General features: G+C 67.5%; 48 protein-coding genes (1 of these 48 running past the window's edge). 13 read left to right on the forward strand and 35 right to left on the reverse strand.

The genetic code is table 11. From position 1 onward, the window contains the following. Positions 1 to 125 precede the first annotated feature (125 nt). Together V7Z54_RS00005 and V7Z54_RS00010 are read right to left on the reverse strand one after the other, a co-directional pair. Positions 126 to 626, reverse strand: coding sequence for a MaoC family dehydratase (locus V7Z54_RS00005; protein WP_334133446.1), 501 nt, complete (start codon positions 624 to 626; stop codon positions 126 to 128). A 206-nt stretch (positions 627 to 832) separates the two neighbouring features. Next, complete coding sequence (locus V7Z54_RS00010; RefSeq protein ID WP_334133447.1) at positions 833 to 1798, reverse strand: alpha/beta hydrolase; 966 nt, start codon at positions 1796 to 1798, stop codon at positions 833 to 835. Positions 1799 to 2048: 250 nt separating this feature from the next. Between V7Z54_RS00010 and V7Z54_RS00015 the strand changes: the two genes are divergently transcribed. Continuing rightward, positions 2049 to 3197 (forward strand): iron-containing alcohol dehydrogenase, encoded by a 1149-nt coding sequence (locus V7Z54_RS00015; protein WP_334133448.1) that lies wholly within the window; start codon positions 2049 to 2051, stop codon positions 3195 to 3197. A gap of 102 nt (positions 3198 to 3299) precedes the next feature. On the opposite strand, the gene V7Z54_RS00020 is transcribed toward V7Z54_RS00015, so the two are convergent. The 4 genes from V7Z54_RS00020 to V7Z54_RS00035 form a co-directional block, all read right to left on the reverse strand. Continuing rightward, positions 3300 to 4505 (reverse strand): phospholipase, encoded by a 1206-nt coding sequence (locus V7Z54_RS00020; protein ID WP_334133449.1) that lies wholly within the window; start codon positions 4503 to 4505, stop codon positions 3300 to 3302. Continuing rightward, positions 4505 to 5308 carry an HDOD domain-containing protein gene (locus V7Z54_RS00025; RefSeq protein WP_334133450.1) on the reverse strand — a complete coding sequence of 268 codons (804 nt, stop codon included), beginning with the start codon at positions 5306 to 5308 and terminating at the stop codon, positions 4505 to 4507. The genes V7Z54_RS00020 and V7Z54_RS00025 overlap by 1 nt, the downstream gene beginning before the upstream one ends. A 10-nt stretch (positions 5309 to 5318) precedes the next feature. Beyond that, positions 5319 to 6146: an HDOD domain-containing protein gene (locus V7Z54_RS00030; protein WP_334133451.1), complete on the reverse strand. Its 828-nt coding sequence runs from the start codon at positions 6144 to 6146 to the stop codon at positions 5319 to 5321. Between the two features lie 119 nt (positions 6147 to 6265). Further along, a complete protein-coding gene (locus V7Z54_RS00035; RefSeq protein WP_334133452.1) occupies positions 6266 to 8608 on the reverse strand; it encodes a Tex family protein in 2343 nt (780 codons plus the stop codon). A gap of 126 nt (positions 8609 to 8734) precedes the next feature. Between V7Z54_RS00035 and V7Z54_RS00040 the strand changes: the two genes are divergently transcribed. Further along, a complete protein-coding gene (locus V7Z54_RS00040; protein WP_334133453.1) occupies positions 8735 to 11245 on the forward strand; it encodes a chemotaxis protein CheW in 2511 nt (836 codons plus the stop codon). Positions 11246 to 11284: 39 nt separating this feature from the next. On the opposite strand, the gene V7Z54_RS00045 is transcribed toward V7Z54_RS00040, so the two are convergent. The 13 genes from V7Z54_RS00045 to V7Z54_RS00105 all read right to left on the reverse strand — a co-directional run bounded on the left by V7Z54_RS00045 (position 11285) and on the right by V7Z54_RS00105 (position 27592). After that, positions 11285 to 12193: an SDR family oxidoreductase gene (locus V7Z54_RS00045; RefSeq protein ID WP_334133454.1), complete on the reverse strand. Its 909-nt coding sequence runs from the start codon at positions 12191 to 12193 to the stop codon at positions 11285 to 11287. Positions 12194 to 12215: 22 nt separating this feature from the next. After that, positions 12216 to 13238 (reverse strand): NADP-dependent oxidoreductase, encoded by a 1023-nt coding sequence (locus tag V7Z54_RS00050; RefSeq protein ID WP_334133455.1) that lies wholly within the window; start codon positions 13236 to 13238, stop codon positions 12216 to 12218. A gap of 115 nt (positions 13239 to 13353) precedes the next feature. Beyond that, positions 13354 to 13812 (reverse strand): PaaI family thioesterase, encoded by a 459-nt coding sequence (locus V7Z54_RS00055; RefSeq protein WP_443082394.1) that lies wholly within the window; start codon positions 13810 to 13812, stop codon positions 13354 to 13356. A 19-nt stretch (positions 13813 to 13831) separates the two neighbouring features. Then, the gene (locus V7Z54_RS00060) at positions 13832 to 14623 is read right to left on the reverse strand and encodes an SDR family oxidoreductase (RefSeq protein ID WP_334133457.1); all 792 of its coding nucleotides are present in this window, start codon (positions 14621 to 14623) and stop codon (positions 13832 to 13834) included. Positions 14624 to 14717: 94 nt separating this feature from the next. Then, on the reverse strand, positions 14718 to 16559 hold the full coding sequence (locus V7Z54_RS00065; RefSeq protein WP_334133458.1) for an acyl-CoA dehydrogenase: 1842 nt from the start codon (positions 16557 to 16559) through the stop codon (positions 14718 to 14720). 1 nt (position 16560) lies between these two features. After that, a complete protein-coding gene (locus V7Z54_RS00070; protein WP_334133459.1) occupies positions 16561 to 17736 on the reverse strand; it encodes an acetyl-CoA C-acyltransferase in 1176 nt (391 codons plus the stop codon). Positions 17737 to 17788: 52 nt separating this feature from the next. After that, positions 17789 to 19906 carry a 3-hydroxyacyl-CoA dehydrogenase NAD-binding domain-containing protein gene (locus V7Z54_RS00075; protein ID WP_334133460.1) on the reverse strand — a complete coding sequence of 706 codons (2118 nt, stop codon included), beginning with the start codon at positions 19904 to 19906 and terminating at the stop codon, positions 17789 to 17791. A gap of 327 nt (positions 19907 to 20233) precedes the next feature. Next, complete coding sequence (locus tag V7Z54_RS00080; RefSeq protein ID WP_334133461.1) at positions 20234 to 20932, reverse strand: ABC transporter ATP-binding protein; 699 nt, start codon at positions 20930 to 20932, stop codon at positions 20234 to 20236. Positions 20933 to 21002: 70 nt separating this feature from the next. After that, positions 21003 to 21800: an ABC transporter ATP-binding protein gene (locus V7Z54_RS00085; RefSeq protein WP_334133462.1), complete on the reverse strand. Its 798-nt coding sequence runs from the start codon at positions 21798 to 21800 to the stop codon at positions 21003 to 21005. A 214-nt stretch (positions 21801 to 22014) separates the two neighbouring features. Continuing rightward, positions 22015 to 23313: a branched-chain amino acid ABC transporter permease gene (locus V7Z54_RS00090; protein WP_334133463.1), complete on the reverse strand. Its 1299-nt coding sequence runs from the start codon at positions 23311 to 23313 to the stop codon at positions 22015 to 22017. A gap of 18 nt (positions 23314 to 23331) precedes the next feature. Continuing rightward, entirely contained in the window at positions 23332 to 24348 is a 1017-nt protein-coding gene (locus V7Z54_RS00095) for a branched-chain amino acid ABC transporter permease (protein ID WP_334133464.1), read from the reverse strand. A 172-nt stretch (positions 24349 to 24520) separates the two neighbouring features. Beyond that, complete coding sequence (locus V7Z54_RS00100) at positions 24521 to 25822, reverse strand: branched-chain amino acid ABC transporter substrate-binding protein (protein WP_334133465.1); 1302 nt, start codon at positions 25820 to 25822, stop codon at positions 24521 to 24523. A 132-nt stretch (positions 25823 to 25954) separates the two neighbouring features. Next, positions 25955 to 27592, reverse strand: a complete 1638-nt coding sequence (locus V7Z54_RS00105; protein WP_334133466.1) for a 3-(methylthio)propionyl-CoA ligase — start codon at positions 27590 to 27592, stop codon at positions 25955 to 25957. Positions 27593 to 27768: 176 nt separating this feature from the next. Between V7Z54_RS00105 and V7Z54_RS00110 the strand changes: the two genes are divergently transcribed. The 6 genes from V7Z54_RS00110 (at position 27769) to V7Z54_RS00135 (ending at position 32289) form a co-directional block, all read left to right on the forward strand. Continuing rightward, entirely contained in the window at positions 27769 to 28452 is a 684-nt protein-coding gene (locus V7Z54_RS00110) for a Crp/Fnr family transcriptional regulator (RefSeq protein ID WP_334133467.1), read from the forward strand. A gap of 58 nt (positions 28453 to 28510) precedes the next feature. Beyond that, on the forward strand, positions 28511 to 30127 hold the full coding sequence (locus V7Z54_RS00115) for a protein adenylyltransferase SelO (protein ID WP_334133468.1): 1617 nt from the start codon (positions 28511 to 28513) through the stop codon (positions 30125 to 30127). Further along, positions 30124 to 30558, forward strand: a complete 435-nt coding sequence (msrB, locus tag V7Z54_RS00120; protein WP_334133469.1) for a peptide-methionine (R)-S-oxide reductase MsrB — start codon at positions 30124 to 30126, stop codon at positions 30556 to 30558. Before V7Z54_RS00115 ends, msrB begins: the two co-directional genes overlap by 4 nt. Before the next feature lie 51 nt (positions 30559 to 30609). Then, positions 30610 to 31143 (forward strand): septation protein A, encoded by a 534-nt coding sequence (locus V7Z54_RS00125; RefSeq protein ID WP_334133470.1) that lies wholly within the window; start codon positions 30610 to 30612, stop codon positions 31141 to 31143. Continuing rightward, the gene (locus tag V7Z54_RS00130; RefSeq protein WP_334133471.1) at positions 31140 to 31436 is read left to right on the forward strand and encodes a BolA family protein; all 297 of its coding nucleotides are present in this window, start codon (positions 31140 to 31142) and stop codon (positions 31434 to 31436) included. The genes V7Z54_RS00125 and V7Z54_RS00130 overlap by 4 nt, the downstream gene beginning before the upstream one ends. Before the next feature lie 70 nt (positions 31437 to 31506). Further along, positions 31507 to 32289, forward strand: a complete 783-nt coding sequence (locus tag V7Z54_RS00135; RefSeq protein WP_334133472.1) for a peptidylprolyl isomerase — start codon at positions 31507 to 31509, stop codon at positions 32287 to 32289. Between the two features lie 57 nt (positions 32290 to 32346). On the opposite strand, the gene V7Z54_RS00140 is transcribed toward V7Z54_RS00135, so the two are convergent. Both V7Z54_RS00140 and V7Z54_RS00145 read right to left on the reverse strand, forming a co-directional pair. Beyond that, positions 32347 to 33312: a lysylphosphatidylglycerol synthase transmembrane domain-containing protein gene (locus V7Z54_RS00140; RefSeq protein WP_334133473.1), complete on the reverse strand. Its 966-nt coding sequence runs from the start codon at positions 33310 to 33312 to the stop codon at positions 32347 to 32349. Further along, positions 33309 to 34307 carry a glycosyltransferase family 2 protein gene (locus V7Z54_RS00145; RefSeq protein WP_334133474.1) on the reverse strand — a complete coding sequence of 333 codons (999 nt, stop codon included), beginning with the start codon at positions 34305 to 34307 and terminating at the stop codon, positions 33309 to 33311. Before V7Z54_RS00145 ends, V7Z54_RS00140 begins: the two co-directional genes overlap by 4 nt. Positions 34308 to 34617: 310 nt before the next feature. On the opposite strand from V7Z54_RS00145, the gene V7Z54_RS00150 reads away from it, so the two are divergent. Then, positions 34618 to 35820 (forward strand): nucleotide sugar dehydrogenase, encoded by a 1203-nt coding sequence (locus V7Z54_RS00150; protein ID WP_334133475.1) that lies wholly within the window; start codon positions 34618 to 34620, stop codon positions 35818 to 35820. A 43-nt stretch (positions 35821 to 35863) separates the two neighbouring features. Here the strand turns inward: V7Z54_RS00150 and amrS are convergent, their stop codons facing one another. The 3 genes from amrS to amrB are packed head-to-tail and all read right to left on the reverse strand — an operon-like array spanning position 35864 to position 38397. Next, a complete protein-coding gene (amrS, locus tag V7Z54_RS00155) occupies positions 35864 to 36988 on the reverse strand; it encodes an AmmeMemoRadiSam system radical SAM enzyme (RefSeq protein WP_334133476.1) in 1125 nt (374 codons plus the stop codon). Then, positions 36975 to 37523: an AmmeMemoRadiSam system protein A gene (gene amrA, locus V7Z54_RS00160; RefSeq protein ID WP_443082393.1), complete on the reverse strand. Its 549-nt coding sequence runs from the start codon at positions 37521 to 37523 to the stop codon at positions 36975 to 36977. Before amrA ends, amrS begins: the two co-directional genes overlap by 14 nt. Positions 37524 to 37578: 55 nt before the next feature. After that, positions 37579 to 38397: an AmmeMemoRadiSam system protein B gene (gene amrB / locus V7Z54_RS00165; RefSeq protein ID WP_334133478.1), complete on the reverse strand. Its 819-nt coding sequence runs from the start codon at positions 38395 to 38397 to the stop codon at positions 37579 to 37581. A gap of 199 nt (positions 38398 to 38596) precedes the next feature. On the opposite strand from amrB, the gene V7Z54_RS00170 reads away from it, so the two are divergent. Beyond that, positions 38597 to 40138, forward strand: coding sequence for a glycosyltransferase family 39 protein (locus V7Z54_RS00170; RefSeq protein WP_334133479.1), 1542 nt, complete (start codon positions 38597 to 38599; stop codon positions 40136 to 40138). Positions 40139 to 40176: 38 nt separating this feature from the next. On the opposite strand, the gene clpB is transcribed toward V7Z54_RS00170, so the two are convergent. The 7 genes from clpB to V7Z54_RS00205 form a co-directional block, all read right to left on the reverse strand. Then, the gene (gene clpB, locus V7Z54_RS00175; RefSeq protein ID WP_334133480.1) at positions 40177 to 42768 is read right to left on the reverse strand and encodes an ATP-dependent chaperone ClpB; all 2592 of its coding nucleotides are present in this window, start codon (positions 42766 to 42768) and stop codon (positions 40177 to 40179) included. Positions 42769 to 42961: 193 nt separating this feature from the next. Then, positions 42962 to 43450: a molybdopterin synthase catalytic subunit MoaE gene (gene moaE, locus V7Z54_RS00180; protein ID WP_334133481.1), complete on the reverse strand. Its 489-nt coding sequence runs from the start codon at positions 43448 to 43450 to the stop codon at positions 42962 to 42964. Positions 43451 to 43518: 68 nt separating this feature from the next. Continuing rightward, positions 43519 to 43770, reverse strand: coding sequence for a molybdopterin converting factor subunit 1 (gene moaD / locus V7Z54_RS00185; protein WP_334133482.1), 252 nt, complete (start codon positions 43768 to 43770; stop codon positions 43519 to 43521). A 1-nt stretch (position 43771) separates the two neighbouring features. After that, positions 43772 to 45100, reverse strand: a complete 1329-nt coding sequence (locus V7Z54_RS00190) for a molybdopterin molybdotransferase MoeA (RefSeq protein ID WP_334133483.1) — start codon at positions 45098 to 45100, stop codon at positions 43772 to 43774. A 56-nt stretch (positions 45101 to 45156) separates the two neighbouring features. Further along, the gene (thrC, locus tag V7Z54_RS00195) at positions 45157 to 46590 is read right to left on the reverse strand and encodes a threonine synthase (protein ID WP_334133484.1); all 1434 of its coding nucleotides are present in this window, start codon (positions 46588 to 46590) and stop codon (positions 45157 to 45159) included. Continuing rightward, positions 46590 to 47924 (reverse strand): homoserine dehydrogenase, encoded by a 1335-nt coding sequence (locus tag V7Z54_RS00200; RefSeq protein ID WP_334133485.1) that lies wholly within the window; start codon positions 47922 to 47924, stop codon positions 46590 to 46592. Before V7Z54_RS00200 ends, thrC begins: the two co-directional genes overlap by 1 nt. An 84-nt stretch (positions 47925 to 48008) precedes the next feature. Then, on the reverse strand, positions 48009 to 49247 hold the full coding sequence (locus V7Z54_RS00205; protein WP_334133486.1) for a pyridoxal phosphate-dependent aminotransferase: 1239 nt from the start codon (positions 49245 to 49247) through the stop codon (positions 48009 to 48011). 280 nt (positions 49248 to 49527) lie between these two features. Here V7Z54_RS00205 and V7Z54_RS00210 point away from each other — a divergent pair, with 280 nt between their 5' ends. The 3 genes from V7Z54_RS00210 to V7Z54_RS00220 all read left to right on the forward strand — a co-directional run bounded on the left by V7Z54_RS00210 (position 49528) and on the right by V7Z54_RS00220 (position 52412). Beyond that, positions 49528 to 49908: an Mth938-like domain-containing protein gene (locus tag V7Z54_RS00210; protein ID WP_334133487.1), complete on the forward strand. Its 381-nt coding sequence runs from the start codon at positions 49528 to 49530 to the stop codon at positions 49906 to 49908. 204 nt (positions 49909 to 50112) lie between these two features. After that, positions 50113 to 50589: a peroxiredoxin gene (locus V7Z54_RS00215; RefSeq protein ID WP_334133488.1), complete on the forward strand. Its 477-nt coding sequence runs from the start codon at positions 50113 to 50115 to the stop codon at positions 50587 to 50589. A gap of 92 nt (positions 50590 to 50681) precedes the next feature. Then, complete coding sequence (locus V7Z54_RS00220) at positions 50682 to 52412, forward strand: PhoH family protein (protein WP_334133489.1); 1731 nt, start codon at positions 50682 to 50684, stop codon at positions 52410 to 52412. Between the two features lie 12 nt (positions 52413 to 52424). On the opposite strand, the gene V7Z54_RS00225 is transcribed toward V7Z54_RS00220, so the two are convergent. From V7Z54_RS00225 to V7Z54_RS00240, 4 genes are all read right to left on the reverse strand, one after another. Then, positions 52425 to 55487 (reverse strand): efflux RND transporter permease subunit, encoded by a 3063-nt coding sequence (locus tag V7Z54_RS00225; RefSeq protein ID WP_334133490.1) that lies wholly within the window; start codon positions 55485 to 55487, stop codon positions 52425 to 52427. A 15-nt stretch (positions 55488 to 55502) separates the two neighbouring features. After that, a complete protein-coding gene (locus tag V7Z54_RS00230; protein ID WP_334133491.1) occupies positions 55503 to 56864 on the reverse strand; it encodes an efflux RND transporter periplasmic adaptor subunit in 1362 nt (453 codons plus the stop codon). A 102-nt stretch (positions 56865 to 56966) separates the two neighbouring features. Further along, positions 56967 to 57422 (reverse strand): ribonuclease HI, encoded by a 456-nt coding sequence (gene rnhA / locus V7Z54_RS00235; RefSeq protein WP_334133492.1) that lies wholly within the window; start codon positions 57420 to 57422, stop codon positions 56967 to 56969. Then, positions 57419 to 57671, reverse strand: partial view of a class I SAM-dependent methyltransferase gene (locus V7Z54_RS00240; protein ID WP_334133493.1) — the 3' end only. 566 nt of this gene lie beyond the right edge of the window; 253 of the gene's 819 nt are visible here — the last part of the coding sequence; its start codon lies beyond the right edge, outside the window — the gene reads right to left on this strand; it ends in the stop codon at positions 57419 to 57421. Before V7Z54_RS00240 ends, rnhA begins: the two co-directional genes overlap by 4 nt.

The following is a 57671-nucleotide window of genomic DNA, read 5'->3' on the forward strand; positions in this document are numbered from 1 at the left end:
GGCGAAGGTCTGAATGCCGATGGGCAGCTTCTTGCGGCGCATGGGGGCATTATGCTGCTTGGGAAGCGCAAGACCCAGGACCTGCTGCTCAATGCGCCCACTGGCGTGATCATCCCGGCGCGCCCTCAACAGGACGCGCGCGACGGTGCCGGTTCACGGCGGCGGAACATGCCCCAGCCCTCCATGTGCAGCACCTTGTCGCCGTGCTGGTTGAACAGTTCCCACACGGTGCGCACCAAGCCCACGTCGGGTCGTTTGCTCATCGGACGTTTGTCGGTGATGGTGTGGCGCAGCCGCAGTTCGTCGCCAGGGAACACGGGTTTGAGCCACTTCAAGCTCTCCAGCCCTGGTGACCCCAAGCTGGATGTGTCGTGCAGAAAATTCGTCACCATCAACCGCATCGCCAGTGCACAGGTGTGCCAGCCGCTGGCACACAGAGCACCGAACACCGAATGGCGCGCCACCTCGGCGTCCAGGTGAAAAGGTTGCGGATCGAACTGCCGCGCAAAGGCAATGATTTCTTCCTCGGTCACACGCAAGCTGCCCAGCTCGCGTGAGTCGCCAACGGCAAGGTCTTCCCACCACAGGCGGATGTCGCGGGTGGATACGGGGTGGACGGTGGCCATGATACTCCTCACTACTCCGTCTTTGCTGCGAACATCGCTGCTCGACTCCACGCGGGCCGTCACAGGGGAGACGGCGAACGGGACGTTGGCTAGCAGCGGCAGCCACAGCACATCAGGCTATCCCCCTGGCCTGTCACTGTCCAGTCCCCGGTGTCGCAGTCGTCGAACGGACAGCGTTGAACGCATCGTGCCCCGGTTGTCACGTGTCAACTTTCACCCCAAGCCCGCCGCAAGGCCCGCGCGGCGTCCTGATGGGCATGCAGCGCCTCAGGAATCACGCGGCCCATTTTGATGAACTCGTGCGTGACGCCACGGTAGATCTCCAGCTCCACGGGCACCGCAGCCAAACGCAACGCATCGGCCAGTTGTACGCCTTCGTCCACCAACGGGTCACATTCCGCCAGGCCTATCCACGCAGGCGCCACCCCCTCGAAGTCGGGCGCCAGCAGGGGGGCAAAACGCCAGTCCTGGCGCTGCGCATCGTCAACATACTGGCGGAAAAACCACTGGATGGTCTCCGCCTCCAGCACGAAGCCGTGCGCAAAGCGGCGGTGCGACGGGGTGTCTTGCCACGCAGTGCAGCCGGGGTAGAACAGCAGCTGCAACGCCAGCGCCCACCCGGCATCGCGCGCCTGCAGCGCCGTCACCACGGCCAGCGTACCCCCCGCACTGTCGCCGCCGATGGCGATGCGCGTGGGGTCCAGACCCAGCCCCTGCGCTGCCCCACGTAGCCAGCCCAATGCATCGAAGGCGTCGTTGACGGCGGTGGGAAACCGATGCTCTGGCGCCAGCCGGTACTGCAGCGACAGCACGGCACAGCCGGCCAAGTGCGCCAGATGCCGGCACAGCGGCGCGTGTGTACGGACACTGCCCACAGCAAAACCGCCGCCGTGCAGATACAACAGGACGGGCGGTGGCGCGGCACCGGCTGGCCGGGGCGGCACCACCAGCTCGGCGTGTAGCGTTGCCCCGTCACGGGTAGGCACCGCGCAATCCTGCGCGCGCGCCATGCGCTGCAGCGGCACTTCCAGCACGTTGGCGCCGGCTTCGTAAAATGCCCGTGCCTGCGCCGGTGTGAGCGCGTGCAACGGTGGCCGCCCGGCGCGCGCCATGCGATCCAGCACGGCACGCATCGCAGGCGTGAGCAGCTGACGGGGATTGGCGTGGGTCATGGGCGCGATTGTCGCGCGGGATCGTGGGCGCGCTCGCGCCCCGATGGGCGGCACCCCGGATAAGCCGCTGCGCATCAAACCCCGCGCCCCCAATGACGCGCGCGGGCACCGAGGCCAGTCCGCGGTGGCTCTCGGCTCGGTGGTACTGGCGCACACCGCTGCCTGTGCTTTCTGTCACCGACGCGCCTGAGCGCCCCCATGCCGCGCGCTACAGTGATGCTCATCTAAATACGGGCACGAGGAGACAGGGATGGCCGAGATCCGCTACTTGACGACGATTCAGTTCGAGTACGGTGCGCTGCGTCTGCTGCGCAGCGAATGCGCGCGCATGGGCATCACCCGCCCGCTGGTGGTGACCGATGCCGGCGTATGCGCGGCTGGGCTGCTGGCGCGGCTGCAAGCTGCCCTGGCAGAGGGCGGCTCCACCTTGCCCCACGCGGTGTACGACGCCACCCCGCCCAACCCGACCGAGGCAGCCGTGCGCGCGGCCGCAGCCCTGTACCGCGAAGCCGGTTGCGACGGGCTGATCGCCCTGGGTGGGGGCAGCGCGATCGACTGCGCCAAGGGGGTGGCGATTGCCGTTGCGCACGACGGGCCGCTGAAGACCTACGCCACCATCGAAGGCGGCTCGCCACGCATCACCGAGCGCGTGCCGCCACTGATTGCGGCGCCCACCACTGCCGGCACCGGCAGCGAGGTCGCCCGCGGTGCCATTCTGATCGTCGATGACGGCCGCAAACTCGGCTTTCACAGCTGGTACCTGCTGCCGAAAGCCGCGATTCTGGACCCGGAGCTGACGCTGGACCTGCCGCCAAGGCTGACGGCGGCCACTGGCATGGATGCCATCGCGCACTGCATCGAAACCTTTCTGGCGCCGACGTTCAACCCGCCGGCCGACGGCATCGCGCTGGACGGCCTGGAGCGCGCCTGGGCCCATATCGAGCGCGCCACCCGCAACGGCCATGACCGCGAGGCACGGCTGCAAATGATGAGCGCCAGCATGCAGGGTGCCATGGCCTTCCAAAAGGGGTTGGGCTGTGTGCACTCGCTCAGCCACAGTTTGGGGGGCCTGCGGCCAGACCTGCATCACGGCACGCTGAACGCGATATTTCTGCCGGCGGTGCTGGCCTTCAACGCCGAGGCCGACAGCGTGCGGCGCGAACGCCGACTGGAGCGCATGGCGCGCGTCATGAGTCTGAGCGGGCCGCAGGCGATCGGCCCGGCGATTCGTGCGCTCAACGCCCGGCTGGGGCTGCCCTCGGGTCTGGCCGAGCTGGGCGTGACTCCCGACCTGTTCGAGCGCATCATCGACGGCGCAGTGGCCGATCACTGCCACAAGACCAACCCGCGGCTGGCCACACGCGAGGACTACCGGGCGCTGCTCGAGGCCTCCATGTAACGGGCCACCGCGCAACCCGCACCCAACCGCGCCCCAGAATCCGACGGCGCGGCCCGCCCGACGGCAACCGGTACGCCGTCGGTCTCACGCAACTCACCCTCCTCACAGCGGCTCAACGCGCGCCGGGTTTGGCCTCTGGAGCCAGGCGGCGAACTCATCGGCCAGCCGCTGCGCCTCGCGCACCGCCGTCTGCCAAGCCTGCATGCGCTCGGCCAGCCGGTGGCCATAGCGCGCAAAGTCGGTGCGATCGGGCAGCTTGCCGTTGGGCAGGCGGCTTGCCCACTGCGGATCGGGCGCCAGCACGATCGTGTGATCGAGCGCGGCTGTGGGGCGGTGGCGCCAGCGCAGCCCTTTGTCGAGCCAACCCGGCACCACCTGCCGCTGAAAGTGCGGGTACAGCACCAGACCGCGTTCGGCGCGCCAGCGCAGGTGCAAGTGATAGTCGGTGATGCCACCATCCCAATACGCCCCCGGGGGTGCGTGGGGAATGTCGTGCACCGCCCGCAGCGCAAACGGAATGGAGCAGCTGGCCTGCACCGCGGGCATGAAGTTGTCGGCGCGCAAAGGCACCTGGCGCGTGCGAAAGTCACGCGCATCGAACGGCAGCGGCGCCAGCGCACCGTCAGACCCACTGGGGGTCAACGGAACACCGACAGTGGTCTGTGGCCATGAGACGTCTCGCACGGCCTCGGTGTCTGCCGCCTGCGATGCAGGCATGGCCGCCGGTGCACCGCCAGATGCGGCGGGCAGCGCCGTCGAAAACACGACGCGCTCCAGCCACAGCCCTAGGGCACCGCGCTGCACCACGTTGGTCAACGACGCACCCAAGTAGCCCAACGGGGTGCGCCAGCGCCCTTCGCGCGCCAGCAGGTGCCGGCCCCGCGTGGTCAGCACGTGCAAGCGGTAGCGCGGGTGCTGCAGGATCTCGTGCAACCGGGTGCCGAAAAAGGCCCGCAGATTGGCCGCGAAGACGGCGCTGACGTGCTCCGGCGTCGGCATCCGGCGACCGGGTTCGACCACGTAGTCCTGGGCGATGTAGTCGCGCTGCAGCCGCTCGAATGCGGCCACGGCATCGTGCAGGCAGGCGGTGGCCATGCGCCAGGCGCCGATCGAGGCGCCCACCAGATCGATGGGCTGCGCGCTGCCGGCCAGCCACTCGCCGAAGATGAAGCGGTCCAGGGGCCCCAGGATCAGCCCCTTGGGGCCGCCAGCCGCTGCGGCCACGATGCCCACCGCCTCGACACTCAGGCCATGCTGCCGGATGTGCTTCAGGGCCGCCGCTCCGGCGTACAGACGCAGCGCGCGCATCAAATACCTCCCTCCGGCAATACCGTCGGATCGACCAGAAAATCCGGATCGATACCGAGAAGTTCAGCGATCGCATCCGGATACGTGTGGATGAGCTGGTCGCGCGCATTGCCTTGCATCCACACCCGCGCGCGCCATGCGGTCAGGTGCACCACAGCGGCCAGCGGCTCCACCGGCTCGGCCACCAGGGGCTCCAGATGCTGGGCGATGGCCAGCACCAGCAGACGTGGTAGACGCCAGTGCTCGCACAGCGCCGCGCCCACTTCGGCATAGGAGTAGCCCAGGGTTTCATATTCCAGCGCCGGGCGCGGCAGTGTCCACCAGGCGGCGCGCCGTTGCAGCTCCAGCATGACTGTGGCCTGCAGCTGGTGCATCACCAGCTCTCCCACCGCGTGCAGCAGTGCGGCCGTGAAGGCCACGTTATCGTCCAGGCGCCGTGGCGCGCATAAGCGTCGCGCCAGCGACGCCGCTGCAACGCTGTAGGCCCAGAAGCGCTCCAGATCGATGCCAGCCGGCGCCGGAAAGCGGCTCTGCACGGCGGCAGCCAGCACCAGCGCGCGCACCCGGTTCAACCCCAGCACCAGCACCGCCTCGCGCACGCTGTGCACCGGCCGCAGCAGCCGGAAGAAGGCCGAATTGGCCTGCCGCAGCAGGCGCGCCGCCAGTGCCGGATCGCGTTCGACCGCCTCGGTCACCTCCGTCACCTCGACATCGTCGCGCCCGAACGTGCGGATGAGTGTGGCCGCCACCTCGGGCACCACCGGTAGGGCCTCGGGCCGCTGCAACAGCGCCTGCAGACTCATGGAGGGCAACTCAGTGCAGGAACGCAGCCAGCTCACCGGCCGAGGTCCATTCTTGGGGGTCCTTGTCCAACACGGTCTCCAGGCTCAGACCAAGCAGGATCGCCACCACGTCTGGGAAGGTGGCTGCCATCGCGGCGCGGTCGAGGTTCATCTCCTGCGCGCGTGCGCGCCACGACGCCATGTGCACCACCCCCGCCAGCGGCTCGTAGAGGTCGCCTTCGAACGGCACCAGCTGGTGACGCAAGGCCGTGACGATGGTGTCGGGGAAGTCCCAGCGCTGCGCAAACGCGGCGCTGACATCGGCATAGGTGTAGCCCAGCACGCTGCGCTCGACCTCGGCGCGTTTGAGGTCGAAGGGTGAGACGCGCCAGTCGATCTTGGCGACGACGTCCGGCATGCCGATGTGCATGACCAGATCGCCCACCGCATGCACCAGCCCGGCGGTGAACGCGGCGCCCTCGGGTAGCTTCAGGCTGCGCGCCAGCGGCCGGCAGATCTTGGCGGTGTTGAGACTGTAGCGCCAGAACTGCTCCAGATTGACGCCCGGCACCTGCCGGAAGCTGCTGCCCAGCGCCACCGCTTGCACCAGAGTGCGCAAATGGTTGAAACCGAGCACGGTGATGGCCTCACCGACGCTGTCGATCTGCCGGGTGAGCCCGAAAAAGGCCGAATTGGCGAGCTTGAGCAGCCGCGCCGTCAGGCCTGGGTCGGTGGCCACCAGCTCGGCGATACGCCGGGCATCCGGGTCGTCGCGGTTGAGCTCCGCGGTCACCTCCGAGACGACGCGCGGGATGCTGGGTATGGCCTTGGCCTGGTTGAGCAGTTCATCCAGAGTCATGGTATCCGAGATTATGCGGGCAGTCCGCATGCACGCCCAAAGCACGGGCACGACAGACGGACTGCGGCCACGCGCGGCTCTGCGCAGGGGTGCAGGCGCCGACCCGACACGCCCCTGCCTTAGCGGGAGCTGCGCTGTTGCAAGCGGGCAAACGCCTGGGCCATGGCGGTGGCAGCGCTCGCCGGTTGTCGACGGCCACGCTGCAGCTCGCGCGCACGTGCGCCGTCGCTCAGACCGCGAGCGCCCATCCCCGGCGCGGCGGCGTCGAGCCGCATGCTCAGCGCGATGCGCCGGCGCGCCGCATCCACCTCCAGCACCTTGACACGCACGATGTCACCGGCCTTGACGACGGCGCGGGCATCGGCCACGTAATGGGCCGCCAGCTGACTGACATGCACCAGACCGTCCTGGTGCACGCCGACATCGACGAAGGCACCAAACTGCGCCACATTGGTCACCACCCCTTCCAGCACCATGCCGGGCCGCAGGTCGGTGAGTTCATGCACCCCCTCCTCGAAGCGCGCCACGCGGAACTCGGGCCGGGGATCGCGACCGGGTTTTTCCAGCTCCGCCAGGATGTCGCGCACCGTCACCACGCCAAAGCGCTCGTCGGCCACGGCCTCGGGCTTGAATCGCCGCAGCACCTCGGCCCTGCCTAACACGGCCTCGATAGGCTGCCCCGCCGCCGCCAGGATACGCTCGACCACCGGATAGGTCTCCGGATGCACCCCGGTCATATCCAGCGGGTTGTCGCCACCGCGGATGCGCAGAAAACCCGCGCACTGCTCGAAGGTCTTCGGCCCCAGACCGCTGACTTCCAGCAGCTGCTGGCGATTGCGAAACATGCCATGCGTGTCGCGCCAGCGCACCACGGCGCGCGCGCTGGCGGCCGACAGACCCGCCACCCGGGTCAGCAAGGGCACGCTGGCGGTGTTGACGTCCACGCCCACCGCGTTGACACAGTCTTCCACCACCGCATCCAGCGCGCGCGCCAGCGCGCTCTGGTTGACGTCGTGCTGGTACTGGCCCACACCAATGCTTTTCGGGTCGATTTTGACCAGTTCGGCCAGCGGATCCTGCAGACGGCGCGCGATGCTCACCGCTCCACGCAGACTCACGTCCAGCTCGGGCAGCTCCTGCGCGGCCAGCTCGCTGGCGCTGTAGACCGACGCACCGGCTTCGCTGACCACCACCTTCTGCGGCAGCCGGCCGCCGCCGTGCCCGCGCAGGCGCTGCAGCAGCGCCTCCACCAGACGATCGGTCTCGCGGCTGGCCGTGCCGTTGCCGATGGCGATCAACTCCACGCCGTGACGCAGCACCAGCGCACCCAGCGTCGCCAGCGCCCCCTCCACGTCGCGGCGCGGCTCAAACGGATACACGGTGGCGGTGTCCACCACCTTGCCAGTGGCATCCACCACAGCCACCTTGACGCCGGTGCGGATACCCGGATCGAGCCCCATCGTGGGGCGCGGCCCCGCCGGGGCGGCCAGCAGCAGGTCGCGCAGGTTGGCACCAAACACCTGGATGGCCACCGCCTCGGCCGCCTCGCGCAGACGAGTAAACAAGTCACGCTCGATCGACAGGCTGAGCTTGACCCGCCACGTCCACGCCACGCAACGACGCAGCCAATCATCCGCAGCACGCCCCTGATGCGACCAGCCCAGCAGCCCCGCCAGTCGCCCCTCGGCCAGCGACGGCTGCCCGGGCAGCGGCTCCTGCGGCTGCACCAGCCGCAGATCGAGCACCTCCTGCGCACGCCCCCGAAACATCGCCAGTGCGCGGTGCGACGGCACGCGGGCGATGGGCTCGTCGTGCTCGAAGTAGTCGCGAAACTTGGCCACTTCGGGGTCGTCTGGGTTGCGCGCCTCGATGCGGCGGCTACGCAGCAGGCCCTCGGCCCATAGCCACTCGCGCAGCGGCTGCACGATGGCCGGGTCTTCGGCCCAACGCTCGGCCAGAATGTCGCGCGCACCGTCCAGCACCGCCGTCACGGTGGTGAAATCGCTGCCGTCTTCGCCCACAGTTGGTTTGACGTAGGCCTGCGCTGCCACCTGCGGGTCCTGCGTCGGGTCGGCCCACAGGGCGTCAGCCAGCGGCTGCAGCCCCGCTTCGCGCGCGATCTGTCCCTTGGTGCGGCGCTTCGGTCGATAGGGCAAGTACAGGTCTTCCAGCTCCTGCTTGCTGGCGGCGGCGTCGATGGCCGCCTGTAGCGCGGGGGTGAGCTTGCCCTGTTCCGCGATGCTGCGCAGGACAGCGGCGCGGCGCTCCTCCAGCTCACGCAGGTAGGCCAAGCGCTGCTCGAGCTGGCGCAGCTGCGTGTCGTCCAGACCACCGGTGGCCTCTTTGCGGTAGCGGGCGATGAAGGGAACGGTGGCGCCGCCGTCGAGCAGGTCCACCGCGGCCTGCACCTGGGCGACGCGCACGCCCAGTTCCTCGGCGATGCGTTGCGTGATCGTGCTCATGGATGAGAGGGTTGCTCCAGGAGCGCGCGAGTGTGCCACAGGCCCGCGGGCACGTCGCTTGCTACCGGAGAGCACGACCGCAGGCCGCCCCTGCATCCCTGCTCCCGGCCCGGCCGGCATCACCCTATGACCCCCATCGCTGTCGACAACTACCTTCCGTACATGCCCGACGTCACGCGCTGCGAGACGTCGCTGCGCGAGCTCAACCTCATGTGGCGCCTCATCGAGTCGACCGCCCGCATGGTCTGCCCGACCGAAGCACGTGCCATCCTGCCGACCATCGCCGCCACGCGGGCCGGCTTCGACCGCCTGGAGCAGGAGCTGGTCCGCAGCCTGGTGTCAGAGAAGATCGGGCGCGTGATGTCGGCCATCGCAACCCGAGCCGGTTACGTGATCGACATCGTGGTGCGCAACCTGTACGAACGCACCGCCGATGTCGGCTTCCTGGCCACCGACCGCGTGCTGTGCGACTACGTGGCCGGCCTGCAGCGCGACACCGACGCCGTGCGGGCCCGTCTGCGCTCGTACCGCAGCAAATACACGGTCTACGACGAAATCCTGCTGCTGGACGCGGACGGCAACGTCCTCGTGCAGACCGACCCCCTGCACGCGGTGGAAGGCACGCAAGATCCCCTGCTGGCCGAGGCACTACAAAGCGACGGCTTCATCCAGATTTTCCGCCCCACCGATCTTCGCCCCGGCGCGGGCCAAGCCCTGATCTACGCCCAGCGCATGCTGCACCCCCACAGCCACCAGCCGGTGGGCGTGCTGTGTCTGGTGTTTGGCTTCGAGGCGGAGATGGAGGGCATTTTCCGCAGCTACCGCGACCCGCGCGAGCGCTCGATCCTGTTGCTGCTGGATGGCGAATCCCGCGTGATCGCCACCTCCGACGCGCACTGGATCCCGTGCGGGGCGCGGGTTCCCACCAATCCGGACGGTGAGCCCAGCCTGCTCATGTATGCCGGCCGCGAATATCTGGTACAAACCCGCCGCGCCGAAGGCTACCAGGGGTACCACGGTCCGCACGGTTGGCAGGGGCAGGTCATGGTGCCCGTCGATTTGGCCTTCACTCGGGACGCCAGCGACCCGCTGGACGCGCTCGACCCCGCCCTCGCCGCCGGGTTGCTAACCCACGCGCGCCACTTCAGCCCGCCGCTGTATGAAGTCATGCGCGCCACCGAATCGATACGGCGCGTGGTATGGAACGGGCAGGTGGTAACGGCGGGGCAGAACGTCGATCGCCAGCGCCTCAAGACCATCCTCGACCAGATCAGCGAAACCGGAGCCCGCAGCAACACGCTGTTCGCCCAGTCGGTGCGCGACCTGTACGAGACGGTGCTGTCGTCCAGCCTGCAGCAAATTGCCTTCGTGGCGCAGCTGGCAGTTGATCTGCTCGACCGCAACCTGTATGAGCGCGCCGATGACTGCCGGTGGTGGGCGCTGACCCCGGAGCTGCGCACCGCATTGGCGCATCCCATTCCCGCGGCCGGTGCACAGGAGCGTCTGGGTCCGATCTTGCGCACCATCCATGTGCTCTACACCGTCTACGCGCGCCTGTACGTCTACGACCGGCAGGGGCGCATCGTCGCGCATTCCCACGACGGCAACGACGACAATGCCCTGGGGCGCAGCGTGGACGAAGACACCCTGCGGGCCGTTCTGGCGTTGCCCAGCGAGCAGCACTACCACGTCTCGCCATTTCGGGCCGACCCGTTGACCGACGGCGCACCGACCTACACCTACCACGCCGCGATCCGCCATCCGCAGGATGCCACCGAGGTGATCGGCGGCATCGGCATCGTGTTCCACGCGCGGCGCGAATTCGAGGCCATGTTGCGCGGTGCCATCAGCGGCCGTCCCGAGACCCACGCTTACTTTTTGAACCGTCGCGGTGAAGTGCTGTCCAGCACCGATGCCACGGTCGCGGTCGGATCGGTGCTGCCGGCCGCCACCCCCTGGCTGGATTTACCCAATGGGGAGACGGCCAGTCGTGTCGTGCGCCATGGCGACCGCTATGCCGTGCTGGGCGTCTCAGCGTCGCGCGGTTACCGCGAGTTCAAGACCAGCGACGGCTACCGGGAAGACGTACTCGCGGTCGTGATCGAATCGCTGGGTGAGGTACGCGAGGTGGGGCCGCGCCATGAAATGGCGCACGACGACTGGTGGACCCAGTCGGGTGGGCGCGGCGGCCGGGAATACGCCACGTTTTACTTGGCCGGCGAACTGTTCGCGCTGGACGCCGGCTGCGTGCGCGAGGCGGTGCCGGCGGACCGCATGACATCAACGCCCCCCGGCGGCCACCCGGCGCGGGTGGGTCTGCTGCCCCCAACCAGCAACATCGCCCGCAGCCACTTCATCTGGGTGTACGACCTGGCGCGCCTGTTGAGCCTGTCCGGAGCAGGTTCCGGCAGCCACGAGGGGCGCCAGATCATTCTGGTAGACCATCACGACGAGCTGTTCGGACTGCTGGTCGACGAACTGCACGCGGTGCCCGAATTCGAGGCCCACGAGATCGTCGAGGCTCCCTTCGGGGTGAGTCAGCACCAGCTCATCCAGCGCCTGATCCGCGCCCGCAACGCCACGGTGCTGATCGCCGTCATCGATGAGACGCGGCTGCATGAGGCCCTGACCCGCTGAGCGTGCACTGGCCGGGGCCGCGGGCGCCGTGGCCGGCCCTCAGCCGGCGTCCCGCAGCGCCGCCCGCAGCTGGGCACCTACCTCGGGGCGGTCGGCAAACGGATCGGGTGGGTTGGCGCCGTCCACGATGGCCTGCATGCGCTGCGCCACCGGGGCCAGCGCATGCGGGTGGCTGTAGATATAAAACTGGCCGTGTTCGATGGCCTCGAAGGTGCGCGCCGCGACCTCGGCCGCGGTCACCTTGCCGCTGGCGACCGCCTTCTCGCTCATCGCGCGGCCGATCAGCTGGCTGCGCGTCGCAGGAGCGCTGGACAGCGCCGCCGGCCGGTTGCGTTCGCTGTGGCTGATGCCGGTGGGCACGAAGTACGGGCACAGCACACTGGCCCCAATCTGGTCGGTGACCAGCCGCAGGTCCTGGTACAGCGTCTCGGTCAGCGCCACCACGGCGTGCTTGCTGACGTTGTAGACCCCCATGTTGGGCGGCGTCAGCAACCCGGCCATACTGGCCGTATTGACGATGTGCCCGCGCCAGTGGGAATCGGCCCGCGCCGCTTGCAGCATCATCGGCGTAAACAGTCTAACCCCGTGGATCACCCCCCACAGGTTGACGCCCAGCACCCACTGCCAGTCCGCTGGCGTACTTTCCCACAGCAGTCCGCCGGCCGCAACCCCGGCGTTGTTGAACACCAGATGCGGGGCGCCGAAGCGCGCCTGCACGGCCTCGGCCAGCACCTGCATTTGGGCTGCATCGGCCACGTCCACACAGCACGCCAGCACCGCCACCCCGGCCTGCTCCGTATCCTGGCGCACACGCTCCAGCGCATCCGCCTGCACGTCCACCAGCACCAGGTTCATGCGGCGCGCTGCCGCGATGCGCGCCAGTTCCAGCCCAAAGCCCGAACCCGCTCCCGTAATGACCGCCGTGCGGCCCTCGAACACACTCAGCATGCATGCGCTCCTGCCGACCGGGTCAATCGTCCACCAGCTTGACCAGCTGTTTGCCCAAGTTGCGTCCCTTGAGCAACCCCAGGAACGCTTCGGGCGCAGCGGCAATGCCGTGCGCGATGGTCTCGCGTGGGCGAAAGCGCCCGCTGCCAACCAACTCGCCCAGCTCGGCCAGCGCCTGCGGCCACACGTCCATGTGCTCGCTAACGATGAAGCCTTCGATGCGCATGCGGTTGATCAGAATCAGCGACGGGTTGAGCATGGGCAGAGGCTGGCCGTCGTAGCCGGCGATCATGCCGCACAGGGCCACGCGCGCAAACGCGTTGGCACGCAGCATCACCGCATCCAGCACAGTGCCACCTACGTTTTCGAAGTGGCCGTCGATGCCGTCCGGACAGGCCGCCTTCAGCGCCGCCGACAACGAGCGCAGGTCGGTGTACTCACGATAGTCGATGCAGTCATCAAAGCCCAGCTCATCGCGTACGTAGGCGCACTTGTCGGGGCCTCCGGCGATGCCCACCACCCGGCAGCCGCGCTGCTTGGCCAGCACACCCACGGCGCTGCCCACGGCACCGGCAGCGGCGCTGACCGTGATGGTCTGCCCTGCCTTCGGCTGGATGATTTTGACCAGCCCGTACCACGCCGTCACACCGGGCATGCCCACCGCACCCAGGTAGTGGCTGGGGGGAATGCGCGAAACGTCGACCTTGCGCAGCGCGCCGGGCGCGTCGCCGTCGACCACACTGTACTCTTGCCAGCCACCCATGCCGACCACCCAGTCACCCGACGCGTGGCGCGGGTGGCGGCTCTCCACCACCTGTCCCACGGTGCCGCCGATCATCACCGCATTGAGGGGCTGCGGCGCGGCGTAGCTTTTGCCTTCGTTCATGCGCCCGCGCATGTAGGGGTCGAGGCTGAGGTAGTGGTGCCGCACCAGCACCTGCCCCTCGGCCAACGGCGGCGTCTCGCTTTCGACCAGGCGAAAGTTGTCGACAGTGGCTTCGCCCTGAGGGCGGCTGACGAGCCAGATTTGACGGTTGATCGGCATCGGTGTGTCCTCGTAGAGATGTCAGTGAACTGACGGAAAACGGCCAACGGCGCAGTGCTGGCACGATACGGTGGCGGTCGCGCGCACCCCAATGTGAAGCGGCAATCCCGTGTCTTCAGGCACCGGACGGCGGCACGTGCGCCGCTGGCGGCACCGGGGCAATTTGCAGCTCGTGCACCTCGCGCCCGCCCACGGGCAGCCGCCGCACGTAACGGAAGGTGCCGCTGGCGTGGGCGCACAGGCGATCGTGCCCGTCACGGATTTCACCTTCTGTAAACGCCAGCGTGGCGGTGCGGTGCAGCAGGCGGGCCGTGGCGCGCAGCGGGCCGCGCGCGGCCTGCAGAAAACTGGTCTTCATCTCGATCGTGACCACGCCCATGTCGCGCTGCACGCTGCGCGCCGCATGCGCCAGCGCCACATCCAGCAGCGTCATGCTGGCGCCGCCATGCACCACGCCAAACGAATTCAGATGCTGGGGCGCCGGCTCATAGATCAGCTCGGCCATCCCATCTTCCCAGCGCCGCAGACGAATGCCCAGCCATTGGACGAACGGAATGGGGACGCTGAAAGGCAAGTCCGGCGCGTCCAGCGCCTCAGCCCCCGATGACTGCACTGACGCCTCCGTCCACCGCCAGCCACTGCCCGGTGATGTGCTTGCCCGCATCGGAGGCCAACAGCACCACGGCACCCTTCAGATCCTCGTCGTCACCCAGGCGGTTCAGGGGGGCGGCTGCCGCCAGCCGCTGCTCGCCCATGGCCTGCAGCGTGCCGCGCGTCATCTTGCTGGGGAAGAAGCCCGGGCAGATGGCGTTGACCCGGATACCGTAACGCCCCCACTCCGCCGCCAGGGCGCGCGTGAAGTTGATCACCGCGCCCTTGGACGTGTTGTAGGCAATCGTCTTCATGTCCGGGGGATTGCCCCCCAAACCTGCAATGGAGGCGACGTTGATGATGCTGCCGCGCCGGCGCGGGATCATGCTGTGCCGCCCCACGAGCTGGCTGAGAATGAAGTAACCGCGCACGTTCAGGTTCATGACCTTGTCCCAGGCCTCGAGCGGGTGCTCTTCGGCCGCAGCCCCCCAGGCGGCGCCGGCGTTGTTGACCAGGATGTCCACATCGCCCAGACGCTGCAGGGTTTCGCTGACCAGACGCTGGATGTCGTCCTCGCGCGCACAGTCGGCCGCCACCCAGCGCGCGTCGATGCCCTGCGCCTGCAGTTCGGCGCAGGCTGCCTCCAGTTCGTCGGCCTTGCGCGCCGTCAGCAACACTTTGGCTCCCGCCTCGCCCAGCGCCTGGGCCATTTGCAGCCCCAAGCCGCGCGAGCCGCCGGTCACCAGCGCGGTGCGTCCGCTCAGATCGAAAAGGGTTTGAATCGTTCGGCTCATGATGTCGCTGTCTCCTACTGCGTCAATGGGGTGATCCGGGCTTTGGGTTTGGGTTTGGGTTTGCGCCATCGCGTCACCCCTTACCCTGGGGCCATCAAAACGCCTCTTCTGGCATGTCGGCACAGGTGCGATCGCGCGTGCGCACCACCGCCAGCCACGCGTCGATCTTGGGCAGCTCGTAACGGAAGAAGTACCGGCACGCCTGCCGCCGCCCCACGCTGGCAGCGTCACCGCCCGCGCTGGCCACCGCCACATCCATCCACAGCCAGGCGATGACTCCGTGCCCGAAGGCCTGCATATACGGCACCGCGTTGGCCAGGGCGCTGGCCGCATCCCCCGCCGCCCAAGCGGCGCGGACCGTGTCTTCGATACGCTCCCAAGCCCTCTGCAGCGCCGCCGCATACTCGGCCAGTTCCGCGTCCGCAGCCGCCCGCCGTGCGGTGTCGGTGATACGCGCGCGCAGTACACGCAGCGCCGCACCATCGTCCATCAGCACCTTGCGGCCCAACAGATCCAGCGCCTGGATACCGTGCGTCCCCTCGTGGATCATGTTCAGGCGGTTGTCGCGCCAGTACTGCTCGACGGGGAAGTCGCGCGTGTAGCCGTAGCCGCCATGGACCTGGATGGCCAAGCTGTTGGCCTCCAGGCACCACTCACTGGGCCAGCTCTTGGCAATCGGGGTCAACAGTTCCAGCAGCTGGTACGCCTGCTGCGCGGCTTCGGCGGTGCCAGTACGCTGCTCATCGACCAGTCGCGCGCAGTACAGCTCCAGTGCCAACGCGCCTTCGCAATACGCCTTTTGCGCCAGCAACATGCGCTTGACGTCGGCGTGCTCGATGATGCGCACCGGCGGCTGCGTCGGATCCCTGCCGGCCGGCCCGACCGGCCGGCCCTGCAGGCGCGTGCGCGCATAGTCCAGGCTGGCCAGGTAGCCCGCCATGCCCAACATGGTAGCCGCCATGCCCACGCCGATGCGCGCCTCGTTCATCATGTGGAACATCAAGCGCAGCCCCTGCCCTGGCTCACCAACGCGATACCCAATGGCGCCGCCGCCGCGCCCGTCGAGCCCCGGGGGGCGCACCGGGTAGCGCCCTTCACCAAAGTTCAGCAGCGTGTTGGGGGTGCCGCGCCAGCCGCACTTGTGATTGAGTCCCGCCAAGGCCACGTCGTTGCGCTCGCCCGTCAGGTTGCCATCCGCATCGACGAGCTTCTTCGGCACGATGAACAGCGAGATGCCCTTGACCCCGGGCGGCAGCCGGCCGTCCGGGCCGGGGATCTTGGCCAGCACCAGATGCACGATGTTATCGGTGAGCTCGTGCTCGCCGGCAGAAATCCACATCTTGTTGCCGCGCAGCCGATAGCGCGGCCCCAGTGGGTCGGCCTCGAAATCGTCGCCGTCGGGCACCGCGTGCGTGGTGATGTCGCTCAGGCTGGAGCCCGCCTGCGGCTCGCTCAGGCACATGGTCCCGGAAAAACGGCCGGCAAACTCGGGCAGCGCGAAGGCCCGCTGCTGCGCCCGCGTGCCGTGCGCTATCAGCAAGTTGGCGTTGCCCACCGTCAGCATGCCGGCGCCGATGCTGACCGACGCCGCGGCGAAAAAGGCGTTCCCCGCCGCCTCGACCACATACGGCAGTTGCATGCCGCCTATGGCGTAATCATGCGCGGCACTGAGCATGCCACTGGCCGCGTAGGCTTTCCACGCCTCATGGGTGGCCGCAGGCAGGATGACCCGCTCGCCGTCGAAGCGCGGCTCCTCAATGTCCACCAGCCGGTTGAACGGCGCGTACTTCTCGCGCGCGATGCGCTCGCAGGTGTCGAGCACCGCGTCGAACGTCTCGCGGCTGTGGTCGGCGTAGCGCGCCCGTGTGGCCAGGGTCTGCACCCGCAGCCACTCGTACAACAGAAAATCGATGGCTGCGCGCAAACCCTGGGCCATCTCACAGCACCTCGAAGACCCCGGCGGCGCCCATGCCGCCACCGATGCACATGGTCACGCACACCCGTTTGGCACCGCGCCGCTTGCCTTCGATGAGCGCATGGCCGGTCAGGCGCTGCCCACTCATGCCGTAGGGATGTCCGATGGCGATAGCGCCGCCGTTGACGTTGAGCCGCTCGTTGGGAATGCCCAGCCGGTCACGGCAGTAGATGACCTGCACCGCAAACGCTTCGTTGAGCTCCCACAGGTCGATGTCATCGACGGTAAGGCCGAGGCGCTGCAGCACCTTGGGCACCGCAAACACAGGACCTATCCCCATTTCGTCCGGCTCGCAACCGGCCACCGCAAAACCCAGGAAGCGGCCCAGCGGCTGCAGCCCCTTACGCTCGGCGACCTTTTCGTCCATCACCACGCAAGCGCCCGCGCCGTCGGAGAACTGGCTGGCGTTGCCGGCCGCCACCACCCCGCTGGGTAGGGCCGGCTTGATGTTGGCAATCGCCTCCTTGGTCGTGCCTTCGCGCAGACCCTCGTCGCGCGACACCGTGACCTCCTTGGTGATCAGCCCGCGCTGCGTGTCGTACACGCCCGCCGTGACGGTGATCGGCACGATCTCGGCGTCGAACTTGCCCGCCGCCGCCGCCGCACAGGCCTTTTGCTGGCTGGCTGCCCCGTATTCGTCCATGGCGTCGCGCGTTATGCCGTAGCGTTTGGCGACCTGCTCGGCGGTCTGCAGCATGCTCCAGTAGATCTCGGGCTTGCGCGCCAGCAGCGCCGGGTCCGTCATCATGTGCTTGTTCATCTCATTTTGCACGCACGAGATGCTCTCCACCCCGCCGGCCACGTAGATCTCACCCTCGCCCGCCATGATGCGCTGCGCAGCCAACGCAATCGTCTGCAGGCCCGAGGAACAAAAACGATTGACCGTCAGCCCCGAGACGCTCACCGGGCAACCCGCCGCCAAGGCAATTTGGCGCGCGATATTCCAGCCGGTGGCGCCTTCCGGGTTGGCGCAGCCCATGATGACATCCTCGACCTCGCCGGGGTCCAGGCGCGCACGCTCGATGGCCGCGCGCACCACGTGGCCGCCCAGCGTGGCGCCATGGGTCATGTTGAAGGACCCCTTCCAGCTCTTGGCCAGCGGGGTACGGGCGGTGGAGACGATGACAGCGTTGCTCATGGGGATTCCTCGTCGTTCGGTTCGGTCGTCGGGCGGCGCGGCACTCGCCCACTTACGCGGCGGCAAAGCCCTTGCCCTCGGCCACCAGGCGCCGGATCAGCGGCGCCGGCTGCCAGAAAGTGGCGTCGTCGTGCGGATTTTTTGCGAAGCGCTTCATCGCCTGCATCACGTTGAACAGGCCGAATTGCTCGGCGTAGTGCATGGGCCCGCCGCGCCAAGCCGGAAAGCCATACCCGGTCAGATACACCAAATCGATGTCGCTGGCGCGCGCGGCGATCTTTTCTTCCAGAATGTGCGCTCCCTCATTCACCAGCGCAAACACCAAGCGCTGCACGATCTCCTCGTCGCTGATCGTGCGCGGGGTGATGCCCAGCTCCTTGCGGTAGTCCTCAATCATCTGGTTGACCACCGGGCTGGGGATGGCGTCGCGTTTGCCGGGCTGGTAGTCGTACCAGCCAACGCCGGTTTTCTGGCCCAAGCGCCCCATTTCGCACAGGCGGTCGGCCACCTTGCTGTAGCGCAGATGCGGCTTTTCGACGTAGCGGCGCTTGCGGATGTACCAGCCCACGTCGTTGCCGGCCAGGTCGCCCATGCGGAACGGCCCCATGGCAAAGCCGAACTGCTCGATCGCGCGGTCCACCTGCTGCGGCGTGCACCCCTCCTCCAGCAAAAAACCGGCCTGGCGGCTGTATTGCTCGATCATGCGGTTGCCGATGAAGCCATCGCACACGCCAGACACCACACACGTTTTCTTGATCTTCTTGCCGAGCGCCATGACGGTGGCCAGCACGTCCTTGGCCGTGGCCTCGCCGCGCACCACTTCCAGCAGCTTCATCACGTTGGCCGGGCTGAAGAAGTGGGTGCCGATGACATCTTGCGGCCGCTTGGTGAACGCGGCAATCCGGTTGACATCCAGCGTCGAGGTGTTGGTGGCCAGAATCGCCCCCGGCTTCATGACGGCGTCCAACTGCTCGAACACTTGGCGCTTGACGGCCATATCCTCAAACACCGCCTCGATAACCAAGTCGGCGTCGCGGATGTCGTCATACGACAGCGTGGTGCGCAACAGGCCCAGGCGCTGCTCGGCCTGCTCGGATTTGAGCTTGCCTTTTTTGACCTGCCCTTCGTACACGGAGCGGATGTGGGCCACTCCGCGCTCCAGCGCCTCGGCCTTGGATTCGAGCAGGGTCACCGGCAGGCCGACGTTGAGGAAGTTGATGGCGATGCCGCTGCCCATGGTGCCGGCGCCGATGATGGCCACCGCGCGCACGGGGCGCTGCGGGGTGTCCTCCGGCACATCGGCGATCTTGCTAGCGGCCCGCTCAGCCACGAACAGGTGCCGCAACGCCATCGACACCGGCGTATTCATCAGGTTCAGAAACGTCTCGCGCTCGAAGGCCAGGCCGTCATCGAAGCGGCGCGTCGTGGCTGCCTGCACCGCATCGATGCATTTCAGCGGTGCCGGGTAGTGTTTGGCCTGCGCTCCCACCATGTTGCGCGCGAACTGGAAATACGCCTCCCCCTGCGGATGGCGGCACGGCAGGTCGCGCACGCGCGGCAGCGCCTCGCCCTGGGCGTGCCGGGCGGCCACTTCGCGCGCCAAGGCCAGCGCTTCCTCCAGCAGCGTCTCGGCGCTGGCAGCCATCTTGTCGAACAGCCGTTGCCCCGGCAGCGCCGCCAACTGTTCGGCCAGCACCGGCTCGCCGCTGACGATCATGTTCAGGGCGGGCTCCACGCCAATGACACGCGGCAGGCGCTGCGTGCCACCCGCCCCCGGAATGAGGCCGAGTTTGACCTCGGGCAGTGCCACCTTGGTGCCGGGCGCCGCAATCCGGTAGTGCGCGCCCAGCGCCAGCTCCAACCCACCCCCCATACACACCGAATGGACGGCCGCCACCACCGGCTTGGCACTGTGCTCCAGCGCCAGAATGACGCTGAGCAGATTCGGATCTTGATAGGCCTTGGGCGAGCCGAATTCCTTGATGTCGGCTCCGCCGGAAAAGGCCTTGCCCGCCCCGGTCAGCACGATGACCCGCACAGCGGGATCGTCGTTGGCGCGGTCCAGTCCCTGGGCAATCGCCTGGCGTGTGGACAGCCCGAGCCCGTTGACCGGCGGGTTGTCCAGCGTGATGATGGCCACGTCGCCGTGGACCTGGTAGTGAGCGGTCATGATGCCTCCTCGATGGCAAAACGGAAACAGAAGCGAACGATCGTTCGGTTTTAGGACATTCTAGGACGGTCCCGGCGCCGGTGGCCAGCGCCAACTGTCACCTGGGCGTCGCTCGGCGGGGCCCGGCGTCGGCGGCCACGGACCGTGCGGCGCCCCAGGCCGCCAAGCCCCCCGCGCATCCCCCCCGCTCACCCCGGCGGCATGCGCTTCGCGTCCTCGCTGGCACGGTGGCAAACCGGCATGGCCCACCCACCGCGCGGCCGCTCGATCCAGGCTTGCCTCACCGGTCACCACCACCGCAGCGGCGCACGCCCGTCGGTGCCGCCCTCACCGCACCTCCAGCCACTCGCGGCGCACGTAGGGGTTGGCTTTCAGCGCCGCCGGCGTGCCGTCAAAGACGATGGTGCCGTGCCCCATCACCAGCACGCGGTCGGAAATTTCCAATGCGATGGTGAGCTTTTGCTCGATCAACAGCACCGACACCCCCTTGGCCTTGAGCGCGCGCAGGTAATCGGCCACCTGCTCGACGATCTTCGGCGCCAGCCCCTCGGTCGGTTCGTCGATGATGATGAGGTCGGGATCGCCCATCAGCGTGCGGCACAGGGTCAGCATCTGCTGCTCGCCGCCCGACAGCACGCCGGCTTCGGTGTGCTGCCGCTCGCGCAGGCGCGGAAACATCGCGTACATGTCGTCGAAGCCCCAGCGCGAGCCCTTGCCATGGCCCTTGACCCCCAGCATCAGGTTTTGGTGCACCGTCAGCTTCGGGAATACATCGCGGCTCTCCGGCACGTAGCCGATGCCGCGGTGCGCCACTTCGTATGGTTTCAACCCGGTGATGCGCTCGCCCCGGAACCGGATATCACCTTCGGCATCCACCAGGCCCATGATCGCCTTGGCGGTGGTCGAACGGCCCGAGCCATTGCGCCCGAGCAGCGCAACGATCTCGCCCTCGCCCACCTGAAAATGCACCCCATGCAGCACATGGCTTTTGCCATAGAAAGCATGGAGGTTGTCGATTTGCAGCATCGCTGACATGTCTCGCAAAGGCAGTGGTCGGGAATGGCGGTAGCCCCGCCGACGGGACAAGCTGGCGGCTTCAGTGACTCACCTCCGCCGCTTGCTGGGCCGCCAACACCGAGCCCAGATAAGCTTCCTGAACCCGGGGGTTGGCACGTACCGCCTCGGGTGTATCGAATGCGATCACCTCGCCGTAGACGACGACGGCAATACGGTCGGCCAAACCGAACACGACGCCCATGTCGTGCTCGACCGTGAGCAACGTTTTGCCCTCGGTGACCTCGCGGATCAGCTCGATGAAACGGCGCGTCTCGCTCTTGCTCATGCCGGCGGTGGGTTCGTCGAGCAGGATGACGTTGGCGCCGCCCGCGATGGTGATGCCGATTTCCAGCGCCCGCTGCTCGGCGTAGGTCAGGTTCATGGCCAGCGTGTCGCGCTTTTTGTGCAGGCCGATGCGGTCGAGCAGCTCCTCGGCGCGCTCGTTGGCATCGTCCAGATCGGCCAAAAACTTGAGGAAGGTGTAGCGGTACCCCAGGCTCCACAGCACGCCACAGCGCAGGTTCTCGAATACGCTGAGCTTGGGAAAGATGTTGGTGATCTGGAAACTGCGGCTCAGTCCCATGCGGTTGATCTCGAACGGCTTGCGCCCATCGATACGCTGCCCGTTGAGCCAGATCTCCCCGCTGGAGGGCTCAAACCGCCCGGAGATCAGGTTGAACAGCGTGGACTTACCCGCCCCGTTGGGGCCGATGAGCGCCACGCGCTCACCGGGCTGCACCGCCAGATTCACCCCACGAATGATCTCCGCCTTGCCGAAACGCTTCCAGACATTGCGCAACTCCAGCACCGGCTGCGCAGCGGTTGGGTTGGCCTTCATGGTCCGACCTCCGCGCCATTGACGCCCGCCCTCCCGGCCAAAGTTGCGCACGCCGCACGCACCAGATCCCGCCCCGGCGCAGCGGACCGCCCGGCGCGCCAGCGGCACCCTATCGGCCCGTGCCCGCAGCCGATGGGCCGCAGACGCTGCAGGCAAGCGGCTTGAAGGCACCATCGCCCGTTCCCATGCCGGCATACGCCGTCGGCCATGCCTCTCATGCGATCATCTCCCGTCGCTTGATTTCTTTCTCGATGTCGGCCTGGATTTCATCCCAGTGGGCGCCGAAGTGCCTTCGCGCCAGCTCGAACAGTGCCGCACCGGTCACCATCACGAAGACGGCACCGAACCAGCTTTCGGCACGGCTGCTGTCCAGACGCACCCCCAGATACTCCACCGTGGAGCCGATGGCCGCGTTGAGTTGCAGGTGGTACACCATTTCGATCAGCGCGCCGGCGCCCAGCAGCGCCACCAGCCCTGTCACACCCAGCGCCAGATAACTCACCCACAGCTCACGCAACCGACCGAATGCCGCCACCCGCAGGTTCATCATGATGAGGCTAGCCAAGCCACCTGGGGCGTACATCACCATGAACATGAACACCAACCCCAGGTACAACAGCCACGCCTTGGTCAGTTCGGACAAAAACACCAGCGCCAACACCATCAGCACACCGCCAATAATGGGACCGAAGAAAAAGGTGGCGCCACCCAAGAACGTGAACAGCAGGTAGGCCCCCGAACGCAGCGGACTAACCACCTCCGCGGTGACGATCTCGAACAGAATCGCCCCCAGCCCCCCAGCGATGCCCGCGAAGAAGCCCGACAGCATGAACGCCAAATAGCGCACGATCTGGGTGTTGTAGCCGATAAACTCCACCCGCTCGGGGTTGTCGCGCACGGCATTGAGAATGCGGCCCAGCGGCGTGCGCGTAAAGGCATACATCGCCGCCACGCACACGTAGGTGTAGACCGCAATCAGGTAGTACACCTGCACCGTCGGACCGAAGGTGATACCCAGAAACGGCTCACCCACCACCCGGTCGGCGGTGATCCCGGCCTCGCCGCCAAAAAAATCGGAAAACATCAGCGACAGGGCAAACACCAGCTCGCCGACGCCCAGCGTGATCATCGCGAAGGCGGTACCGGCCTTGCGCGTCGTCACATACCCGAACAAGACCGCAAAAAACAACCCCGCCAGGCCACCCACCAGTGGAATCAGCGACACCGGCAACACCAGCTCACCCTGGGCTACCTTCAGCAACGTGTGGATAGCGAAATACGAACCCAGCCCGCTGTAGACGGCGTGCCCGAAGCTGAGCATGCCGCCCTGCCCAAACAGCATGTTGTACGCCAGGCAAGCGATGATCGCGATGCCCATCTGCGACAGCATGCTGATGGCCAGGTTACTGCTGAAGAGCTGGGGTGCCAGCAGCAACACCAAGGCAAACAGCGTCCAGATGATCCAGCGGCCGACGTTGTACGGCTTGAACGTGTAGTACGCGGTGGTCGTCATGACGGCAAGCCCTAGTGGTCAGTGGTCACGGGTACCCAGCAGCCCCTTGGGCCGGAAGATGAGAATCAGCACCAAAAACAGGTACGGCAGTACGGGCGCCACCTGCGACAGTGTCAGGCGCATGAAGTCGCGGCGCGCCCAACCTTCACCTATCGGCACGCCCACGCTCGCCAGCAGCGACCCGACCGAGTGGTCCATCGACACGGCAAAGGTCTGGACGATGCCGATCAGCAGCGACGCCAGAAAGGCACCCGGCAAGGATCCCAGGCCGCCGATCACGACCACCGCGAACACGATCGCCCCCAGGGCAGCGGCCATGGCCGGCTCGGTGACGAAGGTGCTGCCGCCAATAACGCCTGCCAGACCCGCCAGGCCGGTGCCGATGCCGAACACCAGCATGAAGACGCGGGGGACGTTGTGGCCCAGCGCCTCGGCCATCTGCGGGTGGGTAAGCGCCGCCTGAATCACCAGCCCGATGCGCGTGCGCGTGATTAGCAACCACAGGGCCACCAGCATCGCCACCGCCACCACCATCATGAAGGCACGGGTGGCGGGAAACGGCGTACACGCCGCCTGTGCGCACAGCTCGGCCGGTGCGCGCCCCCACGCGAACACCATGGTGTCCTCGGCCGTGTGGATGAGGGTGAAGGCCGGCCCGCGCAGCACTTCGGGGGGTGGAAAGCTCACCGCCGACCGGCCCCACACCAGCTGCACCAGCTCCAGCACCACGTACGACAGGCCAAAGGTGATCAGCAGCTCGGGGACATGCCCGAACTTGTGCACCTTGCGCAGGCAGGTTTTTTCGAATAGGGCACCGGCCGCGCCAACCAGCACCGGCGCCACCAGCAGCGCCACCCAAAAGCCCACGATACCCGACAGCGCATAGGCGAAGTAGGCCCCCAACATGTAGAAGCTGGCGTGCGCAAAGTTGAGCACGCCCATCATCGAGAAAATCAGCGTCAGTCCCGAACTGAGCATGAACAGCAGCAGGCCGTAGCTGACGCCATTGAGCAGCGAAACGATGACGAATTCCATGAGGTCGTCTCAGGCAGGGTAAGCAAAGGGCCACGCCGGTGATGGCACGCCATGTTGACCGACGAACCCGCAGCCGCGCACCGCGGGCCTCGTCGCCCGGCACTCAACGCGCGCTGCGGCAGCGCACGCGGGCGCGCACGACCCGGCAGCCGCACGCGCCAGCCGACCCGCCTCAGCTCGGGCGCTGCATGGTGCAGCTCGTCGGCGTGCTGGCGATGTAGGCCGGAAACTCACGCACCAGCGCAAATGTCATTTCCGTGTTTTCTACCCGGTACGGGAACTTGGCGTCCGCTTTTTGCCAGCGCGTCAGATACAGCGGCTGTTGCAGCTGGTGATCGGTGCGACGCATCTCCACCTCCCCGTTGTAGCTGGTGAACTTCAGCCCTTCCAGCGCCTTGGCCACCTGCACCGGGTCGGTGCTCTTGGTCTTAGCCATCGCTTCCGACAACGAACGGAAGATGTGAATGACCGAGCCGGTGTAGAAGTCGGCGTTGAAGCGTTTCTTGAACTCGTCCTGCCACTTCTGCATGTCGCCGCCCATGTTGTAGTGGTTGTACGAGACCTGATAGACACGGCCTTCAGCCTGCGACCCCATCGCGGTGGGCGTGCCCGTGACCCCGGCGTAGTAAGTGTAGAACTTGCCGTTGTAGCCACCTTCCAGTGCCGCCTTGACGAGCAGCGCCAGATCCGACCCCCAGTTGCCGGTGATCACGGTGTCAGCGCCCGAGGCCTTGATCTTGGCGATGTAGGGCGCAAAGTCACGCACCTGCGCCAGCGGATGCAGGTCCTCGCCCACGATCTCGATGTCCGGGCGCTTGCGTGCCAACAACTCCTTGGCGTATTTGGCCACCTGGTGCCCATGCGAGTAGTTTTGGTTGAGCAAGTACACCTTCTTGATGTCGGGCTGATCCTTCATGAACGACGTCAACGCCTCCATCTTCATCGAGGTGTCGGCGTCGAAGCGGAAATGCCAGTAGTTGCACTTGCTGTTGGTGAAATCCGGATCGACAGCCGAGTGGTTCAGGAAGATGACCTCCTTGCCCGGGTTGCGCGCGTTGTGGCGCGCCACCGCCTCGATCAGGGCGCCCGCCACCGACGATCCATTGCCCTGGGTGATGTAACGAATGCCCTGGTCGATGGCCGACTGCAGCGCGGTCAGGCTCTCCGCCGGGCTGAGCTTGTTGTCGAACGGCACCACCTCCCACTTGACGCCTGCGGGGTTGTAGGGGTTCGGGCCACTGAACTTTTCGGCAAAAAACTGAAAGCTGCGCACCTGGTTCGAACCGACGGGCGCCATCAGTCCGGACAGCGGGTCGATCCAGGCGATCTTGACGGTCTGCCCGGCCAGCGGCGCGTTGGCGGCCGCCGCAGCCTGCTGCCGCGCGGCCTGGCGGGCACTCTGCGCCTGCGCAACGCTGGTCAGGGCCAGGCCGATCATCGCCGCGACGGCAAGGGGCTTGAATACGAACGTCATGGTCTGTCTCCTTTCGGGTGGTCGACGGCTACTAGCGTAGCGGGTGCGGTCTCGAACACGATCAGGGGAAACCCCGCGTCGCTATCACCTGCGCGACTGTCGCCGCAAAGACAGTCGCGCAGGTGGTCACGCTCACACGCCCGGCAGACGGTAGTCCGCCAGCATTTCACGCAGCTTGATCTTCTGCATCTTGCCGGTGGCGCCCAGCGGAATGGCGTCCACGAACACCACATCATCCGGGATCTGCCACTTGGCCAGCTTGCCCTCGTAAAACGCCAGCAGCTCCTCGCGTGTCACCTCCATGCCGGGTTTCTTGACGACAACGACGATCGGCCGCTCGTCCCACTTCGGGTGCCTGACGCCGATGCAGGCCGCCATCTGCACCGCTGGATGCGCCATCGCGATGTTTTCCACGTCGATGGAACTGATCCATTCGCCGCCGGACTTGATGACGTCCTTGCTGCGGTCGGTGATCTGCATATAACCATCTGGATCGATGGTGGCCACGTCCCCAGTCGGAAACCACCCATCGACCAGCGGCGACGGCTTGTCGCTTCGGTAGTAGTCGCGGATGACCCAGGGACCGCGCACCATCAGCTCGCCCTGGCTGTGCCCATCCCACGGCAGCTCCTGTCCGTCGGGCCCCACCACCTTCATGTCGATGCCAAAAATGGCCCGCCCCTGCTTGAGGCGGATCTTCATCTGCTCCTCTTCGGGCAGCAGCAGATGCTTGTTCTTGAGCGTACACAGCGTGCCCAGCGGGCTGAGCTCGGTCATGCCCCAGGCGTGCAGCACCTCCACCCCATAGCGCTCGCGGAACGCCTGGATCATGGCCGGCGGACAGGCCGACCCGCCGATGACGGTGCGCTGCAGCGCAGGGGGCTTGACCCCGTGCGCATCCATGTGCGCCAGCAGCATCTGCCACACCGTCGGCACGCCGGCAGCCATCGTCACCCGTTCAGCCTCCAGCAGCTCGAACACCGACTTGCCGTCGAGCTGCGCACCCGGGAACACCAATTTACAACCCACCGCCGCCGCCGAATACGGAATACCCCAGGCGTTGACATGGAACATCGGCACCACCGGCAGTACGCAATCACGCGCGCTCAGGCCCATCACGTCCGGCAGCGCCGCCGCGTAGGCATGCAGGATGGTGGACTTGTGGCTGTACAGCGCCGCCTTCGGATGCCCGGTGGTGCCGCTGGTGTAGCACATGCTGCTGGCGGTGTCGTCGGCGAAGACGGGCCACGCGTACTGCGTGGGCTGCTGCGCGATCCACGCCTCGTAACTAATCAGGTTGGACATCGCGCCGTCGGCCATCAGCCGCTGTAAGTGCCCGTCGTCGCACAGGGCCACCCACTGCCGCACCGTCGGGCACTTCGCCGCAATGCCCTTGACGATCGGCCAGAAGGTCAGGTCGAAGGCCAGTACCCGGTCTTGGGCGTGATTGACGATCCAGGCAATCTGCTCGGGCAGCAGGCGCGGGTTGATGGTGTGCAGCACCCGCCCCGAGCCGCTGACACCGAAATACAGCTCGAAATGGCGGTAGCCGTTCCACGCCAGCGTCGCCACCCGCTCGCCCTGCGGCACACCCAGCGCATCGATGGCGTGCGCGACCTGGCGCGCGCGCGCCGCCGCCTCGCGATACGTGGTGCGGTGGATGTCACCTTCCACGCGGCGCGATACGATTTCCACATCGCCGTGGTGGCGCGCCGCGTGTTCGATCAAATCAGAAATCAGCAGCGGTCGGTCTTGCATCAGACCCAGCATGAAAGATCCTCCTCGGCGTCATGGGTGGACCGAGGGGCGCACCGGCCACCTCGCGTCGGATAAGCTTACGGCATCATGACCCCGGCCGCGCCCCGCGGTCATCCAGACTTACCCGGAGTCGGCGCCCTTTTTGTCGCATACCAGACACCTGCTGCCCGCCGCTGTACTTGCGCACCATGACGATCGACCCCCGCCACCCCGCCCGCATCTTTCTGATGCAGCAGCCGTGGTTCGGCACGCTGGATGAGACCCTGCGGCACACGCTGGTGGAGTCGATGCAGCTGCTGCGCGCGGCGCGCGGCGAGCTGCTGCTGCGCCGCGGCACACCCGTGCAGGCCTGGTGGGGCGTGTTGTCGGGCATGGCCAAGCTGCAGACCGCCACCACCGACGGGCGCATCTCGGCCTTCCTCAGTGTCCCGGCCGGCGAATGGTTCGGCGAGGGCACGGTCCTCAAGGGTGGCCAGTGGCGTTACGACGTGCTGGCGCTGCGCGACACGACCCTGATCGGCATGCCGGTGGCGCTGTTTCAGCGGCTCTACGAGACCAGCCTGCCGTTTACCCAGTTCCTGGTGCAGCGGCTCAACCTGCGGCTCGGGCAGGCCATGACCGCCATCGAGGCCGACCGCCTGCGCACGCCAGAGGAGCGCGTGGCACAGTATTTGATGATGTTTTGCCAGGCCGGTGTGCGCCGCATCACGCTGTCGCAGGAGGATCTGGGGCATCTGGCCGGCTTGTCGCGGCAGACCACCAACCGAGTCTTGAAGGCCTTCGAGGCGCGCGGCTGGATCACGCTGGAGTTCAGCCGTATCGATGTCTTGGAGCCCGAGGCGCTGACCGACGTGCTGCTGCCTACCGGCTGAGCCCGGCGCCACGCCCCCGCCTGCGGCAAGGTTGCTAGAGGCGACCGACAATGCCGCCATGGAGTCTTTCCCGACATGGACGCTGCGGCCGGCGTGCTTTCTGGGCTTGGGCCAGGCGTTCTACCATGCGCTGGAGCCGCAACCGCTGCCCGATCCGCGCTGGCTGGGCGCAAGCCCTGCGGCGGCGGCTGAACTTGGCCTGCCAACGGATTGGGCCGATGAGCGCTGGTGCGCTGCTCTGGCGGGCAGCGCCCCTGTGCCGGGGACACGCCCCGTTGCCACGGTGTACAGCGGGCACCAGTTTGGGGTCTGGGCCGGCCAGCTCGGCGACGGTCGCGCCTTGCTGATGGGCGAGTGCGACGCGGGCGACGTCTGTTGGGAGGTGCAGCTCAAGGGCAGCGGGCGCACGCCGTACTCGCGCATGGGCGACGGACGGGCGGTCTGGCGCAGCTCGATCCGCGAATTCCTGGCCAGCGAGGCCATGCACGCGCTGGGCATTCCCACCACACGCGCCTTGTGTGTCGTTGGTTCACCGGCGCCCGTGTGGCGCGAGACGGTCGAGCAGGCGGCGGTCGTGACGCGCCTGGCGCCGAGCTTCATCCGTTTCGGCCACTTCGAACACTTTGCCAGCATCGGCGCCAGCGGCGAGCTGCGTCGGCTGGCCGACTTCGTCATCGACCAGTTCTACCCCCGATGCCGCTTGCCAGACGGTCCGGCGGACGATGAGACCGCCTGGTTAGCCGTTACCGTGGGGGCTACAGGCACGGGTGCACCGTCACCGCCCATCCCGTCGGGCGACGGAGCGATTCCTTGGACCACCGACGGCTGTGCCAACCCCTACGCCCGCCTGCTGGAGGCAGTGACACGCCGCACCGCACGCCTGCTGGCTGCCTGGCAAGCCGTCGGGTTCTGCCACGGCGTCATGAACACCGACAACATGAGCATCCTGGGGCTGACGCTGGACTATGGCCCGTACCAGTTTATGGACACGTTCGATGCCGGGCACATCTGCAATGCCTCCGACCACGGTGGCCGCTACGCCTACGCGCGCCAGCCGCAGGTGGCGTACTGGAACCTGCACTGCCTGGCGCAGGCGCTGCTGCCCCTGCTGGACGACATCGATCAGGCGCGCCGCGCGCTGCAGCCCTATCGCGAAGTGTTTTGGCAGGCTCTGCAGGCGCGCATGAATGCCAAGCTGGGGCTGATGCCACTGCCACAACACGATCGGACCGACGCCGAGCGCATCGAAGCCCTGCTGCAGCTAATGCAGGCCGACCGGGTGGACTACCCGATATTCTGGCGCCGCCTGACGGACGCCGCCGCCGACGGCGCCCTGTCCACCGACCCGACCGAGGCGCAACGCGCGCTGCTGCCGGTGCGCGCTCTGTTCGTGCAGCGCGACGCCTTCGAACGCTGGGCTGCCGACTGGCGGCAACGTGCGCGCGCCGCCACCCTGGACACGGCGCTGGCGTGCATGCGGGCAGCGAATCCGCGCGTGGTGCTGCGCAATCACCTGGCGCAGCAGGTCATCGAACACGCCCAGGCCGGCGACTGCAGCGCCGTGCAGCGGCTGTTGTGGGCGCTGCTGCGCCCCTTCGATGAACCGGACGACCCAGTATTGACCGCTACTCCGCCCAGCTGGGCTGCCCAACTGCGCATCAGTTGCTCGTCATGACAGCACCTTGCTCACACTTTCCGATTCAGAAAAGTAACGATGAATGGCATGCGCTGCTGCGCGCCAAAGTCGAGCGCGGCGAAGCCGAGCCGCTGGCCTACGCAGTCACACGGCAAGCAGCAACCGAGCGCGCCTTCACGGGCCGCTATACCAACTGGTGGCAACATGGACGCTATCACTGCGTGGCCTGCGGCGCGCACCTGTTCGACAGCGACACCAAGTTTGATGCCGGCTGTGGCTGGCCGAGCTTTTGGCAGGCGCGCCCTGGGGCCATCGTCGAGCGGATCGATCGCAGCCACGGCATGATCCGCACCGAAACCCTGTGCGCCCGCTGTGGCGCCCACCTGGGACATGTATTCGACGACGGGCCACCCCCCACCGGGCTGCGCTACTGCATGAACTCGGCCGCTCTGCAGTGGCGCGAGCCGTGAGTGGCGGCCCGCTACGCGGCCGGCCGTCACCGCACCCTCGATAATCCTGGCATGCGTCTGCTCATTGATTTCTTTCCGATTGTGCTGTTTTTTCTCAGCTACCGCTGGCAGGGTATCTATGCCGCCACGGCGGTGCTGATGGTCGCCACGGTGGTGCAGACCGCGCTGATCTACGCCATCGACCGCCGTCTGCAGACCCTGCACAAGGTCACGCTGGCGCTGGTGCTGGTGTTTGGGCTGCTCACCCTGGTGTTGCAGGACGAGCGCTTCATCAAATGGAAGCCCACCGTGTTGTACGGCGCCATGGCGCTGGCGCTGGCGGCGGCGCAGGGGGTATGGAAGAAAAACGTGCTGCAGTTGCTGTTGGGCACGCACCTGCGCCTGCCCGACGTGGTGTGGGGGCGCCTGACGCTGGCCTGGATCGGCTACAGCGTCTTCATGGCGGCCCTCAACGCCTACGTGGCGGCCTTCTACTCCACCGACGCCTGGGTGGACTTCAAACTGTGGGGCTACATTTTTCCCGTGATGTTTCTGGTCGGACAGGGCGTCTACGTCGCCCGCCACCTGAAAGACGAGACGCCATGAACCCTGTGCCCGCCAACCCGCACCACGACTGGCCAACCTGCGCATACGTTGAGACGCTGCTGCGCGAGGCGCTGCAGCCCACGCGGCTGGAGGTCATCGACGAAAGCGCTGCGCATGCGGGCCACAGTGGCGCCAACGGGCGCGGATACGGCACGCATTTCCGCGTGCGCATCGCTGCGCCGGCGTTGCGCGCGCGCTCTCGGGTGGCCGCACACCGCCTTGTGTATGATGCGTTGCGGCCGGCCTTTGAAGCCGGTCTGCACGCACTGGCGCTGGAGGTGCTGCCACAGTGATCGGCCAACCGTGCCGCCATCCGTGCCCGCACGCTCTCCTGCACCTTTTCAGTCACTGACCGGGTTATCCATGAAGCCAATCTTGTCGCACGCGGTCCGCGCCGCGTGTCTCATCACCGTTCTGACCACTTCAGTCCACGCCCAAAATCTGGCCATCGTCAACGGCAAGCCCGTGCCGACCGCGCGCCTGCACGCGCTGGAGCAGCAGATGGCTCGCGCCGGGCGACCGCTGGATGACAACGCCCGCCAGCAGCTGCGCGAAGAGGCGATCCTGCGCGAAATCTTCGTCCAGGAGGCCGAGCGCCGCGGCCTGCGCGCCCGACCCGAGGTCAAGGCGCAGCTGGAGCTGGCCACACAGACGGTGTTGATTCGCGAACTGTTTGCCGACGAGCAGCGCCGCCGCCCCGTCACCGACGCCGAGTTGCGTGCCGAGTACGACCGCCTAGCCAAGGAGATGGGGCAGGAGTACCGTGCGCGACACATCCTGCTGGGCAGCGAAGACGAGGCCAAGGCGGTGATTGCCGAGCTCAACAAAGGCGCCCGTTTCGAGGAGCTGGCCAAGCAGCGCTCCAAGGACCCGGGGTCGGCCGCCAAGGGTGGCGACCTGGACTGGGCCAGCGCCGACCAGTTCGTGCCCGAATTCGGCCAGGCCATGGCGCGACTGAACAAGGGCGAGGTGACCCGCGAGCCGGTGAAGTCGCCGTTTGGCTGGCACGTGATCCGACTCGACGACACCCGCGCCGCGCAGGTGCCCCCGTTCGAGGACGTCAAACCCCAGCTGCAGCAACAGATGCAGCAGCAGCGCCTGGTGCTGTTCCAGGAGGCGCTGCGCGCCCGCGCCAAGGTGCAGTGACCCGGTGACCGATTTCGGCCCCTCGCGCGGGGGCCGGTTGCCCCCAGTCACCGGCCCCTACGGCTGCTGCCCGGACGGCGGCAGCGGTGGTGTATTCCGCAGCGGCCACAGGGCCAGTGCCGACTGCACCACCGGGTACAGGCCATAGAGCACCGATGCCGCCATCGCCTGCGCGCCGTCCACCCCCAGCGGCAGCAAAACGGCCACCGCGGCGGCCTCACGCGTACCCCAGCCGCCAAAGCTCAGTGGCAGCGTGGCGAGCACGAAAATCGGCACGGCCGCTATCGCCACCGCGGTCCATGGCAGCGTCACGCCCACCGCCAGCAGACTCAGATATAGCGTCGTGACCGACAGCAGCTGCACGGCCAGTGACCCCAGGAGCTGTCGCCCGTACTGCCGCGCGGGCTCCTGATGGGCCAGATGCCGCCACCAGCGCCACACCGGCCAGCGTCGGCCCCATGTGCTGGCGGGCCAGCGCAGCACGGCATACGGGATGGCCAACAACACCGCGGCCAGCCCCCACAGCCAGACCGGGCCGATAGCGTACAGCCAACTGGGTGGGTCGCCCAGCACCGACGGCCACAACGCCCCCGGCCCGCCGCGCCAGGCCAGGGCCGCCACCCCCAGCGTCAACAGCACCCACAGGCCGCCGATGCGGTCGAGCAGCACCGAGGCGCCGGCTTCGGCCACCGGCATACCCCGCCGATGCAGGCTCCAGGCGCGCCAGACATCGCCGCCCACCACGGCACCAGGCAGCACGGCGTTGGCCGCCACCCCCCGAAAGTACACGGGCAGTGCCCACGTCAGCGGCACCGGCTGCCCCAGCCACGCCGCCAGCGCACGCCAGCGCCACGCCGACGCCGCATTCGCGGCAGTACTGCACAACAGGCCCACCATGACCCAACGCCAGTCGGCGCGCGACAGCGCCTGCGCCACCGGGCGCGGATCGACCCACCACGCCACGGCTGCCAGCACGCCCAACGCGCCGGCCAGCCTGAGCAGGCGCCGCAGCGACGGCTTCATGCCCGCGGCGGCGGCAGGGCTCGCGTGTGGTACTGCGGGCGCCCCGATCCCTCGTGATAGATGCGGATCAGCAGCTCCCCGGTGAGGCCGGCGACGATCAGCTGCACCCCCATGAGCACCATCATCACACCGGCCAGCAGCAGCGGCCGCGCGCCGACCGACTCGCCCATCAGCTTCAGCGCCAACAGGTACAGCAGGATCAGTGCCCCCGGCGTCAACAGCCACAGACCCAGCCCCCCAAAAGCATGCAGCGGACGCTGGCGGTAGCGCAGGAAGAACACGATCAGCACCAGATCGAGAATGACGCGAAACGTGCGGTCGATCCCGTACTTGGACTGACCGCGCGTGCGCGCATGGTGGCGCACCGGAACCTCGATGATGCGCGCGCCCACCTCGCGTGCCAGCGAGGGAATGAAGCGGTGCAGTTCCCCATAGAGCCGGATGCGCTCGATGATGTCGCGCCGGTAGGCTTTCAGCGCACAGCCGTAGTCGTGCAGCGGCACGCGTGTTGCCCACGAGATGAGCCGGTTGGCCAGCACCGACGGCAAGCGTCGCGACAGCGCCTTGTCCTGCCGCTGGCGCCGCCAGCCCGAAATCACGTCCACCGCCGGGTCGTTTTCCAGGCGCTCGATCAGCGCCGGGATGTCCGCTGGATCGTTTTGCAGATCACCGTCGAGCGTGACGACGTAGCGACCACGCGCGCGCTCGAAGCCAGCCTGCAGCGCCGTGGACTGCCCGTAGTTGCGTGCCAGGATCACCGGGTGCAGCCACGGGTGATCGCGCGCCAGTTCGGCCAGCAGCGCGGCGCTGCCGTCGGTGGAGCCGTCGTCGACACACAGCAACTCGAACGTCCAGCCGGTCGGCCCCAGCGCCGCCCCGACCCGCTGCACCAGCTCGCGCAGATTGTCGTGCTCGTTGTAGACCGGAATCACCACCGAGACGTCGGGGGCGCGGTCAACCGGTTCGGCTGCGGCAAGGGGGGGAACCTGATCCATGGACATTCGAAACTTGGCAGCGCCCCAGGCAGATACCAGACCGCGGCGCACCGGCGCAATGACCACCTGGCGCCACCCGCATCCGGGGCCACCCCGCACGCCACGCCCTGCCGCACCGCCCGTCGGCTGGCGCCGATTGTAGCGGCCGATCGCTATACTGCGCCCCGATTCCAACCCACCCCCGGTCAGGACAATCGCCCCCCGTGGCAAACACGGCTTGACCGTACCAGGCAGGCGCGCGTCGGCGTCACCGACCCAAGACGCCGTGCGTGCCGTTTTCCGCAAACGAGTTTTCAGGAGCCACCACTCCATGCGTATCACCGTCGTCGGCGCCGGCTTCGTCGGGCTGGCCAACGCCATGCTGCTGGCTCAGCACCATGCGGTCACCGTGCTCGACATCGACCCCGCGCGCGTGGCCGCACTGAACGCCCGCCGCCCGTCGGTGCACGATGCGCTGGCCGAACAATGGCTGCGCGAGCGCAGCGATATGCAACTGACGGCCACCACCGACGCCGCAGCGGCGCTGGCGCAAGCGGATGTAGTCTTCATCGCCACACCCACCGACTATGACCCGGTCACCAATGCGTTCGACACGCGCAGCGTCGAGGCGGTGGTGACGCAGACGCTCGCTGCCCACCCCAGCTCGACCCTGGTCATCAAATCCACGGTGCCGGTGGGCTTCACCGCCCGGCTGCGCGCCACGCACGGCACCGAGCGCATCATCTTTTCGCCGGAATTCCTGCGCGAAGGACTCGCCCTGCACGACAACCTCTACCCCAGCCGCATCGTGGTGGGCGAGCGCGGCCCGCGCGGGCAACAGGTAGCGGAGTTGCTGCGCGCGGGCTGCCAGCGGCCCGATGTGCCGGTGCTGCTGACCAACGCCACCGAGGCCGAGGCGATCAAGCTCTTTGCCAACACCTATTTGGCGATGCGCGTGGCCTTCTTCAACGAGCTCGACACCTACGCCGCCACGCACGGGCTGGATACGCGCCAGATCATCGACGGCGTGTGTCTGGATCCGCGCATCGGGCCAGGCTACAACAACCCGAGTTTTGGCTACGGCGGCTACTGCCTACCCAAGGACACCAAGCAGCTGCTGGCCAACTACCGCGATGTGCCACAGAACCTGATCGCCGCCATCGTGGCCGCCAACGCCACGCGCAAGGACTTCATCGCCGACGACGTGCTGCGTCGGCTCGCCGCGCTGCCCTCGCGGCCCAACGGCGCAGCGCCCACCGTGGGCGTCTATCGCCTGGTGATGAAGCAGGGCTCGGACAATTTCCGCGCGTCGGCCATCCAGGGGGTAATGAAGCGCCTCAAGGCCAAGGGTGTGCCGGTCATCGTCTATGAACCGGCCTACGACGGCGAGCACTTCTTTCACTCACCGGTGCTGCGCGACTTGGCTGCCTTCAAAGCCCAGGCCGACCTGATTCTGGCCAACCGGCGCGCGCCCGAGCTGGCCGATGTGGCCGACAAGATCTACACCCGCGACCTGTTCGGCGCCGACGCCTGAGCCCGCACCGGCACGTCAGCGCCCTATCAGCGCCGGCGTGGCCCTACGTGCCCAGCCGAATCGGCATGCGCCGACCGCTCCAGGATGACGGGCGCGCGCCGCGGGAGGTGGTATAGCAGCCCGCCAGCGGGTGCGAGCACGCCGGGCATTGGCCGTTCGCCGTCAGCTGGTAGCCCACGATGCGGTAACCGTCGCGTTCGATCAACGCCGCCCCGCACTGCGCGCACCGGGTCGTTGCCCCCTCCGGATCGCGCACGTTGCCCGTGTAGACGTGCCGCAGGCCGTTGTCGAGGGCGATGCGGCGCGCCCGGCGCAGCGTGTGCAGCGGCGTCGGCGGGGTATCCTCCATGCGGTAGTCGGGGTGAAAGGCCGTGAAGTGCAGCGGCACCTCGGAGCCCAGCTCGCGGGCAATCCACTGCACCAGCGCTGTGATTTCGGCATCGCCGTCGTTGTGGCCCGGAATCAACAGCGTGGTGATCTCCAGCCACACCGCCGTTTCATGCCGCAGGTACACCAGCGTGTCGAGTACGGGTTGGAGGTGCGAGCCGGTGAGCCGGACGTAAAAATCCTCGCTGAACGCCTTCAGATCGACGTTGGCCGCATCGACGTGGGCGAAAAACGCACGCCGCGGCTGCGCATGGATATATCCCGCAGTCACCGCCACCGTCCGAATGCCCCGTTGGCGACAGGCGGCTGCGGTGTCGATGGCGTATTCGGCAAAGATCACCGGATCGTTGTACGTGAAGGCGACGCTGGCGCACCCCGTCTGCTCCGCGGCCACTGCGATCGCCTGCGGCAAGGCCTGGTCCATCAGCCGATCCATGTCGCGTGCCTTGCTGATGTCCCAGTTCTGGCAAAACTTGCAGGCCAGGTTGCAGCCTACGGTGCCAAACGACAATACCGCGCTACCAGGCAAAAAGTGATACAGAGGCTTTTTCTCGATCGGATCGATGCACAAGCCCGACGAACGCCCATACGCCGTCAGCACCAACCCGTCGCCATGGCGTGCGCGCACGAAACAAGCCCCGCGCTGACCGTCGTGGAGCTTGCAGTCACGTGGACACAAGTCGCACTGAAGGCGACCATCGGGCAGTGGGTGCCACCAGCGCGCCGGGTAACCGGCTGACGCGGCCGCCCCGGCTTCGGCAGCCCGCTCACCTTCGCTCATGCGCCATCTCCCCCGGTGCGGCCCCTTCCGGCTCGCGCCATTTCGTGACCGTATAGCGCTCCAGGCGGACCGCGTCATCCCAGAAATCGACCGGCAGTCCGGCCTTCGCCACCAGCTGGCGCAGGAATGCTTGCGGCTCGGGCAGCTGTTCCCACACCTGTGGCAAAAAGGTGCTGCGCCGCTCGTGCCACCGGAAAATCACCCCGTCGATCCCGGGTCGCAAGAGCTGCACGGCCTGCGCGAGGCTGTGCGCAGGCAGCGGCTCGGCGGCCGACAGCAGCGACACTTCGATGCGCGTGCGCGACAGCTCGTCGGGGCGCAACGGATCGAAGCGCGAATCACGCAACGCTGCCGCTACGGCATTCGCCTGCACATCCTGACACAGGGGGCGCCACGGATACAGTGTGCCGATACAGCCGCGCAGTGCGCCGCGCTGGGTCAACGTGACGAACGTGGCCCCCGGCGCATCCAAAGCGGATTGGACCGCCGGCGCAACCCACGGAGGATGGGGTACGGTCGCCGCGCCGTCAGCCAACCCCAGCGCAGCCCCGATAGCCTGCCGGGCCAGCCACAACAGCGCAGCCCCAAGCTCAGTGAACCGCGGCTGCATCATCTCTATCGACAAATCGCAGCGCGGCGTAGCCCACCACCCGCGTCCGGTCACCGGCGGTGTCGCCGGAATTGCGGTAGTCGAGCAGCTCGGGCCTCAGCCCGTGGCGGCGAGCGGCCAGGAGCAAGCCGTTGATGGGGGTGGCCCCACAGGCGTGCCCGTGGTCGAGCACCGCTTCCAGGGCGAGGATGTGCTGCACCGACTCGGTATCGAGCCGTCGCGCCTGCGCATACGGATGACCGTGCGACAGATCCGAGCTCACCACGATCAGCGTCTCCGAACCACCCCAGAGCCGCTCGACGACCTCCGCCACCTCGGCTGCGGTGGCATCGCCCACGGCCAGCGGAACACAGCGGAAGCACCGCAGAACCCCCTGCAAAAACGGCAGCTGGACTTCCAGCGCATGCTCCCACGCGTGGGCGGCCGCCGAGATCACGACCTGCGCAAGATCGGCCAGACGGGTCAGCGCCCCGGTGTCCACCGGCACCTCGCCCAACGGCGTGGCCCATGTCTGCGCCGCTGGCAACGCCAACCCACGCACCGGCACCCGATGCACCGGGCCCAACAGTACGACCCGCTCGATCTGGTCGCGCCAGCGGCGCAGATCGGCATAGACCTGCGCCGCCACGGACCCCGAGTAACGGTAGCCGGCGTGGGGCACGATCACAGCTTTGGGGGCGCGTGCAGTCGGCGCCACGCTGGCGGCGTCGAGCAGCGCTGCCACCTCCGCCGACAGCACGGCAGGGTCAGCCGGGTAGAACAAACCGGCAACAGCAGCAGGACGAACGACGGCAACCATGCTCCACGCCTTCATGACGGCCCAGACGGCGGGCACGCCCAACGTTGTCGACGATGCGCCCGTCCCGCGCAAAAATCAAGCCCGCCATCCGGGTAGGCGACGAATGGCGGGCCGCTATGATCGGTGCCTTGCTGCTGCGCCCCCACGCCGCCCCGCTCGGGCGGCTGCCGGGCCGTGCGCCACTTCCCTCCCGACGCCCGTGCGCCTGCAACCCCAAGGACCCCAGCCCCCCCTGTCCGGCCTGGCGGCCGCTGGCCTGGCCGCGATCCTGTTTGCCCAGGCACTGGTTCTGAGTGCGATCCGCGGGGGTACCAGCTACGACGGTGCCGAACAGCTGCTCTACACCCAGTACCTGGACTGGGGCTACGGACGCTCCCAGCCCCCTCTGTATACGTGGCTGCTGTGGACACTGCACCAGATCCTGGGTGTGTCCGCGCTGACGGAAAACCTGCTCAAGTTCGCCCTGCTGGGTGTGGGCCTGACGGGCATGGCCTGGCTGGCGCAGGCACTGTGGCCGGGTGTGGCCCATGCGGGGTCGGCCGCGCTGCTGTTGTGTGTGTTGGTTCCCGACATCGCCTGGGAGATGCAGCGCAACTACGCGCACTCGGTCTTGCTGTTCGCCCTGTTGCCCTGGGGTGGCTGGCTCTATCTGCAGACCCGGCTGCATCCAACCCCCGTCCGCTGGGTTGCCCTGGCGTTGGTGGCCGCGCTGAGTGTGCTGGCGAAATACAACGCGCTGCTGTTCTGGGCTGCGTTGATACTAGCCGACGGCATCGTCCACGGACGCCGGGCCCTGTTCAGTCAGCCGATGGCGTGGGCAGCCGCTCTGATGGCCCTGGTACTTCTGCTTCCGCACGCTTGGTGGACGTGGCGACACCCGGCGCCAACATTGCGCATAGCCGACCGCATGGGCCTGCGTGCGCACGACTCGCTCTGGCACGATGCACTGGCCGGTGTGACCGAGTGGGGCGTGGCCTGGCTGGCGTTGTTTGTGCTGCCGGCCCTGCTGTACGGATGGGCCCACCTCCGTACAAACCCGCAGCTCACACCGGCGCAATCGTGGTCAGCCGCCGACAGGAGCACGCCAACGGGCGCCGCCCTCCCCGAGTGGCATGGCAGCGCGTCCAACAATGCCCAACTGTGGGCGTGGACCTGCATCATGGTGCTGGCGCTCAGCCTGCTGGCAGTCCTGCTCACCGGCATGACCCGTGTGCAGCCGCGCTGGCTGCTGCCCACTGCCGTGCCACTGCTGGCGTGGATGGCGGGCCGGATAGCGTCCTGCGCCCCGACATGGCGCGCGCTGCGCTGGTTCGCACTGGTGTTCGGGATGCTCGTGATCGTCGGCAACTGGTGGGCTGCCGTCAAGCCCGGCACCCGTACCGCCTACGATTACGCCGCCCTGTCGAGCGCATTGCGGGACCGCACCGGCGCGGACTGCGCGGTCTTCACCGACTATGCCCATTTTGCCAACCTGCGGTTGGCCGATCCCCGCTGGTGCTTGGCCAATCCGGCCATGCCGCAACAACCCGGGCTCGGCGGCGCCGAACGCCCGGTGGCGTTGTGGCTGACCACCGACCCCCGGGCTCGAGACGCCACGCTGTCATTCGCCCAGGCCCACGGCTGGGAGCCCGTGGGCCCGACCGAGGCGCTGGCGCTGCCACACCGCTGGGGCACCGAGGCATTGCCGGTCACCGCCCAGCGCCTGACGCGGTGGCCCGCGGCGCGCGCCAATCGACGCTGAACGGCAACCGGCGCGGTCTCGGCACTGCGCCCGCGGCGTTAGTGCACCGTCGGCCCAAAGGTGAACTGACCCGGCGCGCGCACCGGATCGACGTCCACCTGGATGACGCTCTTGGGCGGGAAGCGACCCTCCAGGATCAACTTGGACAGCGGGTTTTCGATGCGCTGCTGGATGGCCCGCTTCAGCGGCCGCGCACCGAACACCGGGTCGAAGCCGACCTTGGCCAGCTCGTCCAGCGCCGCATCGCTGAGCTCTAGCGTTAGATCCATGCGCGCCAGCCGCTGCTGCAGCGTGCGCAGCTGGATGCGCGCGATGTTGCGGATGTGCTCGGCCGACAGCGGGTGGAACACCACGGTCTCGTCGATGCGGTTGAGGAACTCGGGCCGGAAATGCGCCTTGAGCTCTTCCCACACCGCGTCCTTGATGTCCTCCATGTCCTGCCCGGCCATCGCCTGGATACGGTGCGAGCCGATGTTGGAGGTCATCACGATCACCGTATTCTTGAAATCCACCGTGCGCCCCTGCCCGTCGGTCAAGCGGCCATCGTCGAGCACCTGCAGCAGCACGTTGAAGACGTCCGGGTGGGCCTTCTCTACCTCGTCGAGCAGCACCACGCTGTAGGGCTTGCGCCGCACCGCTTCCGTCAGATACCCACCCTCGTCGTAGCCGACGTAGCCCGGCGGCGCCCCGATTAGGCGGCTGACCGAGTGCTTTTCCATGAACTCGCTCATGTCGATGCGAATCATGTGGTCTTCGCTGTCGAACAGGAAGGCCGCCAGCGCCTTGCACAGCTCGGTCTTGCCCACCCCGGTCGGCCCCAGAAACAGAAAGGAACCCAGCGGCCGGTTCGGATCGGATAGCCCCGCGCGCGCACGCCGGATGGCGTTGGCCACCGCGACGATGGCCTCATCCTGCCCCACCACCCGCTCGTGCAGCTTGGCCTCCATCTGCAGCAGCTTGTCGCGCTCGCCCTGCATCAGCTTGGACACCGGAATGCCGGTGGCGCGCGAGACCACTTCGGCGATTTCTTCCGCGCCAACGCGCGTGCGCAGCAGCTTCAGGCCCTGCCCGCCCGCGCTTTCGCGCGCCTGGGCCTCCTGCAGGCGCTTCTCCAGCTCAGGCAGACGGCCGTATTGCAGCTCGGCCACCTTGTTGTAGTCGCCCTTGCGCTTGAGCTCCTCGATCTGGAAGCGCAGGCGGTCGATTTCTTCCTTGATTTGGGCTGAGCCTTGTACCTGGGCTTTTTCGGACCTCCAGATCTCCTCCAGGTCGGCGTATTCACGTTCGAGTTTGGCGATTTCTTCCTCGATGAGGTCCAGCCGCTTGCGCGACGCCTCGTCGGTTTCCTTGCGCACCGCCTCGCGCTCGATCTTGAGCTGGATGAGACGACGCTCCAGCCGGTCCAGCGCCTCGGGCTTGGAGTCGATCTCGATCTTGATGCGCGCCGCCGCCTCGTCGATGAGGTCGATGGCCTTGTCGGGCAGGAAGCGGTCGGTGATGTAGCGGTGCGACAGCTCGGCCGCGGCGACGATGGCCGGGTCGGTGATCTCGACACCGTGGTGCAGCTCGTACTTCTCCTGCAAGCCGCGCAGGATGGCAATCGTCGCCTCGACGCTGGGCTCGTCCACCAGCACCTTCTGGAAGCGCCGCTCCAAGGCGGCATCCTTCTCGATGTACTTGCGGTATTCGTCCAGCGTGGTGGCGCCGATGCAGTGCAGCTCACCGCGCGCCAGCGCTGGCTTGAGCATGTTACCCGCATCCATGGCGCCCTCGGCCTTGCCCGCGCCCACCATGGTGTGGATTTCGTCGATGAAAAGGATGATACGCCCTTCCTCGGCGGCGATTTCCTTGAGCACCGCCTTCAAGCGCTCCTCGAATTCACCGCGGTATTTGGCTCCGGCCAACAAGCCCGCCATATCCAGCGCCAACACGCGCTTGTCTTTCAGCGTATCCGGTACTTCGCCGGCGACGATGCGCTGCGCCAGCCCCTCGACGATCGCGGTCTTGCCCACGCCGGGCTCGCCGATGAGCACCGGATTGTTTTTGCTGCGCCGCTGCAGAATCTGGATCGTGCGGCGAATTTCGTCGTCACGGCCGATGACCGGGTCCAACTTACCCTGACGGGCACGCTCGGTCAGGTCGAGCGTATATTTTTTGAGCGCCTCGCGCTGGCCCTCAGCTTCAGGGCTGTCCACTTTCTGGCCGCCGCGCACGGCGTCGATGGCAGCTTCCACCGCCTTACGATTCAAGCCGGCTTTGCGCGCCTCATCGGCCAGGGTGATCTTGCTGTCGGCCAGCGCCAGCAAGAACAGTTCGCTGGCCACAAACTGATCGCCGCGCTTGATGGCTTCTTTTTCGGCTGCCTGCAGCAGGGTCACCGTGTCACGGCCAATTTGTACCTGCTCCTGTCCCTGCACTTGCGGCAAACGCTGCAGCGCATCGTCGACGGCCTTTTGCAACTGTGCGGTATTGACGCCGGCGCGCATCAGCAGCGCGCGCGGGCCGTCTTGCTTGAGCAGCGCAGCCAGCACATGGGCCGGCTCGATGTAGGCGTGATCACGCCCCAACGCCAGCGACTGCGCGTCGGCCAGGGCTTCTTGGAACTGGGTGGTGAATTTGTCGATACGCATGAGGGACTCCAATGGAGAAAACTGCTTACCATGTGGAGCGGGCGCGCATCCTTTTCAAGGGCTGGGGCAGTAACCTTTTGACCTGGCGCAAATTCCTTTGCGTTGCACTACTGCACGGCGGGCACCGGCGGCAACCACCGCTTCGGTCGGCTACACCGCGTGCCATCGCGCAGCAAGCGCGCTGTCGTGCCCCTCACATGGCGGCGTTGCGCGCCGCAATGCCCCAGCGGGCCAGCGCCGCGTCGTCGCACGCGCGCGCATCCACCCAGCGCGCGCCCTGTGGGGTCTGTTCTTTTTTCCAGAACGGGGCCTGGGTTTTCAAGTAGTCCATCAAAAATTCGCAAGCCCGAAACGCCTCGCCGCGATGGGCCGAAGTCACCGCCACGAGCACGATCTGATCCTGCGGCTGCAGCGGCCCAACGCGGTGGATGACCCGCACGCCGCGGATGTCAAAACGGCGCGCTGCCTCGTCGATCATCGCGTCGATGGCGCGCTCGGTCATGCCGGGATAATGCTCCAGCTCCAGCGCCGCGACCGCGCTGCCCTCATTGTGGTCGCGCACCGTGCCCACAAACACGCACACGGCCCCAACGCCGCAATCGTTGGCACGCAGGGCGGCCACCTCGGTCCCGGTGTCGAAGTCCTCGGTCTGGATCGTGACGCTGCGCCGTTGCAGGGACATGCCCACCTCCTGCTACCACCCATGGGCCCGGACGGCCCGACACCCACCCGCGCCGCCCCGCCTGCGGCTCACCCGCCGGTGACGGGGGGAAAAAAGGCGACCTCGGCCCCATCGTGCAGCGCCGTGGCGTCATCGGCCATGGTCTGATCAACCGCCACGCGCACAGGGCGGCCACCGCCCAGCGCCTCGGCCCACACGCCGCCGCGCGCGCACAGCTCCGTGCGCAAAGCACCCACTGTCGTGGCCGTTGTCTCGCAAGCCAAGGCTGCCGTGCCCAGCGTCTCGCGCAACGAGGCAAAAAACCGCACCTGTACGTTCATCTCAGTCCAGTAGAGCCGACAGCGGAAGATAACGCACGACATCGCCATGAGCAATGGTCGTGCCGGCCGGCTTGTCTACCAACCCGTCGGCCCAGGCCACCGACGTCAGCACGGAGGAGCTTTGGTTCGGGAAGACATCCAGCCCACCGACCGAATTGCAACGCACACGTAGGAACTCGCGCCGCCGGTCAGCCTGTGGCCAATCGAAATGGGCCACCATCGGCCACGCCGGCGGCAGCGTAGGCTCAACGGCCGCACCCGCCAGCCGCAGCAAAAACGGCCGCGCCAGCAAGGCGTACGTCACGAAGCTGGATACCGGATTGCCGGGCAGCCCGATGACGTGACAGCGCCCGCTGCCGCCTAGGCGCGCACGCTCGATCCAGCCGTGCGCAAAGGGCTTGCCCGGCTTCATGGCAATCTGCCACAGATCCAGTCCGCCGAGCGCCCGCACCACCGGTCGGACGTGATCGGCCTCGCCCACCGACACACCCCCGGTGGTGATGATGACGTCATGCGCCAGCGCCGCCTGCGCGATGGCGGCCTCGGTGGCCTCGCGGGTATCGGCCACCCGCGGCAAAACCGTCACCTCGCACTCCAGACGGCGCAGCAGCGGCTCGAGAAAAAAGCGGTTGGAGTTGTATATCGCGCCAGGCGGCAGCCGTTCGGGCGGCAGCTCGCCTGGCTGGATCAACTCGTCGCCCGTGCTGGCCAGCGCCACCCGCAGGCGGCGCCGCACCGGCAATGTGGCACAGCCGATCGAGGCGGCCAGCCCAGCGTCGGCCGCCGTCAGCCGCCGACCCGCAGACAGCACGATCGTCTCGGCGCGCACGTCCTCGCCGCGCCGGCGCACCCACTGCCCTGGTGCAGGGACCGAGGCGAAACGCACCCAGCCCAGCGACGCCGGGGCACGGTCGGCTGCAGTCGCATCGGCCACCGGGGTGGCCTCTTCCTGCATCACCACGGCATCCGCCCCCACGGGCAACGGCGCACCGGTGAACACGCGCGCCACCGCCCCGGGCGGAAGCTCCCCCGCCGCCTGCCCAGCCGCCACCCGCAACGCCACCGGCAGAGCCTGCCCGGCCGCCAATGCTGCGGCCACCTCCGCGCAGCGCACGGCATACCCATCCATCTGGCTGTTGTCGAAGCCGGGCACGTCCAGCGCCGCCACCACGTCACGCGCCAGCACGCGGCCCACCGCCGCCTCTGTCGCCACCGTCTCCTGCTCCGTCAGCGGCTCGGCCGCCGCCAGCAGGCGTTGCAAGGCGTCTTCCACGGCCATCAGTCCGCGCCCCGCCGCACCCGCTGTTCCCAAACCCGGTCCCTGACTCATCTCTGACCTCCCGCGCCGTCACCCATCGCCACACGCTGCGCCTGGGACCGCTCACCTTACGCCGCGCCGCACACCGCCTCGATGTACGCCTTGACGCGCGCAGCGTCCACAGGCATCACTTGCACCCGCTTGGGCAGCGCCTCGATGCCGGCAAACTTCGCGGGCCGCGGCGGCTCTTGCCCGATCGCTTCGACGATGGTGGCGGCGAATTTGATCGGCAACGCTGTCTCCAGCACGATCATCGGCACACCCGGCTGCCGGTGCTCGCGCGCCACCTTGACGCCGTCGGCGGTGTGCGGGTCGATCAGCACGCCGAAGCGCTGCCAGGCGTCGCGGATGGTGGCCAAGCGATGGGCGTGCGTACTTTTGCCGCTGACGAAGCCAAAGCGCTGGCGCACCTGCGCAAACGCCGGGTGCGCAGACAGATCGAAGCGCCCATCGCGCGCCAGCGCCTGGCCAAACAGCGCGCGCGTCTGCGCCGTGTCCTGTCCCAGCAAATCGAACACGAAGCGCTCGAAGTTGCTGGCCTTGCTGATGTCCATCGACGGGCTGGAGGTCTCGAACGTGTCGGCACTGCCGCGCACGCGGTACACACCGGTGCGGAAAAACTCGTCGAGCACGTCGTTTTCGTTGGTGGCCACCACCAGCTGCTCGATGGGCAGCCCCATCTGGCGCGCGATGTGCCCGGCGCAGACGTTGCCGAAATTGCCGCTGGGCACCGCAAAGCTGACGCGCTCGTCGTCGCGCTCGGTGGCCTGGATCCAGCCCGCGAAGTAGTACACCACTTGCGCCAGCAGCCGCGCCCAGTTGATGGAGTTGACGGTGCCGATGCGCCAGCGCCGCTTGAAGTCGAGGTCGGCGCTGACGGCCTTGACGATGTCCTGGCAGTCGTCGAACACACCCTCGATGGCAATGTTGTGGATGTTGGCGTCCTGCAGACTGTACATCTGCGCCTGCTGGAACGGGCTCATGCGCCCGTGCGGGCTGAGCATGAAAACGCGGATGCCGCGCTTGCCCCGCATCGCATATTCGGCAGCGCTGCCGGTGTCGCCGCTGGTGGCCCCCAAGATGTTGAGGGTCTGCCCACGACGCGCCAGCTCGTACTCGAACAGGTGGCCAAGCAGCTGCATCGCCATGTCCTTGAACGCCAACGTCGGTCCGTTGGACAGCGCCTGCAACCACAAGCCGTCTTCCAGGTGACGCAGCGGAACGATCTCGCCGGTGCCAAATACCTCGGCGGTGTAGGTGCGGCGCAACAGGCTGCGCAGATCGTCGGCAGGGATATCGTCGACGTACAGCGACAGAATCTCGAACGCCAACTCGCCATAACCCTGCTCGTGATAGATGCGGCGCCAGCGCGCCAGCGTGGCCGCGTCTACTTGCGGATAGGTTTCGGGCAGATACAGGCCGCCGTCCGGTGCCAGCCCTTCGAGCAGGATGTCGCAAAAGCGCGGACGCGCCGCGTCGCCGCGGGTCGAACGGTAACGCATCAGGCCAGCTCCTCCTTGCGGATGCGCACCACCGGCGCCAGGACCGTGGGCAGCGCCTGGATCGCCGCCAGCGCCGCGTTCATCGTGCCTTCGCGCGTGTCGTGCGTCAGGATGATCAGATCGGTCTGGGTGCTGCCCTCGCCGCCCACCTGGTCGGCCTCGCGCTGCAGCACGGCGTCGATACTGATGCCAGCGCGCGCCAGAATGCCGGTCACTTCGGCCAGCACGCCGGGTTGATCAGCCACGCGCAGCCGCAGGTAGTAGCTGGTGACCACCTGCTCGATCGGCACGATGGGCAGCGTGCTCAGCGCCGCGGGCTGGAAGGCCAGATGCGGCACCCGGTGCTGCGGATCGGCGGTGTGCAGGCGCGTCACATCCACCAGATCGGCAATCACGGCGCTGGCGGTGGGTTCGCTGCCCGCGCCCTTGCCATAGTACAGCGTGGTGCCGACGGCGTCGCCCTGCACCACCACCGCATTCATCGCGCCTTCGACGTTGGCAATGAGGCGTTTGGCCGGCACCAGCGTGGGGTGCACGCGCAGCTCCACGCCCTCGGCCACACGCTTGGTGATGCCCAGCAGCTTGATGCGATAGCCCAGCTGCTCGGCGTAGCGAATGTCAGCGGCTTGCAGCCGCGTGATGCCTTCGACGTAGGCCTTGTCGAACTGCACCGGGATGCCAAACGCCAGCGCGCTCATCAGGGTGGCCTTGTGCGCGGCGTCGATTCCCTCGATGTCGAACGTCGGGTCGGCCTCGGCGTAGCCCAAGCGCTGTGCTTCCTTTAGCACCACGTCGAAGTCCAGCCCCTTGTCGCGCATCTCGGACAGGATGAAATTGGTGGTGCCGTTGATGATGCCGGCCACCCACTCGATGCGGTTGGCCGTCAGCCCCTCGCGCAGCGCCTTGATGATGGGGATGCCGCCGGCCACCGCGGCCTCGAACGCCACCATCACCCCTTTGGCCTGGGCAGCCGCGAAGATTTCAGACCCGTGCACCGCCAGCAGCGCCTTGTTGGCGGTCACCACGTGCTTGCCGGCGGCAATCGCCTCCATCACCAGCTGGCGCGCGATGCCATAGCCACCAATCAGCTCCACCACGATATCGATGTCGGGGTTGGCGATGACGGCACGCGCATCGCTGACCACGGCAGCGGCGTCCCCCACGATAGCGCGCGCGCGCTCGGTGTCGAGATCGGCCACCATGGTGATCTGGATGCCGCGTCCGGCACGGCGGCGGATTTCCTCCTGGTTGCGTTGCAGCACGCGGAAGGTGCCGCTGCCCACGGTGCCGATGCCCAGCAGGCCGACTTGGATGGGGGGAAGCGCGTTGGTCATGTCGTTGGAACGTCGCGTATCAGTCGAAGGAAACGGGGGACGTGGGGCGGCCAGCTCGCCGCCCGCGGCGGCGCCGGCCTCGCCTCACGAGCCGGTGCCGTAGCGCCGACGCAGATGCCCCAGAAAGCGGGCGATACGCCCGATTGCCTCGGCCAGGTCGTCCTCGTGCGGCAGGAACACCAGCCGGAAGTGGTCGGGCGTGGGATAGTTGAAGCCAGTGCCCTGCACGATCAGCACCTTCTCCTCGGCCAGCAGCTCGTAGGCAAACTGCTGGTCGTCCTCGATGGGGTAGATGACGGGGTCCAGGCGCGGAAACATATACAGCGCCGCCTTGGGCTTGACGCAGGTCACCCCCGGAATCTCGGTCAGCAGCCGGTGCGCCAAATCGCGCTGCCGGCACAGGCGCCCGCCCGGCGCCACCAAATCGTTGATGCTCTGATAGCCACCCAGCGCGGTTTGGATGGCCAGCTGCCCTGGTGTGTTGGCGCACAGCCGCATCGACGCCAGCATATTCAGCCCTTCGATGTAGTCGCGCGCGCGCCGCTTGTCGCCCGAGACCACCATCCACCCCGCGCGGTAGCCGCACGAGCGGTAGTTCTTGGACAAGCCGTTGAACGTCACGAACAGCACATCATCAGCCAGCGACGCAATCGACGTGTGCACGTTGCCGTCGTACAGCACCTTGTCGTAGATCTCGTCGGCAAAAATGATGAGCCCGTGCCTGCGCGCGAGTTCGACAATGGCCTGCAGCACCTCCACCGGGTACAGCGCCCCGGTCGGGTTGTTGGGGTTGATCACCACGATGCCCTTGGTGGCCGGCGTGATCTTGCGCGCCATGTCCTGCAGATCCGGGATCCAGCCGTTGGCCTCGTCGCACAGATAGTGCACCGGCGTGCCGCCCGACAGCGACACCGACGCCGTCCACAGCGGGTAGTCGGGCGCGGGCACCAGGATTTCGTCCCCGGCGTTGAGCAGCGCATTCATACTCATGGTGATGAGCTCGCTGGCCCCGTTGCCCAGATAGACGTCATCGACCGTGACGCCAGCGATGCGCTTTTCCTGCGTGTAGTGAACGATGGCCTTGCGCGGCGCAAACAGCCCCTTGCTGTCGGTGTAGCCCGCCGCCTGCGGCAGGTTGCGGATCATGTCCTGCACGATCTCATCGGGCGGCTCCAGCCCGAACACCGCCAGGTTGCCGATGTTGAGCTTGATGATCTTGTGCCCGTCCTCCTCCATTTGGCGCGCCTTCTCGAGGACGGGACCGCGGATGTCATAGCAGACGTTGGCGAGCTTGGCCGACTTGTGGATCTCGGGTGCAGGCATGGTGTGGGCAACGGGCTGGCGGCTTGCAAGGCCGCAATGGCTCGGGGGCGTGGATCAACCGCGCACAGACAGCTGCCGGCGCGAACCTATAATTTCACCACAGATTCACAACCCGGCCGACTCGGTTGCTGTTCGGGAAGGTCTGCCCTGCTACGCGGAAGGATCGCTGCGTTGCGCGGTGCTCGCTCCCTCGCCTCACTCATTGTGATGTCTCGGTCGCTGCGCTCCGCCCGCTCGCGACGGTCGTGCGGACCTTCCTTCGCACTGGGGTAACCGCCGCATGAAGTTTCAGCCCGACCGCATCGACACGGTGGCCATCCAAGCGCATGGCCCGGGATGGGTCGTGATCGCAGGGCGACGCTACGTGCACAGCGTCATCGTCAGCGCCGCTGGTGTTCAGCCGTGGGACTGCGCGTCGCTAAGCGAGCTCACCCCTGCGCATTTCGCGCGATTGGCCGACGCCACCCCCGAAGTGGTGCTGTTCGGCAGCGGTCGGCGCCTGCGCTTCGTGGCACCCGAACTGCTGCGCGCACTGCTGGAGCGCGGCATCGGCGTCGAGACCATGGACACGATGGCCGCAGCACGCACCTACAACGTGCTGGCCGGCGAAGGCCGCCGCGTGCTGGCGGCTCTGCTGATCGACGAACCGGCCGCCCCGTGACAGCGCCGGACGCGCTGGCACAGATCATCGCGGCAGGCCATATGCTAAAATGATAGCGTTCGGCGCAGAGGAGCGCCCGCCCCGTCCCCAACGTCTTGAGCGCGTAGCAGACACGGCGGCCCGGCAACCCTAGCGGCGGGTTTGGCCTCGAGCGATTTTTGACCGAACACCTTCGACGAATCAACCACGCAGGGGTCCCGCTTCATGGCCGTAGTCGTCAACAAACCCATCCCCGAATTCGAAGCGCAAGCGACAGGCGGCGTCAAGGTCACCCACCAGTCCCATCTCGGCCAGGTCCTGGTGCTGTATTTTTATCCCAAGGATCACACACCCGGCTGCACCACCGAAGCGCAGCAGTTTCGCGACCAGTACCAAGAATTCGTCAAGGCCGGCGCGCAGGTCTTTGGCGTGTCGCGCGACAACCTGAAATCGCACGAGGACTTCAAGGCCAAGCTCGGTTTGCCGTTCGAGCTGATCGCGGACACCGAAGAGAAGATGTGCCACATGTTCGGCGTCGTGAAAAACAAGATCATGTACGGCAAAAAGGTCAAGGGTATCGAGCGCAGCACCTTCCTCATCAGCGCTGATGGCATCCTGCTGCAGGAGTGGCGCGGCGTCAAGGTGCCGGGCCATGTCGATGAGGTGCTCAAGGCGGTTCACATGCTTAAAAAGGTGGCCTGAGCGGCGGATGTTCCGCTGGCCTTCCTCCGCTGGTTTTCATTGCCGTCTGGCCGCCACCGAGCGGCCAGCGCTTTTTCTGGCATCATCCACCCATGCCATTGCCTCCTCCGCCGCGCCGCAAAGGCGATCGCGTCCAACGTCCCCGTTCCCGCGCCAGTGCCCCGATGTCCGACACGGCTGACAACGCCTCGCCGCCGCCGGATGGTGCGGCTTCGTCCGACGACACGGTTCCCGCACAGCCCCCGGTGCGCAGCTCGGCCTCGGCGCGTCGGCGCCGCGCCAGTGGCCCCTCTGCAGGAACTTCGTCTGTCTCTGATGTCACCCCGGCGGCCGTCAAACCACCGGAGCCAGCCAGCACGGCCGCTGCCGCCTCCATGCCCACCCGTGCGCCGGCGCCAACGCGGCCCGCGCGCCGCCGCAGCGGCAGCGGCAAACCGGGCCGACGCCTGTTCGTGCTCGACACCAACGTCCTGATGCATGATCCCAGTTCGCTGTTCCGGTTCGAGGAACACGACATCTTCCTGCCGATGATCGTGCTGGAAGAGCTGGACAACAACAAGAAGGGCATGAGCGAAGTGGCGCGCAACGCTCGCCAAGCCAGCCGCACCCTGGACGCGCTGGCTGCCGCCGCCGGCGCCGACATCCGCGACGGCCTGCCGTTGTCGGCGCTGGGCAACACCGACGCCACCGGCACGCTCTTCTTTCAGACCGAGCTGCTGCCACACGCCCTGCCCAACAACCTGCCGCAGGGCAAGGCGGACAATCAGATCCTGTCGGTGGTTCAGGCGCTCACCGCCCGCCACCCGGAACGCGACGTGGTGCTGGTGTCCAAGGACATCAACATGCGCGTCAAGGCCCGCGCGCTGGGCCTGGCGGCCGAGGACTACGAAAACGACAAGACGCTCGACGATGTCGAGATGCTCTACACCGGAACCCTGGCGCTGCCACCGGATTTCTGGACCCGCCAGAGCAAGACCGTGGAGAGCTGGCAGCAGGGAGGCCACACCTACTACCGCATCGCCGGCCCGGTGGCCGAGCAACTGCTGCTCAACCAGTTCGTGTACTACGAAGCCCCTGGCGAGCCCCCGCTGTATGCGCGGGTGGTGGAGCTGCGTGGTCGCCAGGCGGTGCTGCGCACGATCAAGGACTACTCGCATCTGAAGCACGCCGTCTGGGGCGTGACAGCGCGCAACCGCGAGCAGAACTTTGCGCTGAACCTGCTGATGGACCCGGAGATCGACTTTGTGACGCTGGCGGGCACGGCAGGCACCGGCAAGACGCTGATGGCGTTGGCGGCGGGGCTGACGCAGGTGCTGGACGAGCGGCGCTACACCGAGATCATCATGACCCGCGCCACCGTCAGCGTCGGCGAGGACATTGGTTTCTTACCCGGTACGGAAGAAGAAAAGATGGGGCCCTGGATGGGGGCGCTGGACGACAATCTGGAGTTTCTCACCAAAGGGGGTGGGGGCGCGGGTGAGTGGGGACGCGCAGCTGCCCAGGATCTGGTGCGCAGCCGCATCAAGGTCAAGAGCATGAACTTCATGCGCGGCCGCACGTTCCTGAACAAGTTCGTCATCATCGACGAGGCGCAGAATCTGACCCCCAAGCAGATGAAGACGCTGATCACCCGTGCGGGGCCGGGCACCAAGCTGGTGTGCATGGGCAACCTGGCGCAGATCGACACCCCGTACCTGACCGAAGGCTCCTCGGGGCTGACCTACGTGGTGGACCGATTCAAGGGCTGGCCGCACGGCGGGCACGTCACGCTGGCGCGCGGGGAGCGCTCCCGCCTGGCCGACTTCGCCAGCGACATTCTCTGAGCGCGCAGCGGCTCAGGCCGCCTCCCGCACCGGGGTTCGGATCGCTCCGGGCACGCGCTGGCGCGCCAGCAACAAGTACACCGTGGGCACCACGAAGATCGTCAGCAGCGTGCCCACCGTCATCCCCCCGACGATGACCCAGCCGATCTGCTGGCGGCTCTCGGCACCGGCGCCACTGGCCAGCGCCAGCGGAATGGCACCCAGCACCATCGCGGCCGTGGTCATGAGAATGGGGCGCAGGCGCAGCGCAGCGGCTTCGCGCACCGCCTGCTGCAGATCACGCCCTTGCTGGCGCAGCTGGTTGGCAAACTCGACGATCAAGATGCCGTGCTTGGTGATGAGGCCCACCAGCGTCACCAAGCCGATCTGGCTGAATACATTGAGCGTGCCGCCGGTGAATTTCAGCGCTGCCAGCGCCCCCAGCATCGACAGCGGCACCGACAGCAGGATGATGAAGGGGTCGATGAAGCTTTCGAACTGGGCAGCCAGCACCAGATAGATGAATACCAGCGCCAGCACGAATACCACCGCCAGTGCCCCCGAGGCAGCGCGAAACTCGCGGCTCTGACCATTGAGGTCGGTGGTGTAGCCCTCGGGCAGCACCTCGCGCGCAATGGCGTCCATGGCGCGCAGTGCGTCACCGAGCGCAAAGTCGGGCGCCAGGTTGGCGGTGATGGACGCGCTGCGCCGCTGCGCAAAGTGGTTGAGTTCGCGCGGCGCCACCACCTCCTGCACGCGCACCAGCGCCGACAGCGGAATCATCGCGTCGCCGCGTCCGCGCACGTACAGCCGGTCGATGTCCTGCGGCGTGCTGCGCTCGCCCGCGGTGGTCTGCACGATGACGTCGTACTGTTCGCCCTCGCGCTTGTAGCGCCCGACAATGCGGCCGCCCAGCATGGTCTCGACGGTGCGCGCCACCGCTTCGACACTGACACCCAGATCGGCGGCACGTTCGCGGTCGACTTCCAGCCGCAGCTCGGGTTTGTTCATGCGCAGATCGGTGTCCACCTGCAAAAAACCGGGCATCTGCGCCATGCGGCGTTGAAACTCCGCCACTATGCGCGCCAGGTTGGCGTAGCTGTCGGTGGTGGTGATGACGTAGTTCAGCGGCCGCTCGCGAAAGCCCTGCCCCAGCGACGGCGGTGTGATGGGAAACGCCGTCACCCCCGGCAAGCCCGCGATGCGCGGCGCCATCTCGCGCGCCAGCTGCAGGGTGCTGCGCTCGCGCTCCTCCCACGGTTTGGCACGGAAAAACACCGTGGCCTGCGACACGGTAGGGTTGCCGATCAGTCCGAAGATGCGGTCGAACTCGGGATAGTCGGCGCCGATGCGCTCGATGGCGGCGGCGTAGCGGGCGGTGTAGTCGAGCGTGGCGCCGTCCGGTGCGTTGACGATGTTGAGGATCACGCCGCGGTCTTCCAGCGGGGCCAGCTCCTGCTTGGTGGTGCGCACCAGCCACAAGCTGGCGGCGGCGCTGGCCAGCATCAACCCCACCACAATCCAGCGCGCGCGCAGCGCACCGTCCAGCGCCCAGGCGTAGCCCGCAGTCAGACGGCGCAGGCCGCCTTCGATGAGCCGGTCCACGCGACCATGCCGCTCGTGGCGCGGCAGCAGGTGCGCGCACATCATCGGCGACAGTGTCAGCGCCACGAACCCGGACACCAGCACCGCGCCGGCCAGCGCCAGCGCAAATTCGGCAAACAGCCGACCGGTGCGCCCTGGCGTGAAGGCCAGCGGCGCGTACACCGCGGCCAGCGTCAGCGTCATGGCGACCACGGCAAAGGCAATCTCGCGGCTGCCGCGGATGGCGGCGGCAAACGGCGTCATGCCGTCTTCGATGTGGCGGTGGATGTTTTCGAGCACGACGATGGCGTCGTCCACCACCATGCCGATGGCCAGCACCAGCGCCAGCAGCGTCAGCGTGTTGATCGAAAAGCCGGCCAGCGCCAGCAGCGCAAAGGCACCAATCAGACTGACCGGGATGGTCACCAGCGCAACGATGGAGGCGCGCGCCGTGCGCAGAAACAGCACGATGACCAGCGTCACCAGCACCACCGCTTCCAGTATGGTCTGATAGACCGCGCGGATGGAGCGGTCGATAAAGACCGAGTTGTCGTTGGCGACCTGCACCTCGATGCCGGCGGGCAGGTCGGCGCGCACCTTGTCCAGCAGCGCGCGCACGGCGACGGACAGCTCCAGCGGGTTGGCCGTGGCCTGCCGGATGACCCCCAGCGACACCGTCTCGCGGCCATTGAGGCGCACGCGCGTGCGTTCGTCGGCCGCCGTCTCCTGCACCTGGGCCACATCGCCGACGCGCACCGGCAGGCCGCCAACGGTGCGGATGACGACATCGGCAAAAGCTTCGGCACTGCGCAGGTCGGTGGCGGCGGTGACGTTGAATTCCCGCATGCGGCTCTCGACCCGGCCGGCCGGCACCTCCAGGTTAGCACGTCGCAGCGCGTCCTCCAGATCCTGCACCGTCAGCCCGTAGGCCGCCAGGCGGTCGGGGTCGGGGTAGAGGCGCATCGCAAAGCGGCGCTCGCCGAATACGCGCACTTCGGCCACCCCGGTGGCGGTCTGCAGCACCGGCTTGGCGATGCGGTTGGCCCAATCGGACAGCTCCAGCGCCGAGTGCCGGTCGGACGACAGCGCAATCCAGATGACAGGGAAAGCGTCGGCCTCGACCTTGGCCACCACGGGCTCATCCACACTTTGCGGCAGCCGCCCGCGCACGCGCGCCACTTTGTCGCGCACCTCGGCCGCCGCGGCATCGGGGTCGCGCTCCAGCCGAAAACGCACCGTGATCTGGCTTTGCTCGGGCCGGCTGACGGAGGTGATGACGTCAACCCCTTCGATGCCCGCCAGCGAGTCTTCCAGCGGCTTGGTGACGGTGGACTCGATCACTTCGGATGAGGCACCGGCCAGACGCGTCGTGACCGTGACCACGGGCTCGTCGATCTTGGGGTACTCGCGCACCGACAAGTTCTGAAACGACACCCCGCCGATGAGCACGATCAGCAGCGACAGCACGGTCGCAAAGACCGGACGGCGGATGGCGATTTCGGGCAGCTGCATCGCGTGGCCCTCTGCTCAGGGGCCGCTGCGCGGCGCCATAGGCTGAGGCACTGCGGAGCCGGTGAACGCAGGCGATGCCTTGCCCTGCGGCTGAACATCGGTAGTTGATGACGCCGCACTTGCGCCCTGCCCCGCGGACGCCGCGGCAGCCGCTGCGGCAGACGGTACGCCCGCTGTCGGCGACCGCGCCGGATCGACGATGCGCACCAGCGTGCCGTCGCGCTGCAGGCGCTGGTGTCCGGCCACGACGACGCGGTCGCCGGCCTGTAGGCCCTGCGTGACCTGCACCCACCCGTCCTGCCGCAGCCCCAGCTGCACCGCCACCCGCTGCGCCTGCGGCGCCTCGGCGCTGCCGTCGAGCCGCCACACCCAGAACTGCTGCCCTTGCGGCACGATGGCCTCCTCGGGTACCCGCAGCGCCTGCTCAAAGCGCGCCAGCTCCAGCGTGACGCGGGCAAACATCCCCGGCTTGAGCGCGGCGTCTGGCTGCTGCAGCGCCGCCCGCACGGCCAGCGCGCGGCCATTGGGTTCGATCACCGGGTCGATGGCCTGCACGCGCGCCGTAAATTCCCGCTGCGGCCAGGCATCCACCCGCACGCGCACGGTCTGCCCAGGACGCACGCGCGGCTGCAGCCGTTCGGGCAGGCGAAAGTCCAGCAGCAGTTGGCTCACATCTTCTAGCCGCACCAGCTCTGCCCCGTCCTTCACATACTCGCCGACATCGACACTGCGGATACCTGCCAGACCATCGAACGGGGCCACCAGCCGGGTGCGCTGCCAGCGCGCCCGCGCCAACTCCACCTGCGCCTGCGCCACCGCCAACGCGGCGCGGTTTTCATCCAGCGTACGCTGCGCCACGAACCCCTGCGCCACCAACTCTTCGGTGCGACGCAGGTTGGCCTGCTGCACCGCCAGCTGTGCCTCGGCCTGCGCCAGTTCGGCACGCGGCAGCGCGTCGTCGAGCTGAAACAGCAGCTGGCCGCGCCGCACCGCCGCGCCGTCGGCGAAACCGATGGCCACCACCCGTCCGGCCACCTCCGGGCGCAGCACCACACTTTGGCGTGCGCGCAGCGTACCAACCGCCTGCGCCTCGTCCGCCAGCGGCCCCACCTGAACCGGCCGGACTTCGACCGCCACCGGCCCGCCGAGGCCGCTCGGCCCTCCTCCCGCGCCACGCCCGGGCGAGCCCGACCCCGCAGCCGGCCGGGCGCCGTTGCCGGGGCCACCGACAGGCCCAGCTTCGCCCATAGTGCGCTGCGCGGCGGGCGCACCGGCTTCGGTACCCGATGACGCCGGGCGCTGCCACCACCAGGCCAGCGCCACGGCGGCCACCAACCCCAAGCCGGCCCACACGGCCACGGGAACGCGTTGCTTCATGCCCAGCCTCTCTGTTGTGCGTGCGTCGCGGTCACCGCCACACTGTAGCGGGTTTGCGTTGCTGCCGTGTAAAGGCCCCTATCCTCAGGGTCCGATCGCCGCTTAGGTCCCACGGGGTGGACGCACCTGCTCCACCCCGCGATTGGCCAGCGCGTCGGCGCGCTCGTTGCCGGGGTCACCGGTGTGCCCCCGCACCCAGTGCCAGTCGATCTGGTGCCCGCGCTGATGCACCAGCTCGTCCAGCTGGCGCCAGAGATCGGCGTTCTTAACCGGCTTGCGGTCGGCGGTCAGCCAGCCGCGCGCCTTCCAGCCTGGCAGCCACTCCGTGATGCCCTTGCGCACGTATTCGCTGTCGAGAAACAACCGCACGCGGCACGGGCGCTTGAGCGCCGCCAGCGCCTCAATGACCGCACGCAGCTCCATGCGGTTGTTGGTGGTTTGCACCTCGCCACCAAACAACTCGCGTTCGGCCGACCCAGCGCGCAGCAGCGCACCCCAGCCGCCGGGGCCGGGATTGCCTTTGCAGGCGCCGTCGGTGTAGATGGTGACTTCGGTCATGCAGAGGGTGTGGTTTCGCCGTCGCGCCGCGTCACGACGGCCGGTGCCGACGCGGCGCGCAGCGGCCGCCACGCGGGCCCGAGCAGGTGCAGGCCGCGCACCCGCTTGACGGCGTGAATGAAGTACACGGCCCCCAGTGGCGGCCACCAGCGTGGACCCCAGCGATCCATCCACTCGAAGCGTTGCAACCAGCGCTCAGATCGCACCGCCGGACGGTAGCAGCCGTAGTGCACCCGCTCCACCTCGAAG

The organism is Tepidimonas sp., assembly GCF_036824975.1.
Taxonomy (GTDB): domain Bacteria; phylum Pseudomonadota; class Gammaproteobacteria; order Burkholderiales; family Burkholderiaceae_C; genus Tepidimonas.

Coding starts and splice junctions, on each gene's coding strand:
- V7Z54_RS00070 (WP_334133459.1), bottom strand. CDS start 17,736: ATGAGCAACGCTGTCATCGTCTCCACCGCCCGTACCCCGCTGGCCAAG.
- V7Z54_RS00090 (WP_334133463.1), bottom strand. CDS start 23,313: ATGACGACCACCGCGTACTACACGTTCAAGCCGTACAACGTCGGCCGC.
- V7Z54_RS00075 (WP_334133460.1), bottom strand. CDS start 19,906: ATGACCGCTCACTACCAGGTCCACGGCGACGTGGCCATCATCACGCTG.
- moaD (WP_334133482.1), bottom strand. CDS start 43,770: ATGAACGTACAGGTGCGGTTTTTTGCCTCGTTGCGCGAGACGCTGGGC.
- V7Z54_RS00130 (WP_334133471.1), top strand. CDS start 31,140: ATGAACCCTGTGCCCGCCAACCCGCACCACGACTGGCCAACCTGCGCA.
- V7Z54_RS00190 (WP_334133483.1), bottom strand. CDS start 45,100: ATGAGTCAGGGACCGGGTTTGGGAACAGCGGGTGCGGCGGGGCGCGGA.
- V7Z54_RS00095 (WP_334133464.1), bottom strand. CDS start 24,348: ATGGAATTCGTCATCGTTTCGCTGCTCAATGGCGTCAGCTACGGCCTG.
- V7Z54_RS00030 (WP_334133451.1), bottom strand. CDS start 6,146: ATGACTCTGGATGAACTGCTCAACCAGGCCAAGGCCATACCCAGCATC.
- V7Z54_RS00015 (WP_334133448.1), top strand. CDS start 2,049: ATGGCCGAGATCCGCTACTTGACGACGATTCAGTTCGAGTACGGTGCG.
- V7Z54_RS00205 (WP_334133486.1), bottom strand. CDS start 49,247: ATGCCTGCACCCGAGATCCACAAGTCGGCCAAGCTCGCCAACGTCTGC.
- V7Z54_RS00050 (WP_334133455.1), bottom strand. CDS start 13,238: ATGCCGATCAACCGTCAAATCTGGCTCGTCAGCCGCCCTCAGGGCGAA.
- V7Z54_RS00045 (WP_334133454.1), bottom strand. CDS start 12,193: ATGCTGAGTGTGTTCGAGGGCCGCACGGCGGTCATTACGGGAGCGGGT.
- V7Z54_RS00065 (WP_334133458.1), bottom strand. CDS start 16,559: ATGGCCCAGGGTTTGCGCGCAGCCATCGATTTTCTGTTGTACGAGTGG.
- V7Z54_RS00200 (WP_334133485.1), bottom strand. CDS start 47,924: ATGACCAACGCGCTTCCCCCCATCCAAGTCGGCCTGCTGGGCATCGGC.
- rnhA (WP_334133492.1), bottom strand. CDS start 57,422: ATGACCGAAGTCACCATCTACACCGACGGCGCCTGCAAAGGCAATCCC.
- V7Z54_RS00105 (WP_334133466.1), bottom strand. CDS start 27,592: ATGCTGGGTCTGATGCAAGACCGACCGCTGCTGATTTCTGATTTGATC.
- V7Z54_RS00215 (WP_334133488.1), top strand. CDS start 50,113: ATGGCCGTAGTCGTCAACAAACCCATCCCCGAATTCGAAGCGCAAGCG.
- V7Z54_RS00145 (WP_334133474.1), bottom strand. CDS start 34,307: ATGGATCAGGTTCCCCCCCTTGCCGCAGCCGAACCGGTTGACCGCGCC.
- V7Z54_RS00010 (WP_334133447.1), bottom strand. CDS start 1,798: ATGACCCACGCCAATCCCCGTCAGCTGCTCACGCCTGCGATGCGTGCC.
- clpB (WP_334133480.1), bottom strand. CDS start 42,768: ATGCGTATCGACAAATTCACCACCCAGTTCCAAGAAGCCCTGGCCGAC.
- V7Z54_RS00035 (WP_334133452.1), bottom strand. CDS start 8,608: ATGAGCACGATCACGCAACGCATCGCCGAGGAACTGGGCGTGCGCGTC.
- V7Z54_RS00025 (WP_334133450.1), bottom strand. CDS start 5,308: ATGAGTCTGCAGGCGCTGTTGCAGCGGCCCGAGGCCCTACCGGTGGTG.
- V7Z54_RS00110 (WP_334133467.1), top strand. CDS start 27,769: ATGACGATCGACCCCCGCCACCCCGCCCGCATCTTTCTGATGCAGCAG.
- V7Z54_RS00220 (WP_334133489.1), top strand. CDS start 50,682: ATGCCATTGCCTCCTCCGCCGCGCCGCAAAGGCGATCGCGTCCAACGT.
- V7Z54_RS00115 (WP_334133468.1), top strand. CDS start 28,511: ATGGAGTCTTTCCCGACATGGACGCTGCGGCCGGCGTGCTTTCTGGGC.
- V7Z54_RS00125 (WP_334133470.1), top strand. CDS start 30,610: ATGCGTCTGCTCATTGATTTCTTTCCGATTGTGCTGTTTTTTCTCAGC.
- amrS (WP_334133476.1), bottom strand. CDS start 36,988: ATGAGCGAAGGTGAGCGGGCTGCCGAAGCCGGGGCGGCCGCGTCAGCC.
- V7Z54_RS00100 (WP_334133465.1), bottom strand. CDS start 25,822: ATGACGTTCGTATTCAAGCCCCTTGCCGTCGCGGCGATGATCGGCCTG.
- V7Z54_RS00060 (WP_334133457.1), bottom strand. CDS start 14,623: ATGAGCCGAACGATTCAAACCCTTTTCGATCTGAGCGGACGCACCGCG.
- V7Z54_RS00040 (WP_334133453.1), top strand. CDS start 8,735: ATGACCCCCATCGCTGTCGACAACTACCTTCCGTACATGCCCGACGTC.
- V7Z54_RS00005 (WP_334133446.1), bottom strand. CDS start 626: ATGGCCACCGTCCACCCCGTATCCACCCGCGACATCCGCCTGTGGTGG.
- V7Z54_RS00210 (WP_334133487.1), top strand. CDS start 49,528: ATGAAGTTTCAGCCCGACCGCATCGACACGGTGGCCATCCAAGCGCAT.
- V7Z54_RS00135 (WP_334133472.1), top strand. CDS start 31,507: ATGAAGCCAATCTTGTCGCACGCGGTCCGCGCCGCGTGTCTCATCACC.
- amrB (WP_334133478.1), bottom strand. CDS start 38,397: ATGGTTGCCGTCGTTCGTCCTGCTGCTGTTGCCGGTTTGTTCTACCCG.
- V7Z54_RS00085 (WP_334133462.1), bottom strand. CDS start 21,800: ATGAAGGCCAACCCAACCGCTGCGCAGCCGGTGCTGGAGTTGCGCAAT.
- V7Z54_RS00080 (WP_334133461.1), bottom strand. CDS start 20,932: ATGCTGCAAATCGACAACCTCCATGCTTTCTATGGCAAAAGCCATGTG.
- msrB (WP_334133469.1), top strand. CDS start 30,124: ATGACAGCACCTTGCTCACACTTTCCGATTCAGAAAAGTAACGATGAA.
- thrC (WP_334133484.1), bottom strand. CDS start 46,590: ATGCGTTACCGTTCGACCCGCGGCGACGCGGCGCGTCCGCGCTTTTGC.
- V7Z54_RS00225 (WP_334133490.1), bottom strand. CDS start 55,487: ATGCAGCTGCCCGAAATCGCCATCCGCCGTCCGGTCTTTGCGACCGTG.
- V7Z54_RS00230 (WP_334133491.1), bottom strand. CDS start 56,864: ATGAAGCAACGCGTTCCCGTGGCCGTGTGGGCCGGCTTGGGGTTGGTG.
- moaE (WP_334133481.1), bottom strand. CDS start 43,450: ATGTCCCTGCAACGGCGCAGCGTCACGATCCAGACCGAGGACTTCGAC.
- V7Z54_RS00140 (WP_334133473.1), bottom strand. CDS start 33,312: ATGAAGCCGTCGCTGCGGCGCCTGCTCAGGCTGGCCGGCGCGTTGGGC.
- V7Z54_RS00150 (WP_334133475.1), top strand. CDS start 34,618: ATGCGTATCACCGTCGTCGGCGCCGGCTTCGTCGGGCTGGCCAACGCC.
- V7Z54_RS00020 (WP_334133449.1), bottom strand. CDS start 4,505: ATGCGCGCGCTGCGTCTGTACGCCGGAGCGGCGGCCCTGAAGCACATC.